The organism is Oricola nitratireducens (genome assembly GCF_014904745.1).
GTDB classification, from domain to species: domain Bacteria; phylum Pseudomonadota; class Alphaproteobacteria; order Rhizobiales; family Rhizobiaceae; genus Oricola; species Oricola nitratireducens.
Genome location: NZ_JACZCS010000031.1, coordinates 57,672 through 112,898, shown reverse-complemented (window position 1 = coordinate 112,898; position 55,227 = coordinate 57,672). Strand labels below are relative to the sequence as shown.

Below are 55,227 nucleotides of genomic sequence, written 5' to 3'. Positions count from 1 at the left end.
ATCCTCGGACGTTCCGACGAATTCGACCGTGCCGTTCTCGACGGTCACGGTCCCGAACCTCAGGTGGCGCAACGCCGCATCGTCGTTGAACGTCCCGTTCTCGCCGGCCTGTGTTTCGCCAGTATTCGCTTGCAGTTTAGAAATCGCGCGCCCGAGCCGCCCGCCCATGTCGCTGGCATCGATCTGGTTGTCGCGGTCCATGACGATGCGCATGGTCGGCCGGATCAGCCGGAATTGTGAAAATGCAGGTTCGCGTACCAGCAGGCTGGATATCGGAATGGCGACCTCGACCTCGTCGACGACCAGGAAATCCGGCCGCTGATTGCCGGCGCTGTCGGGGTCCCGCGGGACATGCAGATCATAGACACGGGCGATCGGGCTCGGGAAAAGATCGAGATCCACATTTCCGCCGACACGGATCTGCTGTCCCGTGATGTCGGCGAGTTCGCGTTCGATCGCCGTGCGTACGAATTCGCTCGACACGAACAGCGGCAGGAGCATCCAGCCGCCGAGAACCAGAATCACGAACGCGGCAGCAAGCCAAAGACCGATGCGTGCCGCCCGTGTAGTCATGCCCGTTCCGTTTGTTGTGCCGGATGCCGTGCCTCCGGCCTTCCCGCCTTTTGGCCGGAGCCTATACGGAAGCGCGGTCAATTCAAGGCTTGCTGCTGGTGACACGGCACATTACCAGATTGTGCACAACGCAATATACGGGAGAAGAACATGACGATGCCGACGCCGCTCTGGACGCCCAGCGAAGCCTCGGTCCGCGATGCGGCCATGACGAAACTGATGCAGGCCGCGCGGACTCGTTTCGGGGCGCCGGCCGGTGATTTCGCGCAGTTTCACGCCTGGAGTGTCGGAAACCGGGAGGATTTCTGGTCGCTTGTCTGGGACGATAGCGGCGTCGTTGGCGAGAAGGGCGAGCGCATCCTTGTCGATGGCGACAAGATGCCCGGCGCGCAATTCTTCCCCGATGCGAAGCTGAATTTCGCCGAGAACCTGCTGGCGAAAGCCGGCGAGGGCGACGCCATCGTCTTTCGCGGCGAGGACAAGGTCGAACGGCGGCTGTCCTGGCAGGAACTGCGCGCCATGGTCTCCCGGCTGCAGCAGCATTTCCGCGCGCTCGGGATCGGCAGGGGCGACCGTATCGCGGCGATGATGCCGAACATGCCGGAAACCGTCGCCGCCATGCTCGCGGCGACCTCGATCGGCGCGGTCTGGTCGTCGTGTTCTCCCGATTTCGGCCCGAAGGGCGTGCTCGACCGCTTCTCGCAGATCGAACCGGTGCTGTTCATCGCCTGCGACGGCTACTGGTATAACGGCAAGGAGCAGGACATCGCCGGCAAGCTCGGCGAGATTCTGCCCGGTCTGCCGACGGTGAAGAACACCGTCATCGTCGACTATCTCGGACGCGCCGGGACGACGGCGGCCAATTTGCCGAATGCCGAGCCGCTCGCCGATGTGCTCGGCCGTCACGAGGAAAAGCCGCTGCATTTCGAGCGGCTGCCGTTTGCGCACCCGCTCTACATCCTGTTTTCGTCCGGCACGACGGGCATTCCCAAATGCATCGTGCATTCGGCCGGCAGCACGCTGCTGCAGCACCTGAAGGAACATCGCTATCACGCCGGCAACAAGGCCGGCGACCGCGTATTCTACTTCACGACCTGCGGCTGGATGATGTGGAACTGGCTCGTTTCCGTACTCGCCTGCGGCGCTACCCTGCTGCTCTATGACGGGTCGCCGTTTGCGCCCGACGGCAACGTGCTGTTCGACTTCGCCGAACAGGAGCGCATGACCTATTTCGGCACCTCGGCGAAATATATCGACGCCGTGCGCAAGGAAGGGCTGCGCCCGATGGAAACGCATGACCTGTCGGCGGTGCGCGTCATTTCCTCGACCGGTTCGCCGCTGTCGCCGGAATGTTTTTCCTATGTCTATGAAGCCTTCAAGAAAGACGTCCATCTGGCGTCGATTTCGGGCGGCACGGATATCGTCTCCTGCTTCGTGCTTGGCGTGCCGATCCTGCCGGTCTATGTCGGCGAGATCCAGGGGCCGGGCCTCGGCATGGCGGTCGAGGTCTGGGACGACGACGGCAAGCCGGTCACCGGAGGGAAGGGCGAACTCGTCTGTACAAAGGCGTTCCCGTCGATGCCGGTCGGCTTCTGGAACGATCCCGACGGCGCGAAATACAAGGCCGCCTATTTCGATCGGTTCGACAACGTCTGGTGCCATGGCGATTTCGCCGAATGGACCGAGCATGGCGGCATGATCATCCATGGCCGCTCCGACGCGACGCTCAATCCCGGCGGCGTGCGCATCGGCACGGCCGAGATCTACAACCAGGTCGAGCAGATGCCGGAGGTCCTCGAGGCGCTGTGCATCGGCCAGGAGTGGGACAACGACGTGCGCGTCGTGCTGTTCGTGCGCCTCGCTCCCGATGTCACGCTCGACGAGGGACTGGAGAAGGCGATCCGCACCAAGATCCGCACCGGCGCGTCGCCGCGCCATGTGCCGGCGCGCATCGTGGCGGTGAGCGACATTCCGCGGACCAAGTCGGGAAAAATCGTGGAGCTGGCCGTGCGCGAGGTCGTCCATGGCCGCGCGGTCAAGAACAGGGAGGCGCTCGCCAATCCCGAGGCGCTCGATCTTTACCGCGACCTGCCCGCGTTGCAGGGGTGATATCCCTGCGGCCGGAGCGCGCATAAATTAACCACGAGTGCCCGGTTTCGTGTCGCTTTCATACACTTGGCGGGTCGCGTTAACTGCCTGTTAAGGAGCGTTCGTTAATTGTCTCGTAACAGGTTTTAAGTTGTTCATTCGTTTATGACTGAGCCGCTCGTAACTCCAGCAGTCAAACATTCAGGCGCCTTTCGGCGCCTTTCTTTTTTGCGTGAAGCTTGTTTCGGTTCAGCTTGCGAGCACGCGTGACGGCGGGAACACGATCTCGACGGCGGTGCCGCGTCCGGGTTCCGACTGGATCGCGAATTCGGCGCGGTTGGCTTCCACCAGCGCCTTGGTGAGCGGCAGGCCGAGACCGGTGCCGTCGCCGCGCGCCCGGCCGAGCGAAGCCACTTGCTGGAACGGTTGCAGCGCGGTTTCGATCTCTTTTGCCGACATGCCGATGCCGGTGTCCTTGATGCGCAGGACAACCTCGCCGCGGGCATTGTAGCTCGTGTTGATGATCACCTGACCGCCGGAATGGGTGAACCGCACCGAATTCGACAAGATGTTCAGCACGATCTGCTTCAGGCTGCGCGCGTCGGCAACGACATCGGGCAGGTCCTCGTCAAGCGAGGAACGGATGATGATGCGGTTGCGGTTTGCCTGCGGCTGGATCATCACGACCGCCTCGGCCACCGCCTCGTTAAGCGAGACGCTTTCGAATTCCAGTTCCTGCTTGCCGGCCTCGATCTTGGAGATGTCGAGCAGGTCGTTGACGAGATCGAGAACGTATTTGCCGCTCTTGTTGATGTCGGCGAGATAGCTCTTGTAGCGCTCGTTGCCGATCGGGCCGAAGCGCTCCTCGGCCATCAGTTCGGAAAAGCCGATTATGGCATTGAGCGGTGTGCGGATCTCGTGGCTGATCTTGGCCAGGAATTCCGTCTTGTGGCTCGAAGCGTCCTCGGCGTTGCGTTGCGCGTCGCGCAGCGCCTGCTCGGTCTGCTTCCATGCCGTGATGTCGCGGACGACCGCGCAGAAGCCGTTCGAGGTTTCCAGCCGGCCGATCGTCATGAACAGCGGCAGGAAGCCGCCATTCTTCTCGCGCCCGAGCACTTCAAGGCCTTCGTTGAGGACGCTCGCAACGCCGTTGTGGGCAAGCCCGTTCAGATAGTCGAGCGCGGCCGACTGGCTTTCATGCGCGAACAGCATGCTGAAGCTGTTGCCTTCGACTTCCGCGTTCGAATAGCCGAACAGCGCGGCGGCCGATCCGTTGATCGACCGGATGACGCCATCGCCGGAAAGCACGACGACGCCGTCGGTCGCGGTATCGAGGATCGCGCGCAGCTCGGCGGCTTCCGACGCCTGCCGTTCCGCGGCCTCGCCGGCAGTGTCGGCGGCGGTGTCGCCGGCCTGTTCCTGCGGCTCGAAGGCGAACATCAGCGCCGTGCGCCCGTGCCAGGGCACCGCCTGCATATGCGCGCGCGCCGGGACGGTCTTGCCGCTGGCGGTGACAAGCGTCAGCACGCCGTCGCCGGCCGTTTCGCCCGCGAACAGCGCGTCGATCCCGCCCGCCGCGTTCAGCGCTTCCGGTGTCGCGTATCCGCTCATTTCGCGGAAGATATCGTTGGCGTAGAGCGCCTCGTCGTCCCGGTGGATCAGCACCGGCAACGGCAGGCCGTCGAGGAAGGACGGTGTCAGGCCGTCGGTTTCCTCGCCATGCCCCGGATGCCCGGTGGCGAAAGCCGAGGGGAGGTAGTCGTGCGGCTCTTCATGGGGCGGTTGCTCTACTGCCTGCGCGGATGGCGCCTCGATCGCCGCTGCTTTCTCTTCTTCCGGGGAAGCGTCTTCCAGGGCAGCGGTTTCTTCGCTCCTGGCGGTCTCGGGGGCCGCGGCCGGCAGTGCATCGTCTTCGAAAGCCGCGATATAGTCATCGCCCTCCGCCGGTGCCTCTGTCTCTTCGGCAGGCTCTTTCGGCGAGGCGGTGTCCTGCGGGACTTCGGGTTCCCCCGGCCTGGCGCTCTCGCTTTCTTCCTTTTTCACGCGCGCCCAGCCGAGCACGTCGCCGATCTGGCGGAATGCGGCCTGTTCGCTCGGATTGAGCGCTTCCCCCGGCGGCTGGCTGCGGCGCTTGGAATTGAGGTCGATGATCTTGTCGCTCTCGCGGCGCATCGGCTGCGGCGCGATCGAGGTAAGCGCCGGCGTTTCGCCCTCGAACGGATCGGACGGCGCGGTCTCGGCTTCCTGTAATTCCTGGGTGGCAGGTAATTCTTGGGTGGCAGGTTCGGGCGCCGCCGCTTCGGGCATTTCCGGGGCCGGCGTTTCAACCGGCTTCATGTCGAAACCGGATGTCGTCAGCGACAGGCCAAGTCCCTCGGGATCGGCATTGCGCTCGCCCATGCGCACGATGCCGAAGCCGCGATAGCCCTCGAATTCGCGTTCGCGGTTGTAGGAGGGAAGCGCGGCGAGATCGACGGGAACGCGAAACGCGGTTCCCTGGACCGGCCACATGACGCTTTTACCCGACCATGTGTCGTGCCGTTTCAGGGACGCGCTGATTTCTCCCGAAGGATCAAGATCGAAGACGCGTGAGACTTCCTCGAAAGTGCGTCCGGCGATGTCGGCGGCGTTCGGCCCGATAGCCGAGGCGAATTCCGGCGAGATGTCGGTGAAGCGGCCATCGCGGTTCGTCTTCCAGACGAAGCGGACCGGGCCGCGCAGATTTTCGAAATCCGGAACGAAGGGAGACGCCGGTTCCGCGGGGTTGGCCTTTGTCTCGGGCGCCGGTTCGATTGTCTCCGGTGCCGGTTCGATCATGTCCGGAACGGTTTCCTCCACGATGGCGGCAGGGGCTTCCTCGACCAGTTCCTCCCACGCAGTAACGCCGGAAACCTCTTCGGCCGGGGTGTCGACCGCTGCCGGGGCGGGCTCGTGCTCCTCCTCGGTCTCGGCCGCCCTGATCGCCATGATCAGGTGCCGGGCGGGCGAATCCGTCAGCCGTACGATTGCGACCGCGACCGGTGTGGCCGGCTTCGGCGAAACCAGGCGCTTGACCAGCCGGTCTTCCTCGCCGCGCACGTCGCGCACAAGCTTGTGGATGGCTTCGGCCGGAAACGACAGGCCCGAAAACAGCGCGTCGGCGGCGACAAGCGCGCCCTCGGCGTCGACGATGGCCGCACCGGCGCCTTCGGCTGCAAGGCCGGAAATCGCGGCGAGCGCGGCATCGTGTTCGGCGTTGTCCGTTTCGCCGGAATCGATCATGACCATGATGCAGGGCGTGCCGTCGCGGCCGCGGATGCGCCGGATATGCGCCGGCAGCAACTTGCTGCTCATGCCCGAAGTGATCCGCAGAAGCGTGCGGACTTCCTCGCCTTCGGCGGCGCGTGACGCGGCCGACTGGACCTGCCGCAGCGCGATGCGCATGCCGTCGGGACCCTCAGCCTCGAACTCGCCGATCGAGGAAAAGCCGAACAGTGTCGCCGCGCGCCCGTTCGCCCACAGCAGCGTGCCGAGATCCTGCGTGAAGACGGCAATCGGTTTGCCGGACAGGAAATTCTCGCGCACGCCGTCCCACGCGGCGATGTCGATGAACGAATAGGATGTGCCGGCTTCAGCCATTGCGGATACTCAATACGGGTGCCCCGGGGCGGTTAACAAAAGATTAATTGCCATTTCGCCTTGCGGGCGTCCAGCGTAGCGGGGTCCGAAGCCGGTTCAAGTTTCATATGTAGTTAATAACAGAACGCAATGGTGCCATGCGTTTTGTGCAGTGCAGCATTATGTTGCAATGCACAAAAAACGTGCTATATTGATTGCAGCTGAACTCATCACACAGACTTGAACAACACACAAACCCGAAGGAATTGTGACATGGCCAAAGCTGCTAACCAGACCACTGAAACCGCCGACGTCTTTGCCTTCCCGGCCATGGACGCCGCTCCGTTCGCCGACCAGTTCCGCACCTTTGCCGAGCAGGGTCTCGCGAAGTCGAAGGAAGCCTACGAAACGATGAAAACGTCGGTGGAAGACGCCCAGAAGACCGTCGAAACCACGATGGAAACCGCTCAGGCCCATAGCTCGAAGCTGTCGCTGGCCGCCATCAACGCGATGCGCGCCAACACCGAAGCCGGCTTTGCTCACCTCGAAAAGCTGATCGGCGTGAAGTCGCTTGCCGAAGCTTTCGAAATCCAGAGCGCCTTCGTGCGCAAGCAGGCCGAGATGGCCGTCGACCAGGCCAAGGAAATGCAGACCGTTTCCAAGGAAGCTGTCGATGCGCTGTCCGCTCCGGTCAAGGCTGCCACCGAAAAGGCAATGGCTTCCATCAAGGCCGCCTAAGGCATTCAGCTCCGCCACTTCCTCCTCCCTGTGGTCGGACGCTTCAAGGAAAGGCCGGATTCGTCCGGCCTTTTTCTTTTGAATATTGCCCGCCAGACCGCGCCGAAACGGTCTTGCAAATTGATTTGATGACCGGTATGCGTGCGCCTGCACCATACCTTTGTGCGGGCGTAGCTCAGTTGGTTAGAGCGCTGGATTGTGGCTCCAGAGGTCGGTGGTTCAAATCCACCCGCTCGTACCATCCACGATATTTTCCGAAATTCCCTAGAACAGGTCGCCCTGCTGCGTCGGCTTTTTCGCCGGCGCCGGTTTGGATCCGCCCGGTGTCGCCGGGTCCGTCGCGATCGCGCCGACCTTTTCGCGGCCGGCGAACTCGATCGTCAGCAATGCGCCCTTCTTCACCTGCGCCGCGCGCTTGACCGGCCTGTCGTTGTCGTCGCGCACCAGCGCGAAGCCGCGTTCCAGCACCGCCTCGTAGGAGAGGCTTTTCAGAAGCCGGCCCTTTTGCTCCAGCATCGTGCGCGCGTCGGACAGGGTGAGATCGAGGGCGCGGGTGAGCCGCGACGACAACAGCCGGATCTGGTCGGCGCCCTGGCGGCGCTGCCGGTCGATGCCGGAAACGCTCAGCCGCGACGCGCGCAAATTCAGCGCCTCGCGCTTGCGGTCGGCGACACGCAGCAGGGCGCGCGGCAGGTCGCGCTCGAACCGTTCGAGCGAGCGCCGGTCGCGGTCGAGCACGGCGGCGAGCCGGTTCGGGCTGAGCTTGCCGGCGGCGAGCGCATAGGCGCTGCGCTTGGCGGTGACATTCGCCTTCAGCCCTTGGCCGAGCCTGAACTCGGCCGCGTCGAAGCGCTGCCGCGGCATCGCCAGAAGCCCGTCGGGCGCGGGCAGGGCGCGCGCCGCGGCGCGAAGGCTCTCCCGCTTGCGGTCGGAAAGCCGTCCGATGCCGCTTCGCAGCCGCGCCCAGAGTTGCGCCAGCGTCGCTTCCAGTTCCGCCTTGACCGGCACCGCGATTTCGGCGGCGCCCGTCGGCGTCGGCGCGCGCATGTCGGCCGCGTGGTCGATCAGCGTCCAGTCGGTCTCGTGGCCGACCGCCGAGATCAGCGGGATCATCGAGTCCGCCGCCGCGCGCACGACCGCCTCCTCGTTGAAGCCCCAGAGATCTTCCAGGCTTCCGCCGCCGCGCGCGACGATCAGCACGTCCGGGCGCGGGATGCCGCCCGAGCCGTCAAGCGCGTTGAAACCGCGGATGGCGTTGGCGACCTCGGCACCGCAAGTCTCGCCCTGCACCCGCACCGGCCAGACGATGACGTGCAGCGGATAGCGGTCGTTGACCCTGTGCAGGATGTCGCGGATGACCGCGCCGGTCGGCGAGGTGACGACTCCGATGACGCGCGGCATGTAGGGCAGGAGCTGCTTGCGCGCCTCGTCGAACAGGCCCTCGGCGGCGAGCTTCTTGCGGCGCTCTTCGAGCAGCGCCATCAGCGCGCCGGCGCCGGCGGGCTCGATATTGTCGATGACGATCTGGTATTTCGACGAGCCGGGATAGGTCGTCAGCTTGCCGGTGGCGATCACCTCCAGCCCTTCCTCCGGCATGAAGGCGAGCTTCGAGAACGCGCCGCGCCAGATCACCGCGTCGATGCGGGCCTTCTCGTCCTTCAGCGTGAAATAGGCGTGGCCCGAGGAATGCGGCCCGCGATAGCCGGAGACCTCGCCACGGATGCGCACCCGGTCGAACCGGTCCTCGATGGTGCGCTTGACCGCAAACGAGATTTCCGAGACCGAATATTCGGTGATGTTCGAGCGCGGGGAATCGGCGCCTTGTTCTGCATCTGCCATGGCGCCAGTAACGCCGAACCGGTTGCGCCGGTCAAGGCGCGGGCGTCGGCGGAAAAATACTGGCTGCGCACTGGATGTTTGACAGACGCGTCCCAATTACATACCGAATTCGGAATATATCAAAAGCCCAGCAAGAAAGACCCCCAACCGAGGATCAATCATCATGCAGACCGAAAACCTGGCCAGCGGCACGCTCGACACCTGGACGCCGAAGGAAGTCGCCGCCGCTTATGAAAAAGGCGAAATCGTGCTGATCGACGTGCGCACGCCCGCCGAGTACATGTTCGAGCATGTCGACGGCGCGATGCTGGCGCCGATGTCCTTTCTCAAGGTCAAGAACATCCCCGGCAACGAAACCCGCCCGGTGGTCTTCTATTGCGGCTCCGGCGTCCGCTCCAGGCGCATCGCGATGATGTGCCTCGAAGGCGGCTTCGACAGGATCGCCCACATGGAAGGCGGCTTCGGCGCCTGGAAGGCCAACAACCTGCCCTATGTCGGCACCAACATGGCGACCGGCGCGCCGGAACTGCGCCAGCCCTGATTTCCCGGCGCAGCGGCGGTTTCAGCGCTGCCGCTGCATCCCCTTCAAATAGGTGTCGAAGATCGATTCCATCGAGCGCTGGTAGTTTTCCTGCGTGCGCCGCCCGGTCTCGAACATCTCGCCGAACAGTTCCCCGTAGGGATCCTTTTTCTGCGGTTCCGGCTCGGGCTCGGGTTCCGGCTCGGGCGCGCGCGCCTGCTGGCCGAAGCTCGTCTTCATCATGTCTTCGAAGATCCGGCCGAGCGGATTGTCCATCGGGTTCATCGGATTGAAGCCGGCCTCCGGCTGCTTTTTCGGTTCCGGTTCGCGCGCCGCCCCGCCGAACATTTGCTCCAGCGCCTTGCCGAACGGATTGTCGAACGGGTTGGGCGCCGGTTCCGGCTCGGCTGCGCGCGGCTGCATCCGCTTCGCCATCTCCGCCTGCTGGCGCATCATCTGCTCGATCACCTGCCCGATAACGTTGCCCTGCGCCGCGCCGAAGCCCGGCATCGCGTTCATCTGCCCGGTCGACTGCTTGTAGAGCCCGCCCATCATGGTCGAGGCGATCACGGGAAGCATCTGCTTGAGGATCTCCTGGCCGATCCCGGTCGCCTGCGCCGCCTGCGCCGCCACCGCGCGCGACACATCCTTGGAGCCGAACAGATGGCCGAGAATGCCGTTGCCTTCCTCGACACCGGACGGCGTGAAGGCCCTGCTCATGTCCTCGAAATATTTGGCGTGGTTGCCGCCGGCGAGCGCCTGCAGAAAGGCGCCGACGCCCATCGGATCGGACGCGTTGCGCTTCAGCCCGGTCGAAAACGCCGGCATCAGCGCCGCCAGCGCCTCCTCGGTCTGCTTCTGCGTCAGGCCGAACTGGCGTGCCATCTGGGCGATCGCGTCGCCGTTCTGGGCGTTGGTGAACATGTCGAACAGCGGCAGCATGGTTTCTTCTCCCGTGGCGTTACCGCGACCATAACATGGGATGCGGGGTCGGCAATGCGGCTCCAATCACCCCCTCGCGGGGGGAGATGTCCGCGCAAGCGGACAGAGGGGGGGCTGGCGCCGATATCGGAGGCCCCCCTCTGCCCTTCGGGCATCTCCCCCACAAGGGGGGAGAGTGGGCGCGCGGCATCAGCGCCGCGCCTGATCGCCAAGCCGGATATTATGGACGTGTTCTGGATCATGCCGCTCACGACGTGTCTTCCCGTTCCAGCGACAACGCCAGCGCGTGGCACTCGGCGAGCACGTCGTCGACTTCGTGAAAGGCCCGCTTGCGGCGGCCGGGCGGCCAGCCGGGGCGCATCGGCGAGAAGTACTTGCTGCGGTTCAACCCGAGATCGCGCTTCGCTTTCCAGCGGGCGAGACGTTTGGCCTGTCCGGGAATGTCGTCCAGGGCGCGTTTCAGCCCGGCGAGCCGGCGGCGGAGGCGGGTGGCGTCGATCGCGTCGTCGGGCGAGGGAATCCAGTCCTCGGGGATCGGCGTCGGCTCGGTCAGGCCGATGAAGGTGATGCGCGGAAAGGATTTCGCGCAGCGGCGACGCGGGCGGAAATCGAAGCGCTTGCGCGGATCGAGCAGGGGAAGGCCCGTGAAGGCAGGGACGGATGTTGTTGTTGTTGTTGTTGTTGTTGTGGATGGTGTGGTGGGTTGTTTGCGGGGCGCCACCACTACAACAAGGTCGCGCGCGGCGATCACGATCAGGCGGCGGACGGCGGATTCGGCCGCACGGAGAATGCGCAGGATGTGGTTGTGGAGATAGCGCGACATAGTCGCTGCCGTCGCTCCTTCGGCGAGATCGGTCATGACGAACAACGCCGCGAGAATGCGCAGAAGCGCATCGCGGTTGCGGGCAATCGCCCTGTCCCAGTTGATCGTGCTTCCTTGCGCGTTCGTCATTCGGCAAGGGTAAGCGGAGGCGGGGGGCGGTGGATAAGATGGCCGAAGAAAAATCTTTCGTGGCGTTTCCGCCGGTCCGGGCGCGTTGAGGTTTTCGCCATGCCTGCCGATGACCGAAACGGGCGGATAGCTACCGTTCGTGTACCAATCGACCAATGTCGGTTTAGGTGCCAAATAGTTGACTGGTGTAAAATTTAGCTTATTACCGGTTTATTCTAATAAGAATATATTATTCACCTCTCTGTAGCGCTAAGCTAAAGTCTAGAGAGGTGTATTTATTGATAGTCTTAGGCTTCCGGAGCGATCCGACGACACCGCGCTATGCAATTGTCAATGGCGCTGCGGCACCGTTCGTGCTCCTCAATGCAGACGCGGAAAGTCGCCTGCGCTTCCCTGCTGACTGTTCCGAGGAAGCCGCAAAGGTGACTTGGCTTTATCGTGAGTTTGAGCGAATTTTTCACACACATCCGAATATCGATCGTGTTGTGATCAAGAAGGGCGAATTCACACAGGGTGATAACAACGCGAAACGTGTCGCGTCCTATCAGGAAGCCGCACTGCTTCTCTATTGCGGCCTACACAACAAGCCGGTCGTTACGAAGATTTACACGTCTCTCGGCACAAGAAGCGCTCAGGTTCGCGACCATGCCATTGCGCGTGTCGGTCAGACGACACGCTACTGGGACAGCAAGATGGCTGACGCGGTCATTGCCGCATGGTGGGGAGCGACAAACCCATGAGTCTCGCACCTGTAGCCATGCCAATCACGAATGGCACTACCTTTTACAATAAGTACCGGCTGGTGCGGCCCATTGGGCGCGGTTCTTTCGGTGAGGTTTGGCTGGCGCAGGACCAAGCGGTGAACCACGAATACGCGATCAAGGTTCTAAATGCCGGTATCGGCATCGATCAGCGTTTGCAAGAGGCGCAAGTCGGGCACGCTTTCACGCACAACAATCTTGTTCGCGTGCATCAGGCGGATGTGGCGACTGACGACAAAGTCGTCATAGCGATGGATTATTTCCCGGACGGGTCGATTACGACTCTCGCAAATCCCGGGAATTTCCTAACTTTACCCACAGCACTGCGCACCGTTATCGATATGCTTCAGGGGCTGGAGCATCTGCATCTGCACAACTTTTTCCACAACGATGTGAAACCGCAGAACATTCTGCGTGGTCCGCAGGGTCAGGCAAAACTCGCCGACTATGGGATCGTCGGGATTTCCACCAACGGTGCAGCTGTTCAGCCATCCAGTTGGTATGTGCTTCATGCCGCACCCGAGACGGTCGCAGGCAATGGGATTGAGGCCCGCACCGATATCTTTCAGACCGGCCTGACGCTCTTCCGTTTGCTGGTAGGCCTAGGCGCACTTGAAGCGAAGTTCAACTCGCTTGGGGGCGCAGCCTATACCAATGCCCTTGCCCGGGGCTCGCTGATAAACCGTGCAGAATTTCCGCCATTCATCCCAAACGCGGTTTGCCGCGCCGTCATGAAGGCCATCGATCCCGATCCCGCCAAGCGGTTTCAGTCTGCTTTGGAGATGCGACGGGCGCTCGAAAAACTGTCATTTGCGGGGCACTGGACGATTGATGCGACCGGCATGCTCAGCGGTGAAGATGTCCGGCACACTTATAGGTTCGAACACACGCCCGCGGGCGGAGCGAACGCTTGCGTCGCAGCGTTTAAGACAAACAGGACTTCAGGTCGCGAAACTCGCATTTCCCAATTCAGCAGTAAGAACCTCAGCAATGCCGAGGCCAACAAGCTCATTGTCAGCTTTCTCAAGGCTGTCGTGGAGGGAAAAGTGCCATGACCGTCAAACTTCTCGACTTCAGTCAGGCACTCACAAAAGCCGACGCCTACGGCAAGAAGCACCTTCTGCTTGGCAACGGTTTCAGCATTGCCTGCAAGCCGGACATCTTTGACTATGGGTCTCTCTTCGAAGAGGCGAAGAAGACCATGTCCAAGGAGTTGGCTGCAATATTCGCGGCGATGGGCACGCAGGACTTCGAGGAGGTCATTCGTGCGCTGCAACACGCCGCTGCAATTGTCAGCGTCTATCGGCCTAAATTCGTGACGACCAAGAAGTTGCTTTTGGACGATGCCGAAAAGCTCAAAACCGACCTAATCCAAGCCGTTGCCGGCCGCCATCCGGCGCGACCAAATGATATCGCCGATGAGCGCTATACCGCCTGCCGCACCTTCCTTTCAAACTTTGTGGGCGAAGGAGCGAACGGCAAAATCTACACCATGAACTACGACCTGCTGCTCTATTGGGCGTTGATGCATGAAGAGGAAGACGTACTGGCACGCATTGCGCTGAACCACGATGATGGCTTCCGCAAAGATCAAGAGGACTATGACGCGCCTTACGTGGAATGGCAGGGTGAAGGAGCCGCGCGTGATCAGAACATTCATTATCTGCACGGCGCGCTTCACCTGTTTGATGCCGGTTACCAGCTTCAGAAATACACGTGGGTGAACACCGGCAAGGCGCTGGTCGATCAAGCGAATGAAGCGCTCAAGAAGAACTTGTTCCCCGTCTTCGTGGCCGAAGGCGATAGCAAGAGAAAGCTGACCAAAATTCAGCACAGCGCGTATTTGCACCACAATTTTAAGAGCTTCGCCGGGGTGTGCCAGACGAAATCGAGGGATGGCACGGCTCTCTTCGTCTATGGCCACTCATTCGCGAAGAATGACGCTCATGTTCTGAACATGATTGGAAATGGGAAGATCGCTCACCTGTTTGTCAGCCTTTACGGCGACCCGTCCAGCAAGGCGAACCAGGCAATCCACTCCAACGTTGATCGCATCGTCGGGCTGCGACCGCAGGCTTTTCCTGCACTGAAGGTCGACTATTTTGACGCGGCCTCGGCGAAGGTCTGGGGCTAAAAGCTATTTATGCTTCAGAAGCTCTGCTTCTATGTAAAGATCGAACGTCGGCAAAGGGCGGATAGCCGAAGTCGGGATGCGTCGACCCGCGCCGCCGGCAAAAAAGTCTGGCGCCGTCACCGAACCGGACTTGCGCGCGCTGGCTGCCGGACCGGAAACGCGGGAAAACAAATCCGGATCAGCTCTCTTGCCGGGTTTTCCGGGAGACCGTTCCTTCGAGCCTTGTCGCGGCGGCGACGGTGTTGAAGATCGTGCCGTATTTGCGGACGTTGGGATGCATGAGGTCCAGCCGCCGGCCCTCTTCGTCGCTGTCGATGACCAGTTCACAGGTGATTTCCGCCATGAAGGGCGGGCTGTCCTGCCGCTTGCCGAGCAATTCCACCTCGACGCCGCGATAGTCGAAATTGTTTGTCGGGGCGATCCGCTCGATGCCCTTGATCATGCAGGCCGCCACTGCCGCAAGCAGCAGTTCGGCCGGATTAAAGGCATCGTCGCGGCCGTTCACGTCTGTATCGAGCGTGATCTCCGCATCTTTCGTGTCCCGACGCTGCCGTGCCTTGACGGAGTGCTCGAGCATGGGTGTATCCCTTCCTGTGTCGGGATCCCTTACGCGGCGCCGTCGCGGCGAATTGCAAGTTCGCATTGTTTCGAAAACGGATTTGGTGGAAACATCGCGCATCGCCGGCATTGCGTTTTTTCGGGCGGTCCGGAGATCGATCGACGCCGATCGGGGCGGGACCTCGTCTGCGGCGTACATGAAGCCGGCGGCCGAGCCTGTTGTCAGGTTGGGCAACTGGTCCGGGAATTGGTCGAAGGTGGAAAAGACTTGAACAGTGACATCTCCGCGCAGGATGCCGCGTCGCCCGGCGGCATAGGCTTCTTCGAAAAATGGCTGTCCGTATGGGTTGTGTTATGCATCGCCGCGGGCATCGGCCTCGGCTCGGCCTTTCCCGGCCTGTTCCGGTTTCTCGCCAGCCTGGAATATGCATCCGTCAACCTGGTGGTGGCCGTCCTCATCTGGGGCATGGTCTATCCGATGATGGTGAATGTCGATTTCGCCAGCCTGCGTCATATCGGCGATCGACCGAAGGGACTGGTGATCACCATTGTCGTCAATTGGCTGATCAAGCCGTTCACGATGGTGGCGCTCGGCATACTCTTTTTCGAGGTCGTCTTCGCCGACATCATCGCCCCTGCCGACGCGCAGCAATACATCGCCGGCCTCATTCTGCTTGGCGCCGCGCCGTGCACCGCGATGGTTTTCGTCTGGTCACAGCTCACCCGGGGTGACGCAACCTACACCCTGGTCCAGGTATCGCTGAATGACCTCATCATGGTCTTTGCCTTCGCGCCGATCGTAGCCTTGCTGCTCGGCGTCACCGACATCGCGGTTCCGTGGCAGACGCTGATCTTGTCTGTCGGTCTTTATGTCGTGATCCCGCTCGTTGCCGGAGCCATGACCAGAAGCTGGTTGGTGAACCACGCCGGACGCGGAGAATCCCCTGAGACCTCGATTGCCCGGTTCACCGGCGGTATCAAACCGTTTTCGGTTCTTGCGCTGCTTGCCACGGTTGTTTTGCTGTTCGGTTTCCAGGGGCACGTCATCCTCGATCGTCCTCTGCTCATAGCGTTGCTTGCCGTTCCGCTGCTGGTGCAGTCTTATGGCATTTTCGCGCTTGCCTATGGCGCGGCCTATTTGTGGCGCGTGCCGTTCAATGTCGCAGCGCCATGCGCCCTGATCGGAACCTCGAACTTCTTTGAACTGGCCGTGGCGGTTGCCATCAGCCTCTTTGGCCTGAATTCCGGCGCCGCATTGACGACTGTCGTCGGCGTGCTTGTCGAGGTTCCTGTAATGTTGTCGCTTGTCGCGTTTGCAAACCGGACGCGTCACATGTTTCCGGCCACGGAATGAAATTCGACAAGGAATGCAGAGGATTATGACATGAAACAGGAACACAAGGCCTGCTATGGAACGATGTTCCACGACACGCTGCACATCGACACCAACCACGCGATGAAGGGTAAAGTGTTCAGTTTCGAGGTCGACTCGAAGGGATTGGGGGTTTCTGGCCGTCTCGTCAAAACGGACATCGCGGAATGGGATGATTGTCTCGCATGTCCGGAGTTCGAACACTGTTACAAGCTTTGCATGGCGAGGCTCGCCCTCGAGGCGGCGGTCGCATCGCGTTAGGCGAGCTTCGAAAACCGGATTTCCTTCGCGCGTGTTGACAACAGGCGCCGCCTGACTGTGTCGAAGACATGCGACGGCGCTGCGCGAGGCGCTCGGCGGCTATCAGGGCAAGGTCTCCGACATATTGATCCATGCCGAGGAAACGAGGCGGACGAAGGACCAGATCATCCGCCTCTACGCGAAACATTGCGGACGCACATACGAGGAGGTCGAAAGGACCCTCGACCGCGACCGCGCGGCGTGACGCGGGATTGCCGGGCTTACTCGCCCGGCCGGCAGACGAACCAGACATTCATCGGGTCGTGCTCCAGCACATGCCGTTCGACGTCGCCGAAACCGGCCTGCCGCAGCATCGTCTCCGCCGTCTCCCAGCCCCACATCGTGCCGAGACCCGGACCGCCCTGGCCGAGCGAGATCGGTGTGCAATGCGTGCAGGACGCGGTGTAGAGGAAGGCGGCGAACGGGAAATCGATATTGTTTTCCAGCGCCGCCGACCCGCCGATATCCTGCACGAGATAGGCGCCACCTTTTCGCAGCGCGCCGCGAAGGCCGTTCAGCAGTCCCTGCGGGTCCTTCTGGTCGTGAATGGCGTCGAACGAGGTGATGAAGTCGTAGCGTTCCCGTTCGTCGAAGCCGGTCAGGTCGCGGACCTCGAAATTGACATTGCTGACGCAGGCGGCGGCGGCGTGCTTTTTCGCCGTCGCGATGGCGTCCCCGCACAGGTCGTAGCCGGTGAACCGGCTGTTCGGAAACGCCGCCGCCAGCGCAACCAGCGCGCCGCCCGAACCGCAGCCGGCGTCGAGGACGTCGACGCCTTGTTCCAGCCGCTCGCGCATGCCGGCAACCAGCGGCAGGATTGTGTCGAACATCTGCGCGACGACGGTCTGCTCGCTGTCCTCGGCCATGATGGCGTGGAAACAGGGGTAGTCCGCGTAATGCGTGCCTTCGCCAGTCCTGAAGCACTCGATGATGCGGTCCTGCGTCGCCCCGACCATCGGCACGAATTGCGCATAGACCGCGAAATTGCCGAGCGCCGCGCCGCGCGTCAGGCATGCGGCGTGTTCCTCCGGCAGGCGATAGGTCCGCGCGTCGGCGTCGTAGGCGACGATCCCGCCGGTCACCATGACCGCGAGCCATTCGCGGACATAGCGTTCGGCGAATCCCGCCGCGTCGGCGATCTCCTGCGATGTCGAAGCCGGCAGCGTCGCCATCAGGTCGAACAGGCCGGTCTTGTGGCCGACCGAGATCATGACGGCGATGGCGCCGGAATTGATAATTTCCCCGATCCGGCCGGCGAAGGCTTCGGCGGCGTGGAAATCGAGCGCGGTGGTTTCTGCGAGTGCGTGTGTCATTGTTCGTTTTCCTTTTTCGATCTGTTTTGGGAATGTCAGGCGTGGGCGCCGGCGACCGCGGCGGCGGCAACCGGCTTGTGAGCCGGCCGGCGGGCAAGGTCGGCAGAGATTGTCGAGGCGATTGCCCGGCCGTTGCGGCTGGCGGCACGGAAATAGCCGCTCATTGTCGGGCGCATGCCGATGCACCACAGGCCCGGCGCGTGCGGCAGGGTCTGCGCGCCGTCGATCCGCGGCACGCCGCGGCTGTTCAGCACGTCGAGATGTCCGAGCAGGGGCTCCAGCCCGGTGCGGTAGCCGGTGGCGGCGATCACCACGTCGGGGGCGATGCGGGTGCCGTCCGCGAGAACGACCATGCGTTCCCGGAAGCGTCCCACTTCCGGCACGATGCGCATCCGGCCCGCCTTGACCGCGGCGACGAAGCCGTTGTCGATCGCCGGCGAGACGCCATCGGTCGCCATGCGGGTAGCCCCGCCATCGGGATGGACGGGAAAGCCGTATTGCCTGAGATTGCCGAACGCCATGCGCTCGGTGTCCCTGAGCATCCAGTCGATTGCCCGCAGCGGCAGCAGTTCCAGCAGCGGAGCCAGGCGCTGCATCGGCACGCCGAACATGAACGCCGGGAAGACCACCGAACCCTTCCGGATCGAGATCAGCACCGACTGCGTGTCGACGCGGCTGAGATGGTTGAGGATGTCCGATCCCGAGTTTCCCGCACCGACGACGAGGACGTTTTTTCCTGCATATTGATCAGCGTCGCCGAAATCGGCGGCGTGGATCAGCCGGCCCTCGTAGTCGCCGCGCCCCGGCCAATCCGGGATGAAAGGCGTGGCTTCACGGCCCGTGGCGATGACCACGTGTTTCGCCGCGACCGGCCCGGAGCCGGTCTCGAGCCGCCAGCCCTCGCCAGCCCTTTCCAGCGCCGTCACCTCGACGCCAAACTCGACCGGCAGGTCGAGGTTGCGGGCGTAATCCTCCAGATAGCGGATCAGCGTGTCCCGGCTCGGAAAGGTGCCGGCGTCTTTCGGCATTTTCAGGCCCGGCAGTTGCGACAGGTCGCGATGGGTGTTGAGGCGCAGTTGCGGATGCCGCTTGCGCCACGGGCCGGCGATCTCGTGCGATTTCTCCAGAAGCCGGACCGAAATACCGGCCTGTCTCAGGCAAAATGCGGTAGCGAGACCGGCGGCGCCCGCGCCGACGATCGCCACATCTGTCATGGGTTGCATGTTCGTCTCCTTCGATTGGATGGCCGGAGACATATGCGAGACGGGATCGGGTCATTAGTGGCGCAATGGACAGAAACGGGGCATTTAGGACATACTGCCGCGATGACCGTCCAGACAGACACACAGCCGATCCGCATTTCCATCCTGGCGCTTCCGGAGAGCACGCCGGCGGCGATCTACGGACTCTACGAAATGTTTTCCTCGGTCGGCGTCATCTGGCCGGAACTGACCGGCGAAGGCGAAGCCAGGCCGCGCTTCAGGGTGGAGATCGTCTCGCTGGACGGGGCACCCTATGCCTGCCCGATCGGCATAACGATTGCGCCGAACGCTGCGCTGGCCGACGTCACCGCGACCGACGTCATTATCGCCACCGACCTGGCGCTGTCGCACGATTTCGAGCCGCAAGGCCATTGGCCGGAAATGGCCGAATGGCTGCGCGCCCGCCATGCCGAAGGCGCGATCGTCTGCTCGGTTTGCACCGGCTCGGTGCTGCTGGCGACCGCTGGCCTGCTCGACGGCGAGCACGCGACGACGCACTGGTCGGCCTGCGATCTTTTCGCCAGGCATTTCCCGCGCGTCGCGCTGTGCCCGGAGCGGATCGTCCTGCCGGCCGGCGAGGGCCACCGCGTGATCACCAGCGGCGGCGCGTCGTCCTGGGAGGATCTCGTGCTCTATCTGATCGGGCGGCTTTGCAGTCCCGCCGAGGCGATCCACACCGCGAAGATTTTCCTGCTTGGCGATCGCAGCGAGGGCCAATTGCCCTATGCGGCGCTGGTCCGGCCGCGCAGTCACGCCGACGGGGTGATCCGCGCCTGCCAGGAATGGGTCGGCATGCATTACGACGACACCAATCCGGTCGCCAGGATGGTGGAGCGCTCCGGACTGAACGAGCGCACTTTCAAGCGCCGGTTCCGCGCCGCGACGGGCCACTCGCCGATGGACTATGTCCAGACGTTGCGCATCGAGGAGGCGAAACAGACGCTGGAAACCAGCGACACGGCGACCGACGAGATCGCCTATTCGCTCGGCTACGACGACCCGACCTATTTCCGCCGTCTGTTCAAGAAGCGCACCGGCATCACGCCCGGCCGCTACCGGCAACGCTACCGGTCGGTGACGCAAATCCGGGACACGGTGTGAGGCGCGCCTTGTCGCGCCGCTCAAGCCATCCCCACGATCACGTCCTCGATCGGCCGCCTGAGCGAATACGGCATCGGGTCGCCATAGCCGAAACGCACGATCAGGTCGGGCGAGACGCCGCCGCCGAGCCATTGCGCGAAATCGCGGCGCGCGGCGGGGATCTCGATCGGCTGGTTGAGGAAGGCGTGGCGGATGCCGAGCGCCGTCGAAGCGAGCGCGAAGCGCTGGTAGCTGCGCCCCGCCTGCACCCAGTGGGCCCGGTCGTCGTGATCGGAGACGAAGACCGCCAGGCCCGCAGAGGACCGGATCTGTTTCGCGTAACGGTCGTTCTCGGAACCGGCGGTGAAGACGAAATCGAAGATCGCCCGCCCGAGCCAGTCCGGCAGCGCCGGATTGCCGGAACAGGGGCTGTAGAGACCGTCGCGCCTGCGCACCGCCGTGGCCGCGCCGAAACGCAGCCAGTGTTTCAGTTCCTTGCGGAAGGCGGGATCGTTGACCTGCGTGGTGTTGGCGGCGACGACCATCTCCAGCACCTGTTCGATGCGTTCCGGTTCGGTGACGAGGATCATGCGCGCGCCCGGAATTTGCGCGGCGGCTTCCAGCTGTTTCAATTCGTCGACCGGGACGGCGCGTCCGTCATAGGGCGAGCGGGTGCACTGGCGCCTGGTGATCGCGTCGAACAGCTTGTCGTGTCCGGCCTGGCCGTCGCCGATATCGACCTCGACATGGCCTTCGCCGGTGGGCACGAAGGCGATATCCGCCGGCCATCCCGCCGCCTGCGCCGCAAGCGCGAGATTTTCCGCCGCGCAGCCGAGACTGGCGAAGATGTGGTGGTGATTGGCGTCCGCCGCCGGCGTCGCGCGCAGGAAGTCGGGCCGGATCGCGCCGCGCGAGCCGTCATGGCTGAACAGCCAGGGCTGGGTGTTGTGGCTGTTTGCGGCAAGCGTCGCGTAATGGACGAGATAGGAAAGGTCCGGCGACGCGCCGGGCGCCAGCGGCTTGCGGATCTCCGCCGCGATCTCGTCATAGGGCGCGCGCGGCGCAAACGCGTAAGCCACGGCTCCGGCCGCGGCGGCAGCGCCGGCGCCGATCATGAGATTTCGCCGGTTCAGCATGAATAACCCCCGTACCGCGCACTCTGGTGCGGGCAGGAGACCGCATGCCCGCGCCGTCGTCCTTGACGTCGGTCAAGACATGCGGCGAGCCTGTGCCGGCGGGCGCCCGGCGGCAGCGCCGTTCTGTGGGCCGCAAAGTGTCGCAGGCTTCATTGTCGCATTGCCTTGGTATCGCGTTTTGGCGCAAATCGGTGCCGGAAAAGACCGGACCGGCATGTCATCTCGTCGACGAAATATTCTTGCAGGGGTTGTGCGCGCGCTTTGCGTGCTGTCGCTCGTCCTGATCTCCTTCGCGCACCGGCCGGGGCTCGCCTCCGGTTCCGACGCGGCGGCGGGCTATGTCTTCCCGGACGGATCCGTCGCCGTGACCTGCCTGAATGGCGACGACAGCGACGGCCGGCACAAGGCTGGATCCGGCCCGTGCGAGTTCTGTCGCATTGCCGCCTCGATTGTCGTTCCGTCTCCGCCTGAATCCTTCGAGAGCTGCCCCGTTTCGGTTCGCGCCCGTTTCCTGCTGCCGGACGATGACGATATCGTCCGCCAGGTTGTTTTTGCGCACGCGCCACCGCGCGGACCTCCCTTCTTCCAAATCTGATCGACCTGCGACGGCAGGACCGAGCCCGGCTGCGCCCTGAGTGCGGCCGGAGGCAGGGTGCGGCTTTTCGCGGGCCGGCCCGGCCGGCAACCCCGTTCACTCAAGAGGAATACAGAACATGAAACTATTCAGAACCGCCGTTTTTTCGGTGCCGCTCATCGGCTGGCTGCTGCGAAGCGCCTGGAACGGCGATGCAAGGGAGAAGGTGTTTTTCATCCTCAACCTGCTTTTGCTCTGGGCGATGGCGTTTCTTCAGTTTGGCTATCCGGCCCTGATCGTCCCCGCCGTCACAATCGCCTTCGCCTATCTCGCATTCCTGGTCTTCTTCACCGCCGGCGATTTTCTCGCCGGCGGCGGGGAATAGCGCCACGACGAATCCCTTCCGGCCGGGGGTTGGCCGGACATCACCCAACTCGATCAAAGGAGAGAAGAAATGAAATATTTGAGGAACATGCTTGTCACGCTTTTGGCGTTCTTCGCGATTTCCGCGGCGCCCGCCGCCGCCCAGGACGCGCCGCCCGCCGGATTGTTCGTGAACCTGACCACGGACGACACCTGGTCGGCGGCGAAGGCGATCTACTTTGCCCATGAAAAGGCGCTCAAGAACGGCATCAAGCCTGTCGCGATCTGGTTGAACGTGCGCGCGGTTTATCTGGCCGACAAGAAGCGTCCCTCCAATGTGCCCGGCCTCATGCGCGAGGCCGACAAGTCGATTCAGGACATGTTGAGCGACTTCATGGCCGACGGCGGCGTCGTGATCGCCTGCCAGGCCTGCACGAAAGCCGCCGGCCTGACGCCTGACGACTATATCGACGGGGTGAAAATGGGAAGCTGGGACGTCGTCAGCGGTTTTCTGTTCGACCCGAACGTGAAAACCCTGAGCTGGTAATCGCCCATTGGCCAGGATCGCGGGGGCACGCCCCCGCGGTCCGCGCGAACCCGTCCTAGTAGGCGTATTCCATGAAGACCGGCTCGATCGATTCCGCCCAGACGGAATGGAACTCGGTGACCATCTGCTCGGCCGCAGTCGTGCCGCGCGCGACGATTTCTTCCAGCGGCGCCAAGAAATGGGCCTCGTCGAAGCCTTCGGAATTGAGCTTGGCGCGCGATTGCAGGCCATTGCGCGCGATGCGGAGCACGTCGTAGCCGATCTCGCGCACCGTGCGGTTGTGGATCTTGGCGTTGAGGCCTTCCACCGGCACCGCGTCGCGCAGCGCGACGACGTCCTCGAACGACCAGTCGCGCGTCAGCGCGTCGGCCGCCTCCAGCGCGTCCTCGTCATAGGTCAGCCCGACCCACAGCGCCGGCAGGGCGCAGATACGCCGCCACGGCCCGCCATCGGCGCCGCGCATCTCCAGGAACTTCTTCATCCGCACTTCCGGGAACACCGTCGACAGATGGTTGGTCCAGTCGCCGAGATTGGGCCGCGCGTCCGGGATCTCGCCTTCCAGCGCGCCGTTCATGAACTGCCGGAAGGTGACATGGGTGCAATCCCGGTACTTGCCCTCGCGCAAGACGAAATACATCGGCACGTCGAGCACCCATTCGACATAGTCCATGAAGCCGAAATCGTCGTTGAAGACGAAGGGCAGCACGCCGGAGCGGTTGTTGTCGGTGTCGCGCCAGATGTCGGCGCGCCAGGACAAGAGGCCGTTCGGCCGGCCCTCGGTGAAGGGCGAGTTGGCGAAGAGCGCGGTGGCGATCGGCTGCAGCCGGTAGGAGACCTGCATCTTCTTGCGCATGTCGGCTTCCGAGGAGAAGTCGAGATTGACCTGGATGGTCGAGGTCCGGTGCATCATGTCGAGGCCCTGCGTGCCGACCTTCGGCATGTAGGCGCGCATGATGTCGTAGCGCGATTTCGGCATCCGCGGCGTTTCGGCCAGCGTCCATTTCGGGCTGGCGCCGAGGCCGAGGAACTTGATGCCGAGCGGGTCGGCGATCTGGCGCAGCTGCGCCAGATGGGCGTTCGATTCGCGGCAGGTCTGGTGGATCGATTCCAGCGGCGCGCCGGACAATTCGAACTGGCCGCCGGGTTCCAGCGAGATCGCGCCCATGCCGGTCGGCTCGAAGAGCCCGATGATGCGGCCCTCGTCCATGATCGGCGCCCAGCCGAGCGTCTCCCGCATGCCTTCGAGCAGCGCCCGGATCGAGCGCTCGCCTTCGTAGGGCACCGGGCTGTTGTCCTCGGTGAAGAAGGGAAATTTCTCGTGCTCGGTGCCGATGCGCCATTCATCCTTCGGCTTGCAGCCGGACGCCAGATAGGCGGCGAGCTCCTCGACGGAGCCGATCGGTGTTTCGTCTGTGGTGTCGCGCGCCATCTGGCCGTCCCGTCCTTTTATTTGCGACGTTTGATGGACGAGCGGCGCGGTGAGGGCAAGCGCAATTTTCTACACGGTCGGTCAAGGTAAATTGAACTAGCCCCAATCCCCGACCGTCGCCTGGATGACGGCGAGCGCGGCGACGGCCGCCGTGTCGGCGCGCAGGATGCGGGGGCCGAGCGGGATGGCGGTGACGAAGGGGAGCGCGCGGAGCTGCGCGCGTTCGGCGTCGGAAAAGCCGCCTTCGGGGCCGATGATGACGCCGAGCGGCGCCTTTTCCAGCGCTTGCAGGATCGCCAGCGGATTGTTCGTCGCCGCGTCCTCGTCGCAGAAGATCAGCCGCCGGCCGGTGTCCCAGTCGGCGAGAAGCCGGTCGAACTTCACCGGTTCGCGGCAGGCGGGAATCGACAAAATGCCGCATTGCTCGGCGGCCTCGACGGCATTCGCCGCCATGCGCTCGACATTGACCTTCGGCATCTGCGTGTGATGCGTCATCACCGGCTGCAAGACGCCGGCGCCCATCTCGACCGCCTTCTGCACCATGTAGTCGAGCCGCCCGGACTTCAGCGGCGCGAAGCAATAGACGAGATCGGACGGCTCGGGCTGCGGGCGAACCTGTTCGGCGATATCGAGCGCGGCCTGTTTCCTGCCCGGCTGGCGCAGTACCGCGCGCCACTCGCCGTCGCGCCCGTTGAAGACGAGCAGCTCCGCGCCTTCGCCCATTCGCAGCACGTTGAGCAGGTAGTTCGACTGCGCCTTGTCCGGATGAATCGTCGCGCCCGCCGCGAGCGGGGCGTCGATGAACAGGCGTTGCATCTTGTAGTTGGCGCGCATGGCAGACGGATGGACCGGACGGCGAAAAAGGTCAATCGTCCGGCTCTTCGGCCGGATGGACCGGCGCGGTGTAGTGGATCGCCGGCGCGTAGCCGGCGCGAAGGGTCCTGACCGTCGAGGGCGGCGTCAGCAGCGCCAGCCCGGACGGCGGCGTCGCGGCCGGCGAATAGCCCGCAAACGACCAGCGCCAGGCGTGGCCGGCGCGCATCAGCATCGCCTCCCCGCCATGGGCGATGATCGTTCCGTCGGGCAGGTCCTCGGCCGGACAGGGCAGGGGGTGCAGCCGCTTGGCGCGGCCGTCGAGGCGCTCGGCATGCAGCACGACGTCCATTTCGGACGCCTTCGGCGGTTTCCCGCCATTGCCGGCCGCCCAAGCGGCCTGGAAGCGTTTCGCGTCGGCGTTGCGGCAATAGAAGCAGGGCCGGTGCCCGGCGGATAGCGCCGTCGCCTCGTCGAGGAAGAACAGTTCCGTCCAGCCTGCCTTCCCGTTGCGGCCATTGTGGCCCATGACGTCGCGCCTGACGCCCCTGAAATCGCACGCGCAGATGATCCATGCCTTGCTCGTCCAGCGTTTGACGGGATGCAGCGTCCGCGTTTCCGGATCGTGCAGGATGCCGCGATTGCCCGTAAACGCCCCGTGCGCGGGATCGGCGAGGATCTCGCCGAAGGGGGTGACGCGGTTTTGCAACACCTGGAAAATCCTTCCGTGAAATTTCCGTGGAACCAGAAGATGTCTCTGGCGTTCATGCTTTGTAAACTCTATACGGCCCGCCGTGCCAAAGCGGTTTGTGACCGTTGGCACATCAACTCTTCGCCGCGCATGGTTCCATGCCGCCGAAACCGGAATTTCAGGAGCGTATCATGACCGTGCGCACGGCTTTTCTGTCGGCGGCGATGTTGTTGGCCATCTCGTTCTGGGGCCTTGCGGTCTACACCGAAGGCGCCTTTGCGGGCAAAGTGTCCGAGGACGGCTACGGCATTTCCGCCGGCCTGACCTCCCTCAACAGGTGACCCGAGCGCCGGCATTCGGCCGGCGTATCGCCCGTACCGGGCATTTGCCGTCTTTCCCTCGCGCCATACAGGCGCTATGAGCGGTGCCACGCATCGGGAGAGGAACGAACTGGCATGAATCTCGACAAGATCACCGACATTCACGATCTCCAGAAAATTGCGCGCCGCCGCGTGCCGCGCATGTTCTACGACTATGCCGATTCCGGCGCGTGGTCCGAATCGACCTATCGCGCCAACACCGACGCCTTTTCGGAAATCCTGCTGCGCCAGCGCGTCGCCCGCAACATCGACAATCGGTCCGTGGCGACCACCATGGCCGGTCAGGACGTCTCCATGCCGGTGGCGCTTGCGCCTGTCGGGATGACCGGCATGCAGCATGCCGACGGCGAGATCCACGCCGCCCGGGCGGCGGAGAAATTCGGCGTGCCGTTCACGTTGTCGACCATGAGCATCTGCTCGATCGAGGCGGTCGCGGCGGCGACGACCAAGCCGTTCTGGTTCCAGCTCTACGTCATGCGCGACCGCGGTTTCGCGGCGTCGCTGATCGAGCGCGCCAAGGCGGCGGGCTGCTCGGCGCTGGTGCTCACCCTCGACCTGCAGATCCTCGCCCAGCGCAACAAGGACGTGAAGAACGGCCTGTCCGCGCCGCCCAAGCCGACGCTCGCCAATCTGATCAACCTGGCCTTCAAGCCGGCCTGGTGCCTCGGCATGGCCGGCACCAGGAACCGCTCCTTCGGCAACATCGTCGGCCATGTAAAGGGCGTCGATGACATGTCCTCGCTCGGCGACTGGACCAACAGCCAGTTCGACCAGACGCTGGACTGGGAATCGGTCGAGTGGATCAAGAAGCACTGGGACGGCCCGCTGATCCTCAAGGGCGTCAACGATGTCGAGGACGCGAAGATCGCCGCCGGAACCGGCGCCGACGCGATCATCGTGTCGAACCATGGCGGCCGCCAGCTCGACGGCGCCGCCGCCTCGATCGACATGCTGGCGCCGATCGTCGACGCCGTCGGCGACAAGATCGAGGTCCATCTCGATTCCGGCATCCGATCCGGCCAGGATATTTTCAAGGCGATCGCGCTCGGCGCCAAATCGACCTATATCGGCCGCGCCTTCATCTACGGTCTCGGCGCCGCCGGCGAACAGGGTGTCACCAAGGCGCTGCAATTGTTGCGCAAGGAACTCGATGTCACCATGGCGCTGGCTGGCGAGACCGACATCAACAATGTCGGCCACCACAACCTGCTCGCGCCGCCCGCGACCGAACGCAAGGTGATGAAGGCAAAGGCGCCGGCCAAAACCGCAACGAAGCAGAAACCGGCGGCAAAACGGCAAGCGGCCGCGGCCAAGACCGCGACCAGGCGGACAACGGCAGCGAAGCGTACAACGCCCGCAAAACGCAAACCGGCAAGCAAGGCCTAGCCGGCCGCTTTGTCCGGGTCGCTGCCGGCGGATCAGTCCGCCGGCGCCAGCCGCTGCGTGCGGCGCAGGCGCGAGACCGCTTCGCGGGACTGCGCGCGTTCGGCTTCGCGGCTGTATTTCTCAACGAACTCCATATGCGCCTGCGCCGCGCGCCGCGCCGCATCCGCATCGCCCGCCATGATCGCGTCGTAGACCGCGCGATGCTGCTGCAGCAGTTCGTCGCGCGCGCCGGGCAGCCCGTAGACAAGCGCCCGGCTGAAGAACACGCCGTTCGCAAGCACCCGGTAGCAGGAGCGCAGCGCGTGCATCAGCAAGAGATTGTGCGCGCTCTCGCACACCGCATTGTGGAACTCGATGTCGATCTCCGCTTCTTCCTGCGGATTTTCCTTGGTGTGTGCTGTCTCCATGCGGGTCATGATGTCGGTCAGGAGCGCCCTGTCGTGCTCGGTCGCCCGTTCCGCCGCATAGGCGGCCGCGATGCCCTCGACGTCGCGGCGGTATTCGAGATAGTCGTATGTCGCTTTCGGGTGGCGGGCGATCAGTTCCAGCATGATCGGCGAGAAGACGTCGCCGATCACGTCGGCGATGAAGGTGCCGCCGCCGTGGCGGGTCACCACAAGGCCGCGGTTTTCCAGATCCTTGATCGCCTCGCGCAGCACCGGACGGGACACGTCGAACTGGCGTGACAATTCGCGTTCGCCGGGCAGCTTGTCGCCGACGCGCAGCACGCCTTCGAGCACCAGCGTCTCGATCTGCGCGCAGACTTCGTTGGCCGTGCGCACATGGTCGATCCGCGTGAAATAGCCGTCCGGCATTCATGTCTCCCTCGGTTACGACCAAAGTAGCGGGTGGGGCCGCGATTGGTCAATTTTATTGTCCAATTTCGGGCTGTCTGGCGGGACAATTTGTGCCAGCGCATGGCATATCATTCGTGGAAAGTCGCGGTATAGTCTGATCCGAATCCACGCCGGAACGGATTTGATGAACGAAATCGCCGATCAGTCACCCAAAACCCAGCCGAAAAAAACGTCCTCACCCGAACCTGCCGCAGCCGATGTGCCGCGCCGCGGTGCGTTCGGCTTTCCGCTGCATGCAAATCGCGCCGCCGCGCTCGGCGAGATTCACGCCCGCCCCGCGCCGGCGATTTCCGCGCCGCGCGCGCTGATCAAGCTCTGCTTCATGACCGAGGGCGGCTCGAAGGTCGATCACGCGGTGCTGGCGGAACTGTCGCGGCGCCACGGCTCGGCGCCGCCGGAAATGCAGGCCCGCCACCACACCATCGCGACCGGCAAGGGAACGCTGCGCTGGGAGCGCCATACCGAGGCCTCGACCTATCTGTGGGAAGGCCCGCTGCCGCGCCGTTTCGGCGAGCCGCTGACCGGCCACCCCTTCGGCGAGGAATTTCCCGCACCGGGAACCCTGATCGCCGGCGCGCGCATGGAAATCCGCAAGCATTCGCCGGCGGCGATGAAGCTGATTTCCGGTTTCGATCCGGCGACGCTGTGCTGTTCCTCGGTCGAAGGCGGGCTGGCCGTCGTCGTCACCGATTTTCGCCAGGATGCCTCCGGCCTGACCCAGATCCTCGTGCTCGACAAGGGCATGAGCCCGCAGCGCACTGGCGCGCTGGCGCAGCGCCTGTTCGACATCGAGATCTATCGCACGCTCGCCATGCTCGGCCTGCCGCTCGCCCAGCGCCTGTCGCCGCGCATGCGCAAGGCCGAGGACCAGCTTGCCGCGCTCACCAACCGGATGCGGTCGATCGAGACCGGCGACGCCGAACAACTGCTCGACGACATCACAGCGCTCGCCGCCGACCTCGAGGCCGACGCCGCGTCGAGCCTCTATCGTTTCGGCGCCAGCCGCGCCTATGACGAGATCGTCAACGACCGGCTCGACGCGCTCGCCGAGGAGCCGGTCACCGGCTACGACACCTGGCGCAGTTTCCTGGAACGCCGCGTCGCGCCGGCGATGCGGACCTGCCGCTCGGTCGAGGACCGGCTGGCGAACCTGTCGCGCAAACTGGCGCGTGCGGCGACGCTGCTGCGCACCAAGGTCGACGTCGCGGTCGAAAAACAGAACCGCGACCTGCTGCATTCGATGAACACCCGCGCCAAGCTGCAGCTCAGGCTGCAACAAACGGTCGAGGGGCTGTCGGTGGCGGCCGTCTCCTATTACGTGGTCGGCCTGATCGGCTATGTCGCCAAGGGCAGCGGCATCAAGCATTTCGGCATATCGGACAGCGTGGTCACCGCGGTCGCGGTGCCCATCGTCGTGCTGGCGATCTGGCTGGTGGTGCGGCGCATCCGCCGTTCGCACAGCGATAGCGCTCACTGAGACAGGTCTATCTGACGGCAGACGACGCGCGCCGGATGGGGACGACGCCGTCGGGCGCCGGCGACCCCTCGATGCCCTCTTCCCAATAGGGTATGCTGCCGTAGAGGTCGGCGAGGAAATCGATGAACAGGCGCACCTTGACCGGCAGGAACTGGCGCGACGGATAGATTGCGTGCACCGCGATGTTGCGCGACCCCTCGTAGTCGGGGAGCACCTGGACCAGCTTGCCGGAAGCCAGCGCCGGCCCGATGTCCCAGGTCGAGCGCAGGCCGACACCGATTCCGGCCAGCACCGCCTCGCGCACGACTTCCGAGGAATTCGTCATCAGCGCGCCGTTGGGGCGGAAGGAGACGAGCCCGTCCGGACCCTGCAGCCGCCAGGCCTCGCCTGAAACATGCGTCAGGCAATTGTGGGCGTTGAGGTCGTCGAAGCTCTGCGGCGATCCGTTGCGCTCGATATAGGCGGGTGTCGCGCAAAGGATCCGGCGCACCGGCGCGATCTTGCGCGCCACCAGGCTCGAATCGGCGAGTTCGGCGATGCGTATGGCGACGTCGTAGCCGTCGCCGACGATGTCGACGAAGTCGTCCGACAGGATCAGGTTGATGGCGAGGTCGGGATTGGCCTCCATGAAGGCGCCGAGATGCGGCGCGATATGCAGGCGCCCGAACGAGGTCGGTGCCGTGACCTTCAGGGTTCCGCGCGCCAGGGCCGAGCGCCGCGAAACGAAGGCTTCCGCTTCCTCGACGCCGGCAAGAATGGCGATGACGCGTTCGTAAAATCCCTGGCCGGCCTCGGTCAGCGCGATTTGCCGCGTGGTACGCTGCAGAAGCCGCGACCCCAGGCGATCCTCGAGGCGGCGCAGCCGTTTGGAAACGACTGCGGGAGAGAGGCCGAGCTCGCGTCCGGCCGCCGACATGGAGCCGGCGGAAACGACACGGGCAAAGATTTCAAGGTCGCCAAAGTTGCTCATTCGTTCGCGTTTTCCTTAATGATCCGGCCCGAAGTTACGTAACGGCAAGTACCTTCGTAGCCGGGCCATGAGATAAATCAAGTGAGATTTTTTCCACATCGTGAACAAGTACTACGCTAGGGGGCCTGTTTCGGATCACGATCGGCAAGCTTTTTTCGGCGAGATACGCCTGCGCATTGCCTGAGGCAAATCCGAGTGGTAAAAAAGATTTACCAGTTGCGCGAAAAGCTGCGTTTCCGGAAGGGATGATCATGAACCAGATACAGTTTCTCGAACCGAAGGCCGGTATCATCGCCCGCCGCGCCGAGATCCAAGCCGGACTCGCCGAACTGGTTCCGGCCGATTGCCTCGTGACCGAGGAGCGCGAACTGGTTCCCTTCGAGACCGACGCCTTCACCGCATATCGCCGCGTTCCGCTCGCCGTCGTCCTGCCCGAAACGACCGAGCAGGTCGCCGCGGTGATGAAATACTGTTCGCAAAACGGCGTGCCGGTCGTGCCGCGCGGGGCGGGCACGTCGCTTGCCGGCGGGGCGATCCCGCAGGAGGACGCCGTCGTCATCGGCGTATCGAAGATGGCGCGCATCCTCGAGGTCGATTTCGAGAACCGCGCTGCCCGCGTCCAGGCCGGCGTCACCAATCTGCGCATCTCCGACGAGGTCTCCGCCGACGGCTTTTTCTACGCGCCCGACCCGTCGTCGCAGCTCGCCTGCACCATCGCCGGCAATATCGGCATGAATTCCGGCGGCGCGCATTGCCTGAAATACGGCGTCACCACCAACAATCTGCTCGGCGTGAAAATGGTGCTGCATGACGGCACCGTCGTCGACATAGGCGGCAAGGCGCTCGACGCGTCCGGTATCGATCTGCTCGGCCTCGTCTGCGGCTCGGAAGGCCAGCTCGGCATCGTCACCGAGGCCACCGTCCGCCTGCTGGCGAAGCCCGAGGGGGCGCGTCCGGTTCTCTTCGGCTTCGATTCCTCCGAGGTCGCGGGTGCCTGCGTCTCCGACATCATCGCCGCCGGCATCATTCCCGTCGCCATCGAGTTCATGGACAAGGAAGCCATCGACATCTGCGAGGCCTTCGCCCATGCCGGCTATCCGATGGACGTCCAGGCGCTGCTGATCGTCGAGGTCGAAGGGTCCGACGACGAGATGGACGCGATGCTGAAGAAGATAATCGCCATCGCCAAGGCGCACAACGTCAAGCGCGTCAAGGAAAGCCAGTCGGCGATGGAGGCGGCGAGCATCTGGAAGGGCCGCAAATCGGCCTTCGGCGCGACCGGCCGCGTCGCCGACTATATCTGCATGGACGGCACCGTGCCGCTCGGCCAGCTGTCGCATGTTCTGGCCGAGACCTCAAAGATCGTCGAGAAATACGGCCTGCGCGTCGCCAATGTCTTTCATGCCGGCGACGGCAATATGCATCCTCTGATCCTCTACAACGTCAACGATCCGGCCGAGGCCGAGAAGGCGGAAGCCGCGGGGATGGAAATCCTCAAGCTCTGCGTCGACGTCGGCGGCTGTCTGACCGGCGAACACGGCGTCGGCATCGAGAAGCGCGACCTGATGCTGCACCAGTTCACCGAGACCGACCTCAACCAGCAGATGCGCGTGCGCGCCGCCTTCGACCCGGGCTGGATGCTCAATCCGTCCAAGGTCTTCCCGCTCGATCTCGCCATGCGCAAGGCGGGGTGACGATGGCTGGCAGGGACCTGATACAGCCGGCAACCGAACAGGAAGCCGCCGACATCATCCGCGAAGCCGCGGGCAGGGGCGAAACGCTGGAGATCGCCGGCGGCGGCACCAAGCGCGGCATCGGCCAGCCATTTGCGGCGGACCGAACATTGTCGACGTCGGGGCTGACCGGCATCACCGAATACAATCCCGCCGAACTGGTGCTGACGGCGCGCGCCGGCACGCCGGTCGCCGAGATCGAGGCGGCGCTGGCGGAAGCGGGCCAGATGCTCGCCTTCGAACCGGGTGACTGGCACGGCCTCACCGGCGCCAATGGCGTGCCGACCATCGGCGCCATTGCGGCCGCCAACATATCGGGCCCGCGGCGGATCATCGCCGGCGCGGCGCGCGACGGGCTGCTCGGCGTGCGCTTCGTCAACGGGGCGGGCGAGATCATCAGGAATGGCGGCCGCGTGATGAAGAACGTCACCGGCCTCGACCTGGTCAAGCTGATGGCCGGAAGCTGGGGCACGCTCGGGCTTCTGACCGAGGTGTCGTTCAAGGTCCTGCCGCGCCCGGAAACCGAGGCGACGCTTCTCGTCCACGGGGCCGATGACGCCGAGGCGGCGAACCTGATGGCGGCGGCCATGGGAACCAGCGCGGAAGTTTCCGGCGCGGCCCATCTTCCGGCGATGATCGCGGAGCGCAGCGCAGCCGATCTTTCCGGCGGCGGCGCGATAACCACGTTTCGTATCGAGGGATTTTCCGAGTCCGTCGAGGTGCGCCTCGAGAGGTTGCGCGCGGCGCTTGCCACGCACCATGTGACAAGCATTGCAGCCGAGGCGCAATCCGTCGCGCTGTGGGCGGATATCCGCGATGTCGCGCCCTTTGCCGGCCGCTCGTCGCCGCTGTGGAAGATCTCCGTCGCCCCGATGGCCGGGCACGACGTCACCGCCATGATCCTGCGCGAAGTCCATGGCGAGGTCTTCTATGACTGGCAGGGCGGGCTCGTCTGGCTGCAGCTTGCCGAGGACGGCGACGCCCAGGCGCAGTTGGTGCGCGAGACGATCGCGAAGAACGCCGGCGGCCATGCGACGCTGGTCCGCGCCTCCGAAGCGGTCCGCGCATCCGTTCCGGTGTTCCAGCCGCAGCCCGCGCCGGTCGCGGCGCTGACCGAGCGCGTGCGCGCCTCGCTGGATCCGGCGGGAGTTTTCAATCCGGGGAGAATGGTGTTCGATGGCGGCCGCAGGGCTGCCTGAACCCATCCATTCGGAGAAAGCACCATGACGGACCCCCAGAACACGCCGCCCCCCATGCCGCGCCAGACCGACAAGTGGCTGGAGCCCGGTTCGCAGAACGCGCTTGTCATCTACATTCTCTATCTCGTCGGCTTCGTCATCGGCATCTCGGCGATCATCGGTGTCGTCATGGCCTATCTCAATCGCGGCAAGGCCGGCGGATTCGTCGAAACCCACTACACCTGGCTCATCCGCACCTTCTGGATCGGTCTGCTCTACAGCGCCATCGCCGTGGTTCTCGCCTTTGTCGCCATCGGCTTCGTGCTGATGTTCGCGGTCATGGTCTGGGCCGTCATTCGCCTGGTCAAGGGCCTGATGGCGCTCAACAAAAACGAACCGATCCCCGATCCGATGACCTGGTGGATCTGACACTCGGGAAGACAAGTCGCCATGCAGACCAATTTCACCGCGGAACAGCTCAAGGATCCCGGCGTCGCGGCATCGGAGAAGATCCTGCGCTCTTGCGTCCATTGCGGCTTCTGCACGGCGACCTGTCCGACCTATGTCACGCTCGGCAACGAACTCGACAGCCCGCGCGGGCGCATCTACCTGATCAAGGACATGCTGGAGAATAACCGGCCGGCCGACGAGAAGGTGGTCACCCATATCGACCGTTGCCTGTCCTGCCTTGCCTGTATGACGACCTGCCCGTCGGGCGTCCACTACATGCATCTGGTCGATCATGCCCGCGCCCATATCGAAAAGACCTACAAGCGGCCCTTCTTCAACCGGCTGACGCGCAACGTTCTGGCGATGGTGCTGCCCTATCCGGGGCGGTTCCGTGCATCTCTCTATGCCGCCAGGCTCGGCCGGCCGTTTTCCAGCCTGTTCAGGGCGATCCCGCCGCTCAAGGCCTTCGGTGCGATGCTCGATCTGGCGCCCGGAAAAATCGAAAACCCGTCGCCATTCGCCATGCCCGGAACGCATGCGCCGGCGATCGAAAAGCGCGGCCGCGTCGCGATCCTGACCGGCTGCGCCCAGCCGGTGCTCAAACCCGGCATCAACGAGGCGGCGATCAGGCTCCTCAACCGCATCGGCGTCGAGGTCGTGGTGCCGCAAGGCGAGGGCTGCTGTGGCGCGCTCGTCCACCATATGGGCCGCGAGGACCAGGCGCTCGATGACGCGCGGCGCAATGTCGACGCCTGGATGCGCGAGATCGGCAGGGGCGGGCTCGACGCGATCATCATCACCGCGTCCGGCTGCGGCACCACCGTCAAGGATTATGGCTGGATGCTGCGCGGGGATCCGGCCTATGCGCAAAAGGCGAAGCGCGTCTCGGAACTGGCGAAGGACGTCACCGAATATCTCGCCTCGATCGATCTGCCGGACCCGGCGGTGAAACCGAACCTGACGGTCACCTATCATTCCGCCTGCTCGATGCAGCACGGCCAGAAGATCACCGCCGCGCCGAAGGACCTGCTGAAGGCGGCGGGCTTTCGCGTGAAGGACTCGGCCGAAGGGCATCTGTGCTGCGGCTCGGCCGGCACCTACAACATCATGCAGCCGGAGATCTCGGCGACGCTGAAGGCGCGCAAGGTCAGGAACATCGAGGCGACGAAGCCGGACGTGATCGCCACCGGCAATATCGGCTGCATCACCCAGATTGCCTCGGGCACCGATATTCCGATCCTGCACACGGTCGAACTGCTAGACTGGGCCTATGGCGGCCCGAAGCCGGACGGCGTGCCCGAGGCCAGGCCCTCGCGGCTCGACGCGCTGCTGGCGGCGGAATAGGCAACCGAAATCTCACCGGCCGGAATTTTTCGCGCCCGGCCTTGCCGTATCGGCTCTCCTTCCCCTAAACGAGGCCGGTACAATCGGCAGGAGAGATCGAGACGATGCAGCAGCGCAAACTCGGACAGGATGGACCGTCGATCGGCGCGATCGGGCTTGGCTGCATGAGTTTCGCCGGCGCCTACGGCAAGATCGAGGAGGCCGAGGCGCATCGCACGCTCGCCGCGGCGCTCGATCTCGGCGTCACCCATCTCGACACGGCGCTGATCTACGGCAACGGCGTGTCGGAGAGCTTTATCGGCTCCTTCATCAAGGATCACCCGAACCGCTTCACCATCGCCACCAAGGGCGGCATCGTCACCCAGCCGACGCGGCGCTTCGACAATACCGAGGCCAATCTCCGCGAACAGCTGGAAGGCTCCCTGAAGCGGCTCGGCGTGGATCATGTCGACCTCTATTATATCCACCGCCGACAGCAGGACATCCCGATCGAGGACGTCATGGGCACGATGGTGAAATTCAGGGACGAGGGCAAGATCGGCGGCATCGGCCTGTCCGAGATCGCGCCCTACACGTTGCGCCGGGCCGCGGCCGTCCATCCTGTCATGGCGGTCCAGAACGAGTATTCGCTGTGGACGCGCCTGCCGGAACTGGGCCTGCTGCAGGCATGCGCCGAACTCGGAGCGACATTTGTCGCCTTCTCCTCTGTCGGACGCGGCGTCTTCACCAACGCTGTGCCCGAGATCGACAAGCTTTCGGAAAAGGACTTCCGCCGTTCCAATCCGCGCTTCATCGAGCCAAACTGGTCGGCCAACAAGGCCATCGTCTCGAGGTTCAATGCCTATGCCAACAGCCAGGGCATGTCGCCGGCGACGATGGCGAATGCCTGGGTGCTGAGCCAGGGCGAGCATGTCATCGCCATTCCCGGCACCCGATCCCCGGAACACCTTGCCGAGAACGCGGCAGCCGCCGATACCGTGCTGACGGATGCGCAACTGGCCGAGATCGACAGGCTGCTGCCGGTCGGTTTCGCCTATGGCGACCGCTATTCGGATGGACAGAGCGTCGGCCCGGAGCGCTATTGCTGAGGCCGCAGCTGTTTCGCCTTGATTTGGAGGATGACAGAAATCAATGTGACGCCCGTCGCGCCGTGCGAGGCTGTGCGTTCATCAACCGGAGGTAAGCATGTTCGAGAAAATCATCGTGGCCACTGACGGGTCGGACCACGCCAGCGAGGCGATCAGGGTGGCCTGCGACCTGGCCAAGAAATACGGCTCCAAGCTGCATATCGTGCACACGCCGCAGGCGATCGGCGACACGCTGATCGTCGGCTATACGGCGGTTCCGGTTCCGCCGACCAAGGAAGAGATCGAAAAGGCCGGCCGCGAGGTGATCGGCGCCGCCGAAGCGGAGATCCGCGAAGCGGGCGTGTCCGACTTCACCAGCCAGCTCGTTTCCGGCGATCCGGCGCATGCGATCGTCGAGGAAGCAAAGGCCTGCAAGGCCGACCTGATCGTCATGGGACGGCGCGGCCTCGGCTCGCTGACCGGCCTGCTCGTCGGCTCGACGACGACCAAGGTTGCCCAGCTTGCGCCCTGCGCGGTGCTGACCGTCAAATAGGTTCTACTCGCGCGGCGGCTGGACGAGGCCGCGCTGCACGGGGGGCCTGGCGAGACAGCGATCGAGCCAGGCCATCACGCTCGGCACCTTGTGCATCTCGAAGGCTTCCTCGGCCTCGTAGCGGATCTTCGCCGTACGTATCCACGGGAAGGTGGCGATGTCGGCGATGGTGTATTCGTCGCCCATGATGAAGCTGCGGTCCTTCAGCCGGCCTTCCAGCACGTTGAGCAGCCGGACTGCTTCCTTGCGGTAGCGTTCGCGCGGGCGCGGATCCTCGATCTCCTTGCCGCTCATCACCGCGAAATAGCCGTACTGGCCGAAAAGCGGGCCGATGCCGCCCATCTGGAACATCAGCCACTGGATCGTCTCGTAGCGTCGTGCCGGGTCCTGCGGCAGGAACCTGCCGGTCTTTTCGGCGAGATAGATCAGGATCGCGCCCGACTCCCACAGCCCGAAGGCCTCGCCGTCCGGCCCGTGCGGGTCTATGATCGCGGGGATCTTGTTGTTGGGATTGAGCGAAAGGAATTCCGGCGTCGTCGTCTCGGTGAGCAGCACGGTGTGCGGGTCGTAGGGCAGGCCCGTTTCCTCCAGCATGATCGACGCCTTGACGCCGTTCGGCGTCGGAAAGGCGTAAAGCTGGATGACGTCCGGATCGCACGGCTTCCAGCGTTGCGAGATCGGAAAGTCGGCGAGTGTCTTTTTCGTCGTCGGGACTGTCTTGCCGGTCATAAAATATCCTTCGCGCGTTGCCATGGTTGGGGCATGGTTCGGGATTGCACCCGGCGGAACCGCCGGCCTGTTCCTTATTTAACTTGCATGGGGGGGCATGCAACCCGATCGCCGGAAAGTGTGACTGCTGGACACTGAGCCGGCGCTTCCCATATCGAGGATGCGAAGGAGTAGTGCCATGGCCAGGAAGATGCGGACGGAAACCGACACGATGGGCCCGGTCGAGGTGCCCTCGGATCGCTATTGGGGCGCCCAGACGGGACGCTCGCTCGCCAATTTCCCGATCGGCACGGAGAAGATGCCGGTGCCGGTCATTCGCGCGCTCGGCGTCGTCAAGAAGGCGGCGGCGCTTTCCAATGTCGAACTCGACAAGCTCGACAAGGAACGCGCCGGCGCGATCGCGCAAGCCGCGCAGGAGGTGATCGACGGCAAGCTCGACGACCATTTCCCGCTTGCGGTCTGGCAGACGGGGTCCGGCACGCAGTCGAACATGAACGCAAACGAGGTGATCGCCAACCGCGCGATCGAGATTCTCGGCGGCAGGATCGGCTCGAAGTCGCCGGTTCACCCGAACGACCACGTCAACGCCAGCCAGTCCTCCAACGACACCTTCCCGACGGCGATGCACATCGCGACCGTGATGGAGGCGACCGAACGGCTGTGCCCGGCGCTGCGCCACATGATCGAGATACTGGCCGCCAAGGAGGCCGAATTCGCCGACATCGTGAAGATCGGCCGCACCCATACCCAGGACGCCACGCCGCTGACCCTCGGCCAGGAATTTTCCGGTTACCGCGCCGCGCTGGAACTCGGTCTGAGGCGCCTCGGCGACAGCCTCGTCGACGTCCATGCGCTCGCCCAGGGCGGCACCGCCGTCGGCACCGGCCTGAACGCGCCGTCCGGTTTCGCCGAAATATTCGCCGACAATGTCTCGCGCATCACCGGCCAGCCGTTCCGCAGCGCCCGCAACAAGTTCGAGGCGCTGGCGAGCCACGGCGCGCTGGCCAATTTCCACGGCGCGCTGACCGCGCTCGCCGCCGACCTGTTCAAGATCGCCAACGACATCCGCTTTCTCGGCTCCGGCCCGCGCTCCGGTCTCGGCGAACTGATCCTGCCCGAAAACGAGCCCGGCTCGTCGATCATGCCGGGCAAGGTCAACCCGACCCAGGCCGAGGCGCTGACCATGGTCGCCGCCCGCGTCATGGGCAACCAGACGACCGTGACCTTCGCCGCCAGCCAGGGTCATTTCGAACTGAATGTCTTCAAGCCGGTCATCGCCGACGCTGTGCTGCAGTCGGTGCGCCTGCTCGCCGACGCGATGGTCTCGTTTACCGACCGCTGCCTCGCCGGCATAGACGCCGACCGCGAGCGGATCGCCGATCTCGTGCAGCGCTCGCTGATGCTGGTGACCGCGCTGGCGCCGACCATTGGCTACGACAAAGCGGCGGCGATCGCCAAGGCGGCGCATAAGAACGGCACCACGCTGCGCGAGGAGGCGCTCGCCAGCGGCCATATCAGCGCCGAGGATTTCGACCGGTTCGTCCGGCCCGGATCTATGGTTTGATGAACGGAGAATAAGAAATCGTTCGTAATTGGTGAACGGTTTGTCGCCGCTTCACCGGATTGTTGTGCGTTGCCGGATGGCTATTTTCCCGGTCATCAACAACCGAGGTTCACGACAATGTCCAACTCTCTCATCCTTCTCGTCGCGCGCATTCTGCTCGCCTTCATCTTTATCCTGTCCGGCTGGGGCAAGTTCTTCGCGATCGACGGCACCGCCGGCTATATCGCCTCCGTCGGACTGCCGGCCGCGACGCTGCTTGCCTGGGCGGCGGCGATCTTCGAACTGGCCGGAGGCATCGCCATCCTGGTCGGTTTCCGCACCCGCGAGACCGCCTGGGCGCTCGCCGCCTTCTCCGTCTTCACCGGCTTCGCCTTCCATTTCCATCCGGCCGACCAGATGCAGATGATCATGTTCATGAAGAACCTCGCCATGGCCGGCGGCTTCCTCGCCCTGGCCAATGCCGGCGCGGGCGCCCTCTCGCTCGACGCGCGCCGCGGCGCTCTCACGCCGGCCGCCGCCTGAGCGTTGCGCCGGTTCGACCACAGGACGCGGGGCTTCGGCCCCGCGTTTTTTTTTGCCCGAAAGCCAGGCCATGCGGCGTGGGCATGGCTGCCATGCAACATATGCAACCTTTCCGATTTGTAACGGGACCCGATGCACGCGCAGGTGTAGTTTCCGCCCGTATTATCAAAGAGGTAAGTTCCGATGCCGCCCGTCCTGTCGCGCTATGCCACGCCGCTGATCACCGGTCTTTTCGTCGTCTCGCTCATTTCCGGAATTGCGATGTTCTTCCACCTCGGAGAAGCGCAGCTGAAGGAGATGCACGAATGGCTGGGCACTGCGCTCGTCGTTCCGTTCGTCCTGCATCTGTGGCGCAACTGGAAGCCGTTTTCGACCTATTTCAAGCGCCCGGCGATGAAAGTCGCGCTCGCCGCCTCGCTCGTTGCCGCCGCCGCGTTTGTCGTGCCGACCCTGACCGCGACCGGGCCGACGCGCAACGGCCCGCCGGAGATGGCCGCCGCGCGGGCATTGCAGGCCGCGCCGCTGACCGCGGTCGCGCCGGTGTTCGGACATGACGGCGAGGGGCTCGCCGACGTGCTGCGCGCCAAGGGCTATACCGTCGCCTCCGCCGACCAGTCGCTCAACGCGGTCGCCGAGGCGTCCGGCAAGTCGGCCCGCGAAATCCTGACCGCTCTGCCCATGGCTAATTAAGAAGGGATCTCGTCCCGTTTGAATGGCCTCCTGACAGCCATTCATGCCGCCGCGCTGCCGGGATTATCCCGCAGTGCGGCATTCTTGTTTACGGGGTCAGCGCGGCGGCGAAAGCGTCGATCGCCTGTTTGCGCGCCGCGTCGGCTCCGTCGCGCTTCGGCGCGAACAGGCAGGCCTGGGATTGCAGGATCACGCCGTCGTCGAGCACCTTGAGGAAGTTGGCGCGTAGCGTCGATCCCGTCGAGGTGATGTCGACGATGACATCGGCCTGGCCGGCCGCCGGCGCGCCCTCGGTTGCGCCGAGGCTTTCGATAATCCGGTAGAGCTGGATGCCGTGCGTCTGCGAGAAATGGGTCTGCGTCAGCCGCCAGTATTTCGTCGCGATGCGCAGCCGCCGCCCGTGGCGGTGGCGGAAGTCGGCGGCAACGAGGCCGAGATCGGCCATCGTCGCGACGTCGAACCAGGCTTCCGGCACGGCGACGACGACATCGGCATGGCCGAAGCCGAGTTGCGCCAGCCTTGTCACCCGGTTCTCGCTGTCGGGCAGGCCCTCGCGCACCAGGTCCTCGCCGGTGACGCCGAGATCGATGGAGCCGTTGCCGAGTTCGCGCGCGATCTCCGAGGCCGACAGGAACGCCACCTCGACATTCGGATGGTTGGCGACGACCGTGCGGTAGGTGCGCGCGTCCTTCGGCGGCTCGACCGGATAGCCGGCGGCCTCCATGCGCTTCAGCGTTTCTTCCTTCAGGCGGCCCTTGGAGGGGATCGCGATGGTGATCGGGGCGCTCATACCGCACCTCCCGAAAAGGCCGCCACGCGGTCGAGCCAGACGGAAAAGCCGACGCCGGGCACCGCGCTTTTGGCGCCGATCATCGTCAGCAACCGGTCGTAGCGGCCGCCGCCGGCGAGCACCAGCCCGTCCGGCGTCGTGATCTCGTAGACCAGCGCCGTGTAGTAATCGAGCGCGCGCCCGAAGGCCGCGTCATAGCTGACCGTAGACGTATCGACGCCCGCCTTGTCCATCTCGTTCTCGCGCGCGGCGAAACCGGCGATCGCTGCGTCCATGTCGAGGCCGTTGCCGGTAGCAAACGCCTTGAGCGCATCGGCGGCGGCGGCAAGCGGCGCGGTGATGGCGAGGAACGCGCGCAATGTCGCAAGCGCGGTCTCGTCCGGGGCGATCTCTGCGGCGTCGAAACGCGCCAGCAGCCGGTCGGCGATTTCGCCGGCATCGCGCCCGCCGGAATTTTCCAGCCCCGCGATGCGCAGCCGCATGGAGAGCGCGTTGACCAGCGCCGCCCGGTCGCGCGCCTCGGCCGGTTCGCGGATATCGGCCGGCACGTCCGGAGCCGGGACGGGTCTGGCGAGCGCGTCGAGCGCGGCTTCCAGCGTCTGGCGGTCGCCGAAGGCGTGGCTGAGGCGCACCGTCCAGGACTGCGGCAGGCCGAGCCCGGAGACGACCGCTGCGAAGACCGCCTGGTCGCCGAGCATGGTGACGGTTTTTCCTGTCACGCCGAGCGCCTTCAAAAAGGCCAGCGCATCGCCGAGCGAGCGCGCATCGGCGCGCGCGCTGTCGGCGTCGCCGATATCCTCGATGCCCGCCTGCAAAAACTCGTTGCCACCGGCGCGGCGCTGCCGGAACACCGTGCCGACATAGCCGTAGCGGCGGTGGCCGGTCTCGCCCGCGCCGATATGCTGCAGGCAGACGGGAATGGTGAATTCGGGCCTGAGGCACAGCGTCTCGCCGGTCTCGCTCTCCGACAGGAAGATGCGCCGCCGCAATTCCTCGCCGGCGGTGTCGAGAAACGGATCGGCCGGCTGCAGCACCGGCACGTCAAGCCGCTCCGCCCCCAATTGGGAGAGGATCGTCTCGATGTCGGCCCGTGCCGAAAAGGAGCGCAGCGCGTTCATGCCAGTCCCAATTCACGAAGAATCGTTTCAATGCAACCATCGAAGTTCTCCGATAGCTCCCCGGTCGCGATTCTGATCACCCGGTATCCCTGGCTTTGCAGCCATTTGTCGCGGCGCGCGTCCGCCGCCTGCCGTTCCGGCTGAGCGTGAAATTCGCCGTCGACCTCGATCACCAACCTGCGGGACTGGATCGCGAAATCCACGACATAACGGCCGACGGGCGCCTGTCGCCGGACATGCAGACCATAGTATTTCTTGAACTGCCGCAGTTCGGACCACAGCTTCTTTTCGCCTTCAGTGGCGCTGTTTCGAAGCGAACGTGCGCGCCTGACGGCGGCCCGGTCGTTGCCCGTCGGTGACATCGCTACCCCCACCCTGTATCCCTCCCCACAAGGGGGAGGGAGGACGTTGACACTGGCGCTTCCCCCTGCACCGTCGGGCCAAGCACGAGCAGCGATGCTGGTGACCTCCCTCCCCCTTGTGGGGAGGGATGAAGGGTGGGGGTAATCGTAGGGCTCATTGACCGAAATCAGCTACTTTTCGCGCGGTCCTCGGCGTGTTCGGCGAGCATGCGGGTGATTTCGGAAACGATGTCGGCCTCGGCGATTTCGACCTGCGCCGGGCGGCTTTCGCGCCAGGTGACGTTGTCGGCGATCTCGCCGGACAGCCGCTTGCCCTCGATCAGGTCCTTGACCTGGACGACGCCGCGTTCGCGTTCGTCGGAGCCCTGGATGATCGCCAGCGGGCAGCCGCGCCGGTCGGCATATTTCAGCTGGTTGCCGAACTTCTTCCAGTTTCCCTGGTACATCTCGGCGCGGATGCCTGCCTGCCGCAGGTCCTGCACGAATTTCTGGTATTTTCCGAGCGACGCCGTGTCGCCGTCCATGACGGTGACGAGCACCGGCGCGACGACGTCCTCCTGGCCGAGCTTGCCGAGATTTTTCAGCGCCGTCATCAGGCGCGAGACGCCGATGGAAAAGCCGGTCGCCGGCACGTCCTGGCCGGTGAAGCGCTTGACGAGCCCGTCATAGCGCCCGCCGCCGCCGACCGAGCCGAAAACGACGGTTTCGCCCTTTTCGTTGGTGACGGGAAAGAGGAGTTCGGCCTCGTAGACCGGGCCGGTGTAGTATTCGAGGCCGCGGATGACAGAAGGATCGATGTCGATCTGATCTTCCCCGTAGCCTGCCGACCGCACCAACTCGTTAATGGTTTGGAGTTCGCGGGCTCCCTCGGCGGATACTTCGTACTGTTCCAGCCTATCGATCAGATTGCCAATGGTAATTCCGCTTGAAACCGAACTCTTGGAACCGCTGCCTTCTTCTCCCCATCCGAAAGTATTTAGGAGTCGGGTGATCTGCTCATCACTGAGTCCGGCGCCCGGGGTATGATCTCCGCTCTCGTCAACCCGGCCTTTTGGAGAAAGAAGTTGTATAACACCCTGAAGCCCGAGACGGTCACGTTTGTCTAGGGCACGCATAACCGCTAGGCGGCGCCATGCTTCCTCATCGCCACCGAGCCCAGTAGCCAGCATTACGCTGTCCAGCACCTTCCGGTTGTTCACCCGGATCACGTAGTTGCCGTGCGCGATGCCGAGCGCTTCCATCGTGTCGGCCATCATCATGCACATTTCGGCATCCGCCTGGACGCCCGGCGCGCCGACCGTGTCGGCGTCGAACTGCATGAACTGGCGGAAGCGGCCCGGTCCCGGCTTCTCGTTGCGGAACACCCAGCCGGCGCGATAGGTGCGGTAGGGCAGCTGGATCTCGTTGATGTTCTCGGCGACGTGGCGCGCGAGCGGCGCGGTCAGGTCGTAGCGCAGGCTCATCCACTGCTCGTCGTCGTCGGCGACCGAGAACACGCCCTCGTTGGGGCGGTCCTGATCGGGCAGGAACTTGCCGAGGCAGTCGGTATATTCGAAGATCGGCGTCTCGACCGGGTCGAAACCGTAGCGCTCGTACACGGCCTTGATCTTGGCGACCATCTCGTCGGTCGCGCGGATATCGGCCGGCGAACGGTCGACGAAACCACGAGGGAGGCGCGCCTTCAGCTTGTGTTGTTTCTTCTGTTTCTTGTCGGACATGGAAAGGGCCTGCGGACGGGGAGGTGCTGGATCGCGCTTCTCCTACAAGACAGGCACCGATGCCGCAAGCGGAGCGCGCCGCCGCGCCGCTCTGCGTTGTGTCCGTAAGCGACGCGGCGGTGTCGCAGGCCGGTCTCGCTTTGCGGTTTCCTTGCCAGCATTATGCGCCGGACAGGAGAAAATTCGTGACGATGCAGCCCGTTCCGGTCGCGGCCTTGCCGCCGCAACCGACAGACATTCGCGACGGCAGCACCGCGGGCGCGTGGCTGGTGCTCGGCTCGGCGCTGGTGTGGAGCGCCGGCGGCATCCTGGTGCGTCTCGCCGATGTCGAAAGCCCGTGGAACACGATTTTCTGGCGCGCCGGCACCGCGTCGCTGTTCCTGCTCGCCTTCATGCTTGTGCGCGATGGCAGATCGGGCACGCTCGCGCTGTTTCGCGGCATGGGCTGGGCCGGTATCGGTGTCGGCGTCTGTTTCGCGACCGCGTCGACGCTGTTCATCGTCGCGCTGAACCACACCACGGTCGCCAACGTTCTTCTCATGCAGGCCGGCGTGCCGCTTCTGGCGGCGCTGTTGTCGTGGGTTCTTTTCCGCGAAAAGCTGCGGATCTCGACCTGGATCGCGATCGCCGCCGTGATCGCCGGCGTGGCGGTCATGGTGTCGGACTCGCTGACCGGGAAAGTGTCGCCCGTCGGCGACGGGCTGGCGCTCGTCATCGCGCTGGCCTTCGCCGCTGCGACCGTGATCACGCGCCGGTTCTCGCATATCCGCATGACGCCGGCCGTCTGCACCGGTTCGCTGTTCAGCCTGGCGATCGCCGGGATCATGAGCGTCCTGACTGTGGGCGGCGTCGCCGTCGGCTGGCAGTCCGCGCCCTATATCGCCCTGCTCGGGATCTCGATGGGGCTCGGCATGGCGCTGTTCACGCAGGGCGCGCGGCTGATCCCGTCCGCCTTCGCGGCGCTGCTCGGGACGGCGGAGACGATCCTCGGCCCGGTCTGGGTGTGGCTGTTCCTCGGTGAGACGCCGAGCTTCAGGACTGTTGCCGGCGGTTCGATGGTGCTGGCGGCGCTGGCCGGCTATCTCGCCTGGCAGTTGCTTGGCCATCACCGCATCAGGCGCCTGCCGCCGCCGGTCAACTGACCGGCACGAAGACGCCCGGCGAACGCTCAGCGCGGCGGCAGGTCCGGCTCCGTCGGCGGTACGGCCACCGGCGCCGGCCTCGGGACGGGCACGACGGGCCGGTCATACTCGCTCGACAGTTCCTGGATGACTTTCCGCTTTGCGCCCGGCCCGCGCAGGATCGTTGCAGAGGAGGAACGCTGGTGGAGGGGATAGCCGCCGTTTTGCAACGGCACCTGCGGATCTTTCCCTTCAACCGCGATGCCGTTGAACCGGGTCTGGCCGTTATCGACGATCAGGCCGCGCACCTTGTCTTCCGCCGCCGCAGGCGCGCAGACGGCGCATGCGAACAGGCCGGACAGCAGCGCTGCCCGGCAAAGGGTCCGTATCGGGGATCGTGAATTCGCGATGTGTGTCTCGGCCATGACCGTTATGTGGTGCCGGCCGGGACGGCCGGCAACCGGGACGTTTTGCCCTGATCGGCCGGTCGTCCGGCGTGCCGCGGATTTTTGCTTGCCGGCTTGCCTGTCCTGTGTCGTATTGCGCGGGCCTGGTGCCCGCATCGCGGGAGAATCGGGAATCCCGTGCGATCCGGGAACGTGCCCAACGCTGTAAGGGGGACGGAACGCGCAAAAGGACACTTCGGCGTCCGGGCCACTGGCAATGCCGGGAAGGCCGCGCGAACCGGACGAACCCGAGTCAGAAGACCGGCCAGGCGAAACAGACCGCGCCGCGCGGACGGCGGTGCGGCCGTATCGGCGTTGTTGGGGATCAAACGATGCTTGAAGACGAAGACCGTCACCTGGCGGCGACCGCCGCGTTCTGCGAAAACGACCGCCGGGCGGTCTACCGCGCCATCGAGACCAGGCGCGACGTGCGCGACCAGTTCCTGCCCGACGACCTGCCCGAAGACCTGCTGCGGCGATTGCTGGAGGCCGCGCATCGCGCGCCCTCCGTCGGCTTCATGCAGCCCTGGAACTTCATCGTCATCCGGGATCGCGGGCAGCGCGAGCGCGTCTCGCGGCTGTTCCGGTCGGCCAACGAGGAAGCCGCCGAAATGTTCTCCGGCGAGCGCCGGGACACCTACCGGTCGCTGAAGCTCGAGGGCATTCTCAAGGCGCCGGTCAATATCTGCGTCACATGCGACCGCACGCGCGGCGGCGCGGTGGTGCTGGGCCGCACCCACAACCCGCAGATGGACCTTTATTCCACGGTCTGCGCGGTCCAGAACCTGTGGCTCGCCGCGCGGGCCGAAGGGGTCGGCATCGGCTGGGTCAGCATCTACCGCGACAGCGACTTGCGCGACCTGCTGGGCATTCCCGCGCATGTCGAAATCGTCGCCTATCTGTGCGCCGGATTGGTCGACCGGTTATATGGCGAGCCGGAACTCGCCGTCAAAGGCTGGCGTCAGCGGCTGCCGCTCGACGAACTTGTCTTCGCCGAGCGATGGGGCGGCCGGGCGTGAAGCGACGGGGCCTGCCCGTCGCCGTTCGCGCTCAGTACAGATACGGCGACACGCACTGCTTGCGCGGGCCGTGATAGGGCTGGAACGTGTTGTCCCAGCGCCGGTAGCTCCGGTAACGGTGTTCGCACCATCGGTAATGCCGCTCGGTCAGCTGGTAGGTTCGCTGATAGGGCGGCGGGACGATGATGATGAACGCACTCGGCGGGAACCAGTAGCCGCCATAGTAGCGGTAGCCCGGACGCCTGTGGGGATAGCCGGGATAGCCTCTGTAATAAGGTCTCCGGTAACGCCAGTAGATGCCGTCATGGACCGGCGTCACCAGAGGCGCTGGGCGGTCGACGGACAGCGGCGCGGCCGGCAGCGCTTGCCCGGCCTGGGGCAGGGCGACGGCGCCCGAAAGCGACAGCACCGCGGCGGTGAGGAACGTCTTCAGTCTCATCGGTTTTCTCCCGAACAAAATTGTCCCTTCCCTCAAAAATATAGACCAGCGCCATCCGGTTCCATAATCAAGACTTTGCGGCCTGGCGCCGCACCCGGCGATACCGGCACGGCGCAATCCGTGTTAGAAAACGCCATGAGCCGGACCTTTGTCATGCTGTTCGACACCGCCATCGGGCGCTGCGGGATCGCCTGGGGCGATAACGGCATCCTCGCCGTCAGCTTTCCCGAAAGCGACGACGCGAAAACGCTTCAACGCCTGCGCCGCCGCGCGCCGGACGCGCGGGAAATCGCGGACGCCAGCCAGGCGCCCGGCGAGATCGCGCAAGCGGTTGCGGGCATAAGGGCGCTCGCCGAAGGCGAGGACGTGGGTTTCGACGACGCCCGCCTCGATATGCAGGGCGTTTCGCCGTTCGAACGCAGTGTCTATGCGCTGACGTGCAAGATCGCGCCGGGCGAGACGCGCACCTATGGAGACCTGGCACGGGACCTCGGCGACGTCGCCCTGTCGCGCCAGGTCGGTCAGGCGCTCGGAAACAATCCGGTTCCGATCATCGTGCCCTGCCACCGCGTGGTCGGCGCGGGCGGAACCATGACCGGCTTTTCCGCGCCGGGCGGCACCGACACCAAGCGCCGCCTGTTAAAGATCGAGGGCGCGATCGGCCCCGACCTGCTCGACCTCATGGGTGGCTAGGCGATTTGCCCCGGCCGCGACGAAGAGCCTATTTGGGCAGTTCCAGGATCAGCGGCCGTGCCTCCTGACGATACCGGGGGCTCTCCTGCGACCCGATATAGACCTTCACCGAGACGTCCGACCCGTGGTGGCGATAATGATAAGTCGGCGCATATTGCAGCCCGTAATCGCTGACATAGCTGATGCCGCCATAATAGCGCTGGTGCCAGTCGTGGCGATAGCCGACCTTGTGGATCAGCGCGCCGTTACCGGCGAATGCGACCGTGGTCTGGACCGGAATGGCGAGGGCGCAAGTCAGTGCCGCCGCGCTCATTAGCTTTGGAAATCCCATTCAAGCCTCCCTGTGGCCGGGTTCTTCGTTAACGAAGTATAAACCATAAAAGCGGCGCGTTTACAGTGATTTCTCAGCTTTTCCGGTTCCGGCGCCTGTTCAGGTGATAGCTGAGCGCCATGGCGACGCAGTGGGAAAGCGCGGCTGTATCGATCGTGTCCGCGGGCCGGAAAACCAGCGCCCGGTTGCCTTCATAGGCAAAACTGTCCGGGTAGAGCTCGCGAAATTGTTCGACGAGCCCGGTATGGCAGATGAACATCATGGCGACCGATCCGTCCGGCCGGTCCGCCAGCCGCACCGAACTGCCGATGCGCGGTTTTGCCGGCGCGAAACTCGGCTCGCCCCATTTCACGCTTTCCGCGATCGCGCCGACGCCGTCCGCCGCCGCCGCGGTCTCGTGGATCAGCGCGCGTAGGCGCTCGTGCAGGGCCTTTTGGCCGGCGCTCATTTCGGCCGCGTGAAAGCGGCGCGCGCGGCTTCCACCTCCGGGCGGCAATAGCAGCCCTCGATATGGTCGTTGACGAGCCCCATCGCCTGCATGAAGGCATAGACCGTCGTCGGTCCGACGAAGCTCCAGCCGCGTTTCTTCAGGTCCTTCGAGATCGCCGTCGAGGTTCCCGTCTTCGGCATAGCCCTGAGCGTTGCCCAGTCGAGGACGGCGGGGCGTTCGTCGGCCGGCGGTTCATGCGTCCAGAAATAGGCGGCGAGCGAACCGAACTCGTCGCGCAATTCCAGCGCCCGCCTGGCGTTGTTGATGGTCGACACGATCTTGCCGCGGTGGCGGATGATGCCGGCGTCCTGCACGAGGCGTTCGACGTCGTCCCCGGTGAAGCGGGCGACCTTTTCAAAATCGAATCCGGCGAAGCCGGCGCGGAAATTGTCGCGCTTGCGCAGGATCGTCAGCCAGGACAGGCCGGACTGGAAGCCCTCCAGACAGATCTTCTCGAACAGCCTTATGTCGTTGTCGACGGGACGGCCCCATTCGCGGTCGTGATAGGCGAGATAGTCGTCCAGGTTGCCGTGCCACGCGCAACGGACCTTGCCGTCCGGTCCCTCGATCAATCCGTCCACGGCTTCGTCTCCCTCGATCAGGCGTTCACTCTTGATTCACCATCTGTCGCAACCGCCGGGTAACCTTGACAACAGATTGATGCCCGGAATCGACTTTTAGCGATTTGCGATTCATAATTGAGTGGTCTCGATCGGTCATGTTTGCAACCGAACGCTGCTGACAGGGTATGTCAGCAATGCGCCGACGCAAGTGTAGAGAGTATGTCCGATGAAACCAGCACGCCTTCTGGCGGCGCTTGCCGCCGTGTCCCTTCTTGCCTTTCCAGCGGCCGCGCAGGATCGCTACGTTTCCAAGCCCCCGGTCGTTCTCAGCCCCGATCTGGCCGCGCCCTGGGTCCTGCAGCTTCGCCCGACCCGTTCGATCACCGGCAATTCGGTGCGCTCCAACGCGAGGAAGGTGATTTTCCGCACGACGCCGCGCGTCCGCACGCTGCCGCCCGTGCGCACCGCGCCGCCGGTGCGCCAGACGCAGCCCGTTTCCGCGCAGCGTCCGGCCAACCCCGCTCCGCGGACGATGGACCCGGTCTTCCTGCCGCAGACGGTGGCCTATGACGGCCCGGAGGCGCCCGGCACGATCATCATCGATACCAACGAACGCTTCCTCTATCTCGTGCAAGCGAACGGCACCGCCAAGCGCTACGGCGTCGGCGTCGGCAAGCCGGGCTTCGAATGGGCCGGCACGCACAAGGTTACCCGCAAGGCCGAATGGCCGGGCTGGACGCCGCCGTCGGAAATGATCGAGCGCGAGAAGGCCAAGGGCCGTATCCTGCCGATCCACATGGAGGGCGGCCCGAACAATCCGCTCGGCGCGCGCGCTCTCTATCTCGGCTCGACGCTGTATCGCATCCACGGCACCAACGCGCCCTGGACGATCGGCCGCGCGGTCTCCTCGGGCTGCATCCGCATGCGCAACGAGGACGTCATGGACCTCTACGGACGCGTCGGCGTCGGCACGAAAGTGGTCGTGAAATAGGCTGACTTTCCGCCAGGGACGTCAGGCGCGTCAGTGCCCGCCGCCGAAGGCGCCCGTCTTCACCGAATAGTCGACGGCGATGCCGTAATCCGGGTCGTCGTCGGAATCCACCATCAGCTGGCCGGCGCGGTTCAAGAGCCGGTGGCAGTCATGCGACAGGTGCCGCAGCACCAGCGTCTTGCCCTGCGCCTCGTATTTCGCGGCGATGTCCTCGATTGCCTGCAGCGCCGACTGGTCGACGACGCGGCTGTTCATGAAATCGACGATCACCGTCTGCGGGTCGTCCGCGGGGTTGAACAATTCCGCGAAACCGTCCGTCGAGCCGAAGAACAGCGGTCCCTCGATCTGCAGGACGCGCGCGCCCTCCGGCGTCACATGCGCGCGCGCGTGGATGCGGGTCGCGTTGTTCCAGGCATAGGCCAGCGCCGACACGATGACGCCGACGACAACCGCGACGGCTAGGTCGCTGAACACGGTCACGACCGTCACCAGCACGATCACCATTGCGTCGGTCAGCGGGATGCGGCGCATGATCTTCAGCGTCTGCCAGGCGAAAGTTCCGATCACCACCATGAACATGACGCCGACCAGCGCGGCGAGCGGGATTTGCTCGATCAGCGAGGACGCAAAGAGGATGAAGGCGAGCAGGAACAAAGCCGCCGAGATACCCGAAAGGCGCGTGCGCCCGCCGGATTTCACATTGATCATCGACTGGCCGATCATCGCGCAGCCGCCCATGCCGCCGAAGAAGCCGGTGACGACATTGGCCGCGCCCTGCGCCATGCATTCACGCGACGCCCCGCCGCGCTCGCCGGTGATCTCGCCGACGAGGTTCAGCGTAAGCAGGCTTTCGATCAGGCCGATGGCGGCGAGGATCAGCGCATAGGGAACGATGATTTCCAGCGTTTCCATCGTCAGCGGTATCATCGGCAGATGGAATGACGGCAGGCCGCCCTCGATCGAGGCGAGGTCGCCGACCCGCGGCACGTCGATGCCGAAGCCGATGACGAGCGCCGCGACAACCGCGATTCCTGCCAGCGGCGCCGGAATGGCGCCGGTGATTCTCGGCATCACCCAGATGATCGCCATGGTGACGACGACGAGGCCGAGCATCATGATCAGCGGCGATCCGGTCATCCACACCGTCGCGCCGTCGGCGCCGGCATGCTTGAACTGCGACAGCTGGGCAAGGAAGATGACGATCGCCAGCCCGTTGACGAAGCCGAGCATGACGGGATGCGGGACGAGACGCATGAATTTGCCGAGCCGGAAGATGCCGGCGAGAATCTGGAAAACGCCCATCAGCACCACGGTCGCGAAGAGATATTCGACACCGTGCTGGGCAACCAGCGCGACCATGACCACGGCGAGCGCGCCGGTGGCGCCGGAAATCATGCCGGGGCGTCCGCCGAAGACCGAGGTGATCAGCCCGACCATGAAGGCCGCATAGAGGCCGACAAGCGGATGCACACCCGCGACGAAGGCGAAAGCGACGGCTTCCGGCACCAGCGCCAGCGCCACGGTCAGGCCTGACAGAAGCTCCGTCTTGAGCGTCAGCGGGTTGAACGGGGAAAGGTTGCCGTCGCGGCCTGTGAAAGGCAGGCGGCCGGCAAGCGCAGCGAGGGTCGCGCGTGGCATCAATAATCGGTCCATGTTTGAGGTAGGCCTCTTTGAACCGATTTATTGCTGCAATGCAATACGAAAGGCCGCATGGGAGCCATGTAATGTGGCCGCGCCGTGCGCCGCGCTGGACAAGCGCGGCGCGGCCACGCAAAATCCGCAGCGGGAGGAATGGCGCGAATGATCAGACTGGCGCTCTTGATCCTGCTCGCGATGACCGGGCAGGTCTGGTCCGCCGAAGACACGGGCCCGGACAGCACATTGCGCACCGTCGGCGTGCTGGCGCATCGTGGCGACCAGGCCGCCCTGGCGCGCTGGCAGCCGACCTTCGACGCGATCGAGGCCGCGGTGCCCGGCGTCGAACTGAAGGTCGTTCCGCTGTCGCTGGACGGGGTGCGCTCGGCGCTGTCGCGCGGCGAGATCGATTATCTCTTCACCAATCCCGGACACCTCTTCCGGCTCAGCGAAGGCAACCGCCTGTCGCCGATGGTCGCGCTCAGGACGGATCGCGCCGGCGGCCCGCAAACGGGCAACCGGTTCGGCGCCGTCATCTTCGTGCGTGCCGACAACCGCGAGGTCACGACGCTGGCGGACCTGAAGGGCAGGCGGCTCGCCGCCGTCGCCCCCGACGCCTTCGGCGGATTCGAGATTGCGGCCGCGACGCTGCTCAGGAGCGGCATCAATCCGTGGCGCGACCTGGAGCCTGTCGCGTTCCTGGGATTTCCGCAGAACGGCATCATCGACGCGGTGATGAACGGCGAGGCCGACGCCGGCACCGTGCGCACCGGCATGCTCGAAGCCGCGGTTATGGCCGGCAAGGTGGAAGCGCACGAGCTTCGCATCCTGAACGCGCTGCGCGTACCCGGCTTCGAACTCGCGCTTTCGACCGAACTCGTGCCGGAATGGATATTGGCCTCCACCGCCGCGGTGCCAGAGCCGGAACGCCGGCAGATGGCGATCGCGCTCCTCGCGCTCGATGCCGATCACCCGGCCGCGCGGGCCGCGCGCTATGGCGGCTGGACGACGGTTCCCTCCGACGCGGGCGTGCGCAAGCTCCTCGAAACGGTCGATCAGGCGCGGCCCGACAACGGCACCCGGTCCTCGGCTGTGTCCGGTTTCGCCGCTGTCATCGCCGGCGCCGTGCCGATCGCGATCGCCATGCTGATCTACTGGCGCGCCCGGCAATCCGGCATGGGCCGGCCCGTTGCGCAGGACAGGGAAGCGGCCGACGAGGGCGCGGATGTCCGTCTGACACCGCGCGAACGCGAAATCCTCCAGCTCGTCGGCGCCGGAAAGACGACGAAGGAGATCGCCCGCGACCTCGGCATCAGCCCGAAGACGGTGGAATTCCACCGCAGTCATTTGATGCGAAAATACGAGGCGCACAACATGGCCGAACTGGTCCGCAAGGCCGGCGGCACGCTGGCGGCGTAACGCGCAAACGGTCCGGTCGCTGCTTATCCAAGGGTATACCCTAGGCCTTCCAGATGGTCAGCCCAGCTAGTCTTCCGCGCCTTGGCCGGTGAAGGTTTCGGCGATGCCGCGTTGGAGGACGCGGCGCTGACCAGAGGAGGATACTCATGAAACTGTTCGCGAAATTCGTTGCCGTCATCGCGTCGGTGGCGCTGTTTGCCGGTGCGTTCACAAGCACGTCCGCGGCAAACGAGCGCTACGGCAAGCAGAAGGTCGTCTATCATATCAATTACAATGGCGGCGAGGACGACAAGGCCTATCGCGGCGCGCTGCGCAATATCCAGAACCACATCAACGCGGTCGGCAAGGACAACATGGAGATCAAGGTCGTCCTGCACGGCAATGGCGTCGGGCTGCTCAAGGACGCGAAAACCAACCAGAAGCTTCAGATGGACGTGACCAGCCTGAAGACGCAGAATGTCTCGTTCAACGTCTGCAACAACACGCTCAAGGGGCGCAAGATCGATTATCAGAACGATCTCTTCGAGGTGTTCGAGGACGACATCGTGCCCTCTGGCGTGGCGGAACTCAGCCGCCTGCAGATGATGGGATACACCTATATCAAGCCCTGATCCGGACCCTTCGACGAGGGATTGCGGCCGGTGCTTTCACCGGCCGTTTTTCTTTGCGGAGGTCAAAGCCGCCGGCCGGTCGCCGTGTCGAACAGGTGCAGCCGCTGGCGGTCGAACACGATCGGTAGCAAATCGGAGAGCGGTTCGCCGGACGGCGTCGACAGCGCCAGTCTGGCGTCGCCGACATGGCCGTGGACGAGGCGGCCCGCGCCCAGTTCCTCGACATAGTCGATCGCAAGCTCCAGATGGGCCGTTGCGCCATGGTCCGCCGGTTTCATGTCCTCGGCGCGCACGCCGAGCGTGACAGGCCCGTCCGGCACCGTCATCGCTCCGTCCATGACGACCGTCTGGTCGCCGATGACGAGATTGCCGCTCTCGCCGCGCGCCGTGATCAGGTTCATCGCCGGCGATCCGATGAAGCTCGCGACGAAGGCCGATTGCGGCTGGCGGTAGACGTCGAGCGGCGTGCCGATCTGTTCGATGCGCCCGCCATTCAGGACGACGATCCGGTCGGCCATGGTCATCGCCTCGAGCTGGTCGTGGGTGACGTAGATCGAGGTCGTGCCGAGACGCTTCTGCAACTGCTTGATCTCGCCGCGCATGTCGACGCGCAGCTTGGCGTCGAGATTGGACAGCGGTTCGTCGAACAGGAAGGCCGCCGGCTCGCGCACGATCGCGCGGCCCATGGCGACGCGCTGGCGCTGGCCGCCGGACAATTGCCGCGGCCGCCGTTCCAGATAGTCCTGCAGCCGAAGGATGGCGGCGGCCTCGGCGACGCGCTTTTCGATGTCGGCCCTGTTCATGCCGCGGTTCTTCAGCCCGTAGGCCATGTTGTTGCGCACGGTCATGTGCGGGTAGAGCGCGTAGTTCTGGAACACCATCGCGATGTCGCGGTCGGCCGGATCGACATGGTTGATGACGCGTCCGCCGATGCCGATCTCGCCCTCGGTGATGGTCTCCAGCCCGGCCACCATGCGCAACAGCGTGGACTTGCCGCAG

At 64.5% G+C, this 55,227-nt stretch carries 55 protein-coding genes, 1 tRNA gene, 2 pseudogenes and 1 riboswitch (2 of these 59 running past the window's edge); of the genes and pseudogenes, 32 read left to right on the top strand and 26 right to left on the bottom strand.

The annotated features are described in order from the left end of the window. Positions 1–573, bottom strand: the 5' end (the start) of a protein-coding gene (locus IG169_RS15615) for an AsmA family protein (protein ID WP_193177148.1). 1,287 nt of this gene lie to the left of the window's left edge; the window shows 573 of its 1,860 coding nt (coding positions 1–573); it begins with the start codon at positions 571–573; its stop codon lies off the left edge, out of view. 150 nt (positions 574–723) lie between these two features. On the opposite strand from IG169_RS15615, the gene IG169_RS15610 reads away from it, so the two are divergent. Then, the gene (locus tag IG169_RS15610) at positions 724–2,682 is read left to right on the top strand and encodes an acetoacetate--CoA ligase (RefSeq protein ID WP_193177147.1); all 1,959 of its coding nucleotides are present in this window, start codon (positions 724–726) and stop codon (positions 2,680–2,682) included. Between the two features lie 228 nt (positions 2,683–2,910). Here the strand turns inward: IG169_RS15610 and IG169_RS15605 are convergent, their stop codons facing one another. Then, positions 2,911–6,279: a PAS domain S-box protein gene (locus tag IG169_RS15605; RefSeq protein ID WP_193177146.1), complete on the bottom strand. Its 3,369-nt coding sequence runs from the start codon at positions 6,277–6,279 to the stop codon at positions 2,911–2,913. A 252-nt stretch (positions 6,280–6,531) separates the two neighbouring features. Here IG169_RS15605 and IG169_RS15600 point away from each other — a divergent pair, with 252 nt between their 5' ends. Further along, positions 6,532–6,996, top strand: a complete 465-nt coding sequence (locus tag IG169_RS15600) for a phasin (RefSeq protein WP_193177145.1) — start codon at positions 6,532–6,534, stop codon at positions 6,994–6,996. 164 nt (positions 6,997–7,160) lie between these two features. Continuing rightward, positions 7,161–7,237 (top strand) — tRNA-His (locus tag IG169_RS15595). Between the two features lie 23 nt (positions 7,238–7,260). Here the strand turns inward: IG169_RS15595 and xseA are convergent. Then, positions 7,261–8,835: an exodeoxyribonuclease VII large subunit gene (gene xseA, locus IG169_RS15590; protein ID WP_193177144.1), complete on the bottom strand. Its 1,575-nt coding sequence runs from the start codon at positions 8,833–8,835 to the stop codon at positions 7,261–7,263. 163 nt (positions 8,836–8,998) lie between these two features. Between xseA and IG169_RS15585 the strand changes: the two genes are divergently transcribed. Next, complete coding sequence (locus IG169_RS15585) at positions 8,999–9,376, top strand: rhodanese-like domain-containing protein (RefSeq protein WP_193177143.1); 378 nt, start codon at positions 8,999–9,001, stop codon at positions 9,374–9,376. Positions 9,377–9,397: 21 nt separating this feature from the next. Here the strand turns inward: IG169_RS15585 and IG169_RS15580 are convergent, their stop codons facing one another. Together IG169_RS15580 and IG169_RS15575 are read right to left on the bottom strand one after the other, a co-directional pair. Next, positions 9,398–10,297 (bottom strand): DUF937 domain-containing protein, encoded by a 900-nt coding sequence (locus IG169_RS15580; RefSeq protein ID WP_193177142.1) that lies wholly within the window; start codon positions 10,295–10,297, stop codon positions 9,398–9,400. Between the two features lie 247 nt (positions 10,298–10,544). Beyond that, a complete protein-coding gene (locus IG169_RS15575) occupies positions 10,545–11,249 on the bottom strand; it encodes a hypothetical protein (protein WP_193177141.1) in 705 nt (234 codons plus the stop codon). A 269-nt stretch (positions 11,250–11,518) separates the two neighbouring features. Here IG169_RS15575 and IG169_RS15570 point away from each other — a divergent pair, with 269 nt between their 5' ends. From IG169_RS15570 to IG169_RS15560, 3 genes are read left to right on the top strand one after another with little or no spacing between them, the layout of a single operon-like run. Further along, positions 11,519–11,989, top strand: a complete 471-nt coding sequence (locus IG169_RS15570) for a hypothetical protein (protein ID WP_193177140.1) — start codon at positions 11,519–11,521, stop codon at positions 11,987–11,989. Beyond that, complete coding sequence (locus tag IG169_RS15565; RefSeq protein ID WP_193177139.1) at positions 11,986–13,065, top strand: serine/threonine-protein kinase; 1,080 nt, start codon at positions 11,986–11,988, stop codon at positions 13,063–13,065. The genes IG169_RS15570 and IG169_RS15565 overlap by 4 nt, the downstream gene beginning before the upstream one ends. Continuing rightward, on the top strand, positions 13,062–14,144 hold the full coding sequence (locus tag IG169_RS15560; RefSeq protein ID WP_193177138.1) for a DUF4917 family protein: 1,083 nt from the start codon (positions 13,062–13,064) through the stop codon (positions 14,142–14,144). Before IG169_RS15565 ends, IG169_RS15560 begins: the two co-directional genes overlap by 4 nt. Positions 14,145–14,322: 178 nt before the next feature. Here the strand turns inward: IG169_RS15560 and IG169_RS15555 are convergent, their stop codons facing one another. After that, positions 14,323–14,586, bottom strand: coding sequence for a hypothetical protein (locus tag IG169_RS15555; protein WP_343225667.1), 264 nt, complete (start codon positions 14,584–14,586; stop codon positions 14,323–14,325). Between the two features lie 429 nt (positions 14,587–15,015). Here IG169_RS15555 and arsB point away from each other — a divergent pair, with 429 nt between their 5' ends. From arsB to IG169_RS15540, 3 genes and pseudogenes are all read left to right on the top strand, one after another. Beyond that, positions 15,016–16,056, top strand: a complete 1,041-nt coding sequence (arsB, locus tag IG169_RS15550) for an ACR3 family arsenite efflux transporter (protein WP_428982257.1) — start codon at positions 15,016–15,018, stop codon at positions 16,054–16,056. Positions 16,057–16,086: 30 nt separating this feature from the next. Continuing rightward, positions 16,087–16,335, top strand: a complete 249-nt coding sequence (locus tag IG169_RS15545; protein ID WP_193177135.1) for a hypothetical protein — start codon at positions 16,087–16,089, stop codon at positions 16,333–16,335. Positions 16,336–16,414: 79 nt separating this feature from the next. Next, positions 16,415–16,570: pseudogene (locus tag IG169_RS15540) on the top strand (ATP-dependent Clp protease proteolytic subunit); the annotation flags it as partial. A 25-nt stretch (positions 16,571–16,595) separates the two neighbouring features. On the opposite strand, the gene IG169_RS15535 reads toward IG169_RS15540, so the two are convergent. Together IG169_RS15535 and IG169_RS15530 are read right to left on the bottom strand one after the other, a co-directional pair. Further along, positions 16,596–17,687: a class I SAM-dependent methyltransferase gene (locus IG169_RS15535; protein ID WP_193177134.1), complete on the bottom strand. Its 1,092-nt coding sequence runs from the start codon at positions 17,685–17,687 to the stop codon at positions 16,596–16,598. Between the two features lie 35 nt (positions 17,688–17,722). Continuing rightward, on the bottom strand, positions 17,723–18,910 hold the full coding sequence (locus tag IG169_RS15530; RefSeq protein WP_246717409.1) for a flavin-containing monooxygenase: 1,188 nt from the start codon (positions 18,908–18,910) through the stop codon (positions 17,723–17,725). A gap of 102 nt (positions 18,911–19,012) precedes the next feature. Between IG169_RS15530 and IG169_RS15525 the strand changes: the two genes are divergently transcribed. Then, positions 19,013–20,050: a GlxA family transcriptional regulator gene (locus IG169_RS15525; protein WP_193177132.1), complete on the top strand. Its 1,038-nt coding sequence runs from the start codon at positions 19,013–19,015 to the stop codon at positions 20,048–20,050. 20 nt (positions 20,051–20,070) lie between these two features. Here IG169_RS15525 and IG169_RS15520 read toward each other — a convergent pair whose 3' ends face one another. After that, the gene (locus IG169_RS15520) at positions 20,071–21,144 is read right to left on the bottom strand and encodes an Acg family FMN-binding oxidoreductase (RefSeq protein ID WP_246717408.1); all 1,074 of its coding nucleotides are present in this window, start codon (positions 21,142–21,144) and stop codon (positions 20,071–20,073) included. Between IG169_RS15520 and IG169_RS15515 the strand changes: the two genes are divergently transcribed. The 3 genes from IG169_RS15515 (at position 21,143) to IG169_RS15505 (ending at position 22,649) form a co-directional block, all read left to right on the top strand. Next, on the top strand, positions 21,143–21,760 hold the full coding sequence (locus IG169_RS15515) for a hypothetical protein (RefSeq protein ID WP_193177130.1): 618 nt from the start codon (positions 21,143–21,145) through the stop codon (positions 21,758–21,760). The genes IG169_RS15520 and IG169_RS15515 overlap by 2 nt on opposite strands. A gap of 118 nt (positions 21,761–21,878) precedes the next feature. After that, entirely contained in the window at positions 21,879–22,124 is a 246-nt protein-coding gene (locus tag IG169_RS15510) for a hypothetical protein (protein WP_193177129.1), read from the top strand. A 69-nt stretch (positions 22,125–22,193) separates the two neighbouring features. Then, complete coding sequence (locus IG169_RS15505; RefSeq protein WP_193177128.1) at positions 22,194–22,649, top strand: DsrE family protein; 456 nt, start codon at positions 22,194–22,196, stop codon at positions 22,647–22,649. Positions 22,650–22,704: 55 nt separating this feature from the next. On the opposite strand, the gene IG169_RS15500 is transcribed toward IG169_RS15505, so the two are convergent. From IG169_RS15500 to IG169_RS15490, 3 genes are all read right to left on the bottom strand, one after another. Then, complete coding sequence (locus IG169_RS15500) at positions 22,705–24,078, bottom strand: glutamate--cysteine ligase (RefSeq protein WP_193177127.1); 1,374 nt, start codon at positions 24,076–24,078, stop codon at positions 22,705–22,707. Between the two features lie 96 nt (positions 24,079–24,174). Beyond that, positions 24,175–24,912: a 16S rRNA (uracil(1498)-N(3))-methyltransferase gene (locus IG169_RS15495; protein WP_193177126.1), complete on the bottom strand. Its 738-nt coding sequence runs from the start codon at positions 24,910–24,912 to the stop codon at positions 24,175–24,177. 31 nt (positions 24,913–24,943) lie between these two features. Next, complete coding sequence (locus tag IG169_RS15490) at positions 24,944–25,603, bottom strand: hypothetical protein (RefSeq protein WP_343225665.1); 660 nt, start codon at positions 25,601–25,603, stop codon at positions 24,944–24,946. 170 nt (positions 25,604–25,773) lie between these two features. On the opposite strand from IG169_RS15490, the gene IG169_RS15485 reads away from it, so the two are divergent. Together IG169_RS15485 and IG169_RS15480 are read left to right on the top strand one after the other, a co-directional pair. Then, complete coding sequence (locus tag IG169_RS15485) at positions 25,774–25,923, top strand: hypothetical protein (RefSeq protein ID WP_193177125.1); 150 nt, start codon at positions 25,774–25,776, stop codon at positions 25,921–25,923. Between the two features lie 114 nt (positions 25,924–26,037). Next, positions 26,038–27,348, top strand: a complete 1,311-nt coding sequence (locus tag IG169_RS15480) for an alpha-hydroxy acid oxidase (protein WP_193177124.1) — start codon at positions 26,038–26,040, stop codon at positions 27,346–27,348. 32 nt (positions 27,349–27,380) lie between these two features. Here the strand turns inward: IG169_RS15480 and IG169_RS15475 are convergent, their stop codons facing one another. Then, entirely contained in the window at positions 27,381–28,163 is a 783-nt protein-coding gene (locus tag IG169_RS15475; protein WP_193177123.1) for an FCD domain-containing protein, read from the bottom strand. A gap of 166 nt (positions 28,164–28,329) precedes the next feature. Here IG169_RS15475 and IG169_RS15470 point away from each other — a divergent pair, with 166 nt between their 5' ends. Then, a complete protein-coding gene (locus IG169_RS15470; protein WP_193177122.1) occupies positions 28,330–29,682 on the top strand; it encodes a DUF3422 family protein in 1,353 nt (450 codons plus the stop codon). A gap of 7 nt (positions 29,683–29,689) precedes the next feature. Here the strand turns inward: IG169_RS15470 and IG169_RS15465 are convergent, their stop codons facing one another. After that, entirely contained in the window at positions 29,690–30,652 is a 963-nt protein-coding gene (locus IG169_RS15465; RefSeq protein WP_193177121.1) for a LysR family transcriptional regulator, read from the bottom strand. 251 nt (positions 30,653–30,903) lie between these two features. Between IG169_RS15465 and IG169_RS15460 the strand changes: the two genes are divergently transcribed. The 6 genes from IG169_RS15460 (at position 30,904) to IG169_RS15435 (ending at position 36,977) form a co-directional block, all read left to right on the top strand. Beyond that, entirely contained in the window at positions 30,904–32,346 is a 1,443-nt protein-coding gene (locus IG169_RS15460; protein WP_428982256.1) for an FAD-linked oxidase C-terminal domain-containing protein, read from the top strand. A 2-nt stretch (positions 32,347–32,348) separates the two neighbouring features. Further along, on the top strand, positions 32,349–33,584 hold the full coding sequence (gene glcE / locus IG169_RS15455; RefSeq protein ID WP_193177120.1) for a glycolate oxidase subunit GlcE: 1,236 nt from the start codon (positions 32,349–32,351) through the stop codon (positions 33,582–33,584). Positions 33,585–33,608: 24 nt separating this feature from the next. Further along, complete coding sequence (locus IG169_RS15450) at positions 33,609–33,992, top strand: DUF4870 family protein (protein WP_193177119.1); 384 nt, start codon at positions 33,609–33,611, stop codon at positions 33,990–33,992. 21 nt (positions 33,993–34,013) lie between these two features. Continuing rightward, a complete protein-coding gene (glcF, locus tag IG169_RS15445; RefSeq protein WP_193177118.1) occupies positions 34,014–35,357 on the top strand; it encodes a glycolate oxidase subunit GlcF in 1,344 nt (447 codons plus the stop codon). Between the two features lie 104 nt (positions 35,358–35,461). Further along, positions 35,462–36,445, top strand: a complete 984-nt coding sequence (locus IG169_RS15440; RefSeq protein WP_193177117.1) for an aldo/keto reductase — start codon at positions 35,462–35,464, stop codon at positions 36,443–36,445. A 97-nt stretch (positions 36,446–36,542) separates the two neighbouring features. Continuing rightward, positions 36,543–36,977, top strand: coding sequence for a universal stress protein (locus IG169_RS15435; protein WP_193177116.1), 435 nt, complete (start codon positions 36,543–36,545; stop codon positions 36,975–36,977). 3 nt (positions 36,978–36,980) lie between these two features. On the opposite strand, the gene IG169_RS15430 is transcribed toward IG169_RS15435, so the two are convergent. Next, the gene (locus IG169_RS15430; RefSeq protein WP_193177115.1) at positions 36,981–37,706 is read right to left on the bottom strand and encodes a glutathione S-transferase family protein; all 726 of its coding nucleotides are present in this window, start codon (positions 37,704–37,706) and stop codon (positions 36,981–36,983) included. Positions 37,707–37,884: 178 nt separating this feature from the next. On the opposite strand from IG169_RS15430, the gene fumC reads away from it, so the two are divergent. The 3 genes from fumC to IG169_RS15415 all read left to right on the top strand — a co-directional run bounded on the left by fumC (position 37,885) and on the right by IG169_RS15415 (position 40,482). Then, positions 37,885–39,270, top strand: coding sequence for a class II fumarate hydratase (fumC, locus tag IG169_RS15425; RefSeq protein WP_246717407.1), 1,386 nt, complete (start codon positions 37,885–37,887; stop codon positions 39,268–39,270). Positions 39,271–39,387: 117 nt separating this feature from the next. Then, on the top strand, positions 39,388–39,792 hold the full coding sequence (locus tag IG169_RS15420) for a DoxX family protein (RefSeq protein ID WP_193177114.1): 405 nt from the start codon (positions 39,388–39,390) through the stop codon (positions 39,790–39,792). 183 nt (positions 39,793–39,975) lie between these two features. Continuing rightward, complete coding sequence (locus tag IG169_RS15415) at positions 39,976–40,482, top strand: DUF4405 domain-containing protein (RefSeq protein WP_193177113.1); 507 nt, start codon at positions 39,976–39,978, stop codon at positions 40,480–40,482. An 88-nt stretch (positions 40,483–40,570) separates the two neighbouring features. Here the strand turns inward: IG169_RS15415 and hisG are convergent, their stop codons facing one another. The 4 genes and pseudogenes from hisG to hisS all read right to left on the bottom strand — a co-directional run. Then, a complete protein-coding gene (hisG, locus tag IG169_RS15410; RefSeq protein WP_193177112.1) occupies positions 40,571–41,272 on the bottom strand; it encodes an ATP phosphoribosyltransferase in 702 nt (233 codons plus the stop codon). Further along, on the bottom strand, positions 41,269–42,390 hold the full coding sequence (locus tag IG169_RS15405; RefSeq protein WP_193177111.1) for an ATP phosphoribosyltransferase regulatory subunit: 1,122 nt from the start codon (positions 42,388–42,390) through the stop codon (positions 41,269–41,271). Before IG169_RS15405 ends, hisG begins: the two co-directional genes overlap by 4 nt. After that, positions 42,387–42,752 (bottom strand): endonuclease domain-containing protein, encoded by a 366-nt coding sequence (locus IG169_RS15400; protein WP_193177110.1) that lies wholly within the window; start codon positions 42,750–42,752, stop codon positions 42,387–42,389. Before IG169_RS15400 ends, IG169_RS15405 begins: the two co-directional genes overlap by 4 nt. A gap of 167 nt (positions 42,753–42,919) precedes the next feature. Continuing rightward, positions 42,920–44,461: pseudogene (hisS, locus tag IG169_RS15395) on the bottom strand (histidine--tRNA ligase); the annotation flags it as partial. Between the two features lie 200 nt (positions 44,462–44,661). On the opposite strand from hisS, the gene IG169_RS15390 reads away from it, so the two are divergent. Continuing rightward, positions 44,662–45,612 (top strand): DMT family transporter, encoded by a 951-nt coding sequence (locus IG169_RS15390; protein WP_193177228.1) that lies wholly within the window; start codon positions 44,662–44,664, stop codon positions 45,610–45,612. 26 nt (positions 45,613–45,638) lie between these two features. Here IG169_RS15390 and IG169_RS15385 read toward each other — a convergent pair whose 3' ends face one another. Continuing rightward, complete coding sequence (locus IG169_RS15385) at positions 45,639–45,899, bottom strand: hypothetical protein (protein ID WP_193177108.1); 261 nt, start codon at positions 45,897–45,899, stop codon at positions 45,639–45,641. A gap of 226 nt (positions 45,900–46,125) precedes the next feature. Then, positions 46,126–46,321, top strand: a riboswitch (cobalamin riboswitch). Between the two features lie 48 nt (positions 46,322–46,369). On the opposite strand from IG169_RS15385, the gene bluB reads away from it, so the two are divergent. After that, positions 46,370–47,056, top strand: a complete 687-nt coding sequence (bluB, locus tag IG169_RS15380) for a 5,6-dimethylbenzimidazole synthase (protein ID WP_193177107.1) — start codon at positions 46,370–46,372, stop codon at positions 47,054–47,056. A gap of 31 nt (positions 47,057–47,087) precedes the next feature. Here bluB and IG169_RS15375 read toward each other — a convergent pair whose 3' ends face one another. Further along, positions 47,088–47,495: a BA14K family protein gene (locus tag IG169_RS15375; RefSeq protein ID WP_193177106.1), complete on the bottom strand. Its 408-nt coding sequence runs from the start codon at positions 47,493–47,495 to the stop codon at positions 47,088–47,090. Positions 47,496–47,630: 135 nt separating this feature from the next. Here IG169_RS15375 and IG169_RS15370 point away from each other — a divergent pair, with 135 nt between their 5' ends. Next, positions 47,631–48,188 (top strand): methylated-DNA--[protein]-cysteine S-methyltransferase, encoded by a 558-nt coding sequence (locus IG169_RS15370; RefSeq protein WP_193177105.1) that lies wholly within the window; start codon positions 47,631–47,633, stop codon positions 48,186–48,188. Positions 48,189–48,216: 28 nt separating this feature from the next. Here the strand turns inward: IG169_RS15370 and IG169_RS15365 are convergent, their stop codons facing one another. The 3 genes from IG169_RS15365 to IG169_RS15355 all read right to left on the bottom strand — a co-directional run bounded on the left by IG169_RS15365 (position 48,217) and on the right by IG169_RS15355 (position 49,590). After that, positions 48,217–48,519, bottom strand: a complete 303-nt coding sequence (locus tag IG169_RS15365; RefSeq protein WP_193177104.1) for a hypothetical protein — start codon at positions 48,517–48,519, stop codon at positions 48,217–48,219. A gap of 73 nt (positions 48,520–48,592) precedes the next feature. Beyond that, on the bottom strand, positions 48,593–48,967 hold the full coding sequence (locus IG169_RS15360; protein ID WP_193177103.1) for a DUF1801 domain-containing protein: 375 nt from the start codon (positions 48,965–48,967) through the stop codon (positions 48,593–48,595). After that, on the bottom strand, positions 48,964–49,590 hold the full coding sequence (locus tag IG169_RS15355) for a DNA-3-methyladenine glycosylase I (protein WP_343225664.1): 627 nt from the start codon (positions 49,588–49,590) through the stop codon (positions 48,964–48,966). Before IG169_RS15355 ends, IG169_RS15360 begins: the two co-directional genes overlap by 4 nt. A 208-nt stretch (positions 49,591–49,798) precedes the next feature. Between IG169_RS15355 and IG169_RS15350 the strand changes: the two genes are divergently transcribed. Next, positions 49,799–50,563, top strand: a complete 765-nt coding sequence (locus IG169_RS15350) for a L,D-transpeptidase (RefSeq protein ID WP_193177102.1) — start codon at positions 49,799–49,801, stop codon at positions 50,561–50,563. A gap of 30 nt (positions 50,564–50,593) precedes the next feature. Here IG169_RS15350 and IG169_RS15345 read toward each other — a convergent pair whose 3' ends face one another. Then, the gene (locus IG169_RS15345) at positions 50,594–52,201 is read right to left on the bottom strand and encodes a SulP family inorganic anion transporter (protein WP_193177101.1); all 1,608 of its coding nucleotides are present in this window, start codon (positions 52,199–52,201) and stop codon (positions 50,594–50,596) included. Between the two features lie 162 nt (positions 52,202–52,363). Here IG169_RS15345 and IG169_RS15340 point away from each other — a divergent pair, with 162 nt between their 5' ends. Both IG169_RS15340 and IG169_RS15335 read left to right on the top strand, forming a co-directional pair. Beyond that, complete coding sequence (locus IG169_RS15340) at positions 52,364–53,617, top strand: PhnD/SsuA/transferrin family substrate-binding protein (protein ID WP_193177100.1); 1,254 nt, start codon at positions 52,364–52,366, stop codon at positions 53,615–53,617. Positions 53,618–53,763: 146 nt separating this feature from the next. Further along, the gene (locus IG169_RS15335; protein ID WP_193177099.1) at positions 53,764–54,228 is read left to right on the top strand and encodes a DsrE family protein; all 465 of its coding nucleotides are present in this window, start codon (positions 53,764–53,766) and stop codon (positions 54,226–54,228) included. A 62-nt stretch (positions 54,229–54,290) separates the two neighbouring features. On the opposite strand, the gene ugpC is transcribed toward IG169_RS15335, so the two are convergent. After that, a protein-coding gene (ugpC, locus tag IG169_RS15330) for a sn-glycerol-3-phosphate ABC transporter ATP-binding protein UgpC (protein WP_193177098.1) crosses the window boundary here: on the bottom strand, positions 54,291–55,227 show its 3' portion. Its footprint extends 119 nt past the window's final position; the window shows 937 of its 1,056 coding nt (coding positions 120–1,056); its start codon lies off the right edge, out of view; it ends in the stop codon at positions 54,291–54,293.

Excerpts from the sequence above, each read along its gene's own strand:
- IG169_RS15610 (WP_193177147.1), top strand. The coding sequence starts at position 724 with ATGACGATGCCGACGCCGCTCTGGACGCCCAGCGAAGCCTCGGTCCGC.
- IG169_RS15605 (WP_193177146.1), bottom strand. The coding sequence starts at position 6,279 with ATGGCTGAAGCCGGCACATCCTATTCGTTCATCGACATCGCCGCGTGG.
- IG169_RS15600 (WP_193177145.1), top strand. The coding sequence starts at position 6,532 with ATGGCCAAAGCTGCTAACCAGACCACTGAAACCGCCGACGTCTTTGCC.
- xseA (WP_193177144.1), bottom strand. The coding sequence starts at position 8,835 with ATGGCAGATGCAGAACAAGGCGCCGATTCCCCGCGCTCGAACATCACC.
- IG169_RS15585 (WP_193177143.1), top strand. The coding sequence starts at position 8,999 with ATGCAGACCGAAAACCTGGCCAGCGGCACGCTCGACACCTGGACGCCG.
- IG169_RS15580 (WP_193177142.1), bottom strand. The coding sequence starts at position 10,297 with ATGCTGCCGCTGTTCGACATGTTCACCAACGCCCAGAACGGCGACGCG.
- IG169_RS15575 (WP_193177141.1), bottom strand. The coding sequence starts at position 11,249 with ATGACGAACGCGCAAGGAAGCACGATCAACTGGGACAGGGCGATTGCC.
- IG169_RS15565 (WP_193177139.1), top strand. The coding sequence starts at position 11,986 with ATGAGTCTCGCACCTGTAGCCATGCCAATCACGAATGGCACTACCTTT.
- IG169_RS15560 (WP_193177138.1), top strand. The coding sequence starts at position 13,062 with ATGACCGTCAAACTTCTCGACTTCAGTCAGGCACTCACAAAAGCCGAC.
- IG169_RS15555 (WP_343225667.1), bottom strand. The coding sequence starts at position 14,586 with ATGATCAAGGGCATCGAGCGGATCGCCCCGACAAACAATTTCGACTAT.
- IG169_RS15545 (WP_193177135.1), top strand. The coding sequence starts at position 16,087 with ATGAAACAGGAACACAAGGCCTGCTATGGAACGATGTTCCACGACACG.
- IG169_RS15535 (WP_193177134.1), bottom strand. The coding sequence starts at position 17,687 with ATGACACACGCACTCGCAGAAACCACCGCGCTCGATTTCCACGCCGCC.
- IG169_RS15530 (WP_246717409.1), bottom strand. The coding sequence starts at position 18,910 with ATGCAACCCATGACAGATGTGGCGATCGTCGGCGCGGGCGCCGCCGGT.
- IG169_RS15525 (WP_193177132.1), top strand. The coding sequence starts at position 19,013 with ATGACCGTCCAGACAGACACACAGCCGATCCGCATTTCCATCCTGGCG.
- IG169_RS15515 (WP_193177130.1), top strand. The coding sequence starts at position 21,143 with ATGAGATTTCGCCGGTTCAGCATGAATAACCCCCGTACCGCGCACTCT.
- IG169_RS15520 (WP_246717408.1), bottom strand. The coding sequence starts at position 21,144 with ATGATCGGCGCCGGCGCTGCCGCCGCGGCCGGAGCCGTGGCTTACGCG.
- IG169_RS15510 (WP_193177129.1), top strand. The coding sequence starts at position 21,879 with ATGAAACTATTCAGAACCGCCGTTTTTTCGGTGCCGCTCATCGGCTGG.
- IG169_RS15505 (WP_193177128.1), top strand. The coding sequence starts at position 22,194 with ATGAAATATTTGAGGAACATGCTTGTCACGCTTTTGGCGTTCTTCGCG.
- IG169_RS15500 (WP_193177127.1), bottom strand. The coding sequence starts at position 24,078 with ATGGCGCGCGACACCACAGACGAAACACCGATCGGCTCCGTCGAGGAG.
- IG169_RS15495 (WP_193177126.1), bottom strand. The coding sequence starts at position 24,912 with ATGCGCGCCAACTACAAGATGCAACGCCTGTTCATCGACGCCCCGCTC.
- IG169_RS15485 (WP_193177125.1), top strand. The coding sequence starts at position 25,774 with ATGACCGTGCGCACGGCTTTTCTGTCGGCGGCGATGTTGTTGGCCATC.
- IG169_RS15480 (WP_193177124.1), top strand. The coding sequence starts at position 26,038 with ATGAATCTCGACAAGATCACCGACATTCACGATCTCCAGAAAATTGCG.
- IG169_RS15475 (WP_193177123.1), bottom strand. The coding sequence starts at position 28,163 with ATGCCGGACGGCTATTTCACGCGGATCGACCATGTGCGCACGGCCAAC.
- IG169_RS15470 (WP_193177122.1), top strand. The coding sequence starts at position 28,330 with ATGAACGAAATCGCCGATCAGTCACCCAAAACCCAGCCGAAAAAAACG.
- IG169_RS15465 (WP_193177121.1), bottom strand. The coding sequence starts at position 30,652 with ATGAGCAACTTTGGCGACCTTGAAATCTTTGCCCGTGTCGTTTCCGCC.
- IG169_RS15460 (WP_428982256.1), top strand. The coding sequence starts at position 30,904 with ATGAACCAGATACAGTTTCTCGAACCGAAGGCCGGTATCATCGCCCGC.
- glcE (WP_193177120.1), top strand. The coding sequence starts at position 32,349 with ATGGCTGGCAGGGACCTGATACAGCCGGCAACCGAACAGGAAGCCGCC.
- IG169_RS15450 (WP_193177119.1), top strand. The coding sequence starts at position 33,609 with ATGACGGACCCCCAGAACACGCCGCCCCCCATGCCGCGCCAGACCGAC.
- glcF (WP_193177118.1), top strand. The coding sequence starts at position 34,014 with ATGCAGACCAATTTCACCGCGGAACAGCTCAAGGATCCCGGCGTCGCG.
- IG169_RS15440 (WP_193177117.1), top strand. The coding sequence starts at position 35,462 with ATGCAGCAGCGCAAACTCGGACAGGATGGACCGTCGATCGGCGCGATC.
- IG169_RS15435 (WP_193177116.1), top strand. The coding sequence starts at position 36,543 with ATGTTCGAGAAAATCATCGTGGCCACTGACGGGTCGGACCACGCCAGC.
- IG169_RS15430 (WP_193177115.1), bottom strand. The coding sequence starts at position 37,706 with ATGACCGGCAAGACAGTCCCGACGACGAAAAAGACACTCGCCGACTTT.
- fumC (WP_246717407.1), top strand. The coding sequence starts at position 37,885 with ATGGCCAGGAAGATGCGGACGGAAACCGACACGATGGGCCCGGTCGAG.
- IG169_RS15420 (WP_193177114.1), top strand. The coding sequence starts at position 39,388 with ATGTCCAACTCTCTCATCCTTCTCGTCGCGCGCATTCTGCTCGCCTTC.
- IG169_RS15415 (WP_193177113.1), top strand. The coding sequence starts at position 39,976 with ATGCCGCCCGTCCTGTCGCGCTATGCCACGCCGCTGATCACCGGTCTT.
- hisG (WP_193177112.1), bottom strand. The coding sequence starts at position 41,272 with ATGAGCGCCCCGATCACCATCGCGATCCCCTCCAAGGGCCGCCTGAAG.
- IG169_RS15405 (WP_193177111.1), bottom strand. The coding sequence starts at position 42,390 with ATGAACGCGCTGCGCTCCTTTTCGGCACGGGCCGACATCGAGACGATC.
- IG169_RS15400 (WP_193177110.1), bottom strand. The coding sequence starts at position 42,752 with ATGTCACCGACGGGCAACGACCGGGCCGCCGTCAGGCGCGCACGTTCG.
- IG169_RS15390 (WP_193177228.1), top strand. The coding sequence starts at position 44,662 with ATGCAGCCCGTTCCGGTCGCGGCCTTGCCGCCGCAACCGACAGACATT.
- bluB (WP_193177107.1), top strand. The coding sequence starts at position 46,370 with ATGCTTGAAGACGAAGACCGTCACCTGGCGGCGACCGCCGCGTTCTGC.
- IG169_RS15375 (WP_193177106.1), bottom strand. The coding sequence starts at position 47,495 with ATGAGACTGAAGACGTTCCTCACCGCCGCGGTGCTGTCGCTTTCGGGC.
- IG169_RS15370 (WP_193177105.1), top strand. The coding sequence starts at position 47,631 with ATGAGCCGGACCTTTGTCATGCTGTTCGACACCGCCATCGGGCGCTGC.
- IG169_RS15365 (WP_193177104.1), bottom strand. The coding sequence starts at position 48,519 with ATGGGATTTCCAAAGCTAATGAGCGCGGCGGCACTGACTTGCGCCCTC.
- IG169_RS15360 (WP_193177103.1), bottom strand. The coding sequence starts at position 48,967 with ATGAGCGCCGGCCAAAAGGCCCTGCACGAGCGCCTACGCGCGCTGATC.
- IG169_RS15350 (WP_193177102.1), top strand. The coding sequence starts at position 49,799 with ATGAAACCAGCACGCCTTCTGGCGGCGCTTGCCGCCGTGTCCCTTCTT.
- IG169_RS15345 (WP_193177101.1), bottom strand. The coding sequence starts at position 52,201 with ATGCCACGCGCGACCCTCGCTGCGCTTGCCGGCCGCCTGCCTTTCACA.
- IG169_RS15340 (WP_193177100.1), top strand. The coding sequence starts at position 52,364 with ATGATCAGACTGGCGCTCTTGATCCTGCTCGCGATGACCGGGCAGGTC.
- IG169_RS15335 (WP_193177099.1), top strand. The coding sequence starts at position 53,764 with ATGAAACTGTTCGCGAAATTCGTTGCCGTCATCGCGTCGGTGGCGCTG.